The organism is Achromobacter sp. AONIH1 (genome assembly GCF_002902905.1).
In the GTDB taxonomy this organism is placed as follows: Bacteria; Pseudomonadota; Gammaproteobacteria; order Burkholderiales; family Burkholderiaceae_B; genus Achromobacter.
The window spans coordinates 3331373-3387065 of sequence record NZ_CP026124.1 but is presented as its reverse complement, the minus strand read 5'-3'; the positions used below and the strand labels follow the sequence as shown (position 1 = coordinate 3387065).

The 55693-nt window shown below is 68.2% G+C and carries 50 protein-coding genes, 4 tRNA genes and 2 pseudogenes (2 of these 56 cut by a window edge); 22 read left to right on the top strand and 34 right to left on the bottom strand.

Annotated features, from left to right (window positions below):
- A protein-coding gene (locus C2U31_RS15570; protein WP_103273587.1) for an ABC transporter permease crosses the window boundary here: on the bottom strand, window positions 1-422 show its 5' end (the start). 2110 nt of this gene lie to the left of the window's left edge; 422 of the gene's 2532 nt are visible here — the first part of the coding sequence; its start codon is at window positions 420-422; the stop codon falls past the left edge of the window.
- Window positions 423-525: 103 nt separating this feature from the next.
- Between C2U31_RS15570 and C2U31_RS15565 the strand changes: the two genes are divergently transcribed.
- From C2U31_RS15565 to C2U31_RS15555, 3 genes are all read left to right on the top strand, one after another.
- On the top strand, window positions 526-1500 hold the full coding sequence (locus C2U31_RS15565) for a TRAP transporter substrate-binding protein (protein WP_103273586.1): 975 nt from the start codon (window positions 526-528) through the stop codon (window positions 1498-1500).
- A gap of 125 nt (window positions 1501-1625) precedes the next feature.
- Window positions 1626-2126, top strand: coding sequence for a TRAP transporter small permease (locus tag C2U31_RS15560; RefSeq protein WP_103273585.1), 501 nt, complete (start codon window positions 1626-1628; stop codon window positions 2124-2126).
- Window positions 2127-2158: 32 nt separating this feature from the next.
- Window positions 2159-3436, top strand: a complete 1278-nt coding sequence (locus tag C2U31_RS15555; protein ID WP_103273584.1) for a TRAP transporter large permease — start codon at window positions 2159-2161, stop codon at window positions 3434-3436.
- A gap of 81 nt (window positions 3437-3517) precedes the next feature.
- Here the strand turns inward: C2U31_RS15555 and C2U31_RS31250 are convergent.
- Window positions 3518-4360: pseudogene (locus C2U31_RS31250) on the bottom strand (IS3 family transposase); the annotation flags it as partial.
- A 105-nt stretch (window positions 4361-4465) separates the two neighbouring features.
- Here C2U31_RS31250 and C2U31_RS31245 point away from each other — a divergent pair.
- Window positions 4466-4582: an MYXO-CTERM sorting domain-containing protein gene (locus tag C2U31_RS31245; protein ID WP_369869788.1), complete on the top strand. Its 117-nt coding sequence runs from the start codon at window positions 4466-4468 to the stop codon at window positions 4580-4582.
- 8 nt (window positions 4583-4590) lie between these two features.
- Here the strand turns inward: C2U31_RS31245 and C2U31_RS31240 are convergent.
- Window positions 4591-4881, bottom strand: a pseudogene (locus C2U31_RS31240) (transposase); the annotation flags it as partial.
- 130 nt (window positions 4882-5011) lie between these two features.
- Window positions 5012-5302: a DUF3579 domain-containing protein gene (locus C2U31_RS15545; protein ID WP_103273582.1), complete on the bottom strand. Its 291-nt coding sequence runs from the start codon at window positions 5300-5302 to the stop codon at window positions 5012-5014.
- Window positions 5303-5569: 267 nt separating this feature from the next.
- Here C2U31_RS15545 and C2U31_RS15540 point away from each other — a divergent pair, with 267 nt between their 5' ends.
- Both C2U31_RS15540 and argF read left to right on the top strand, forming a co-directional pair.
- Window positions 5570-6793: an aspartate aminotransferase family protein gene (locus C2U31_RS15540; protein ID WP_103273581.1), complete on the top strand. Its 1224-nt coding sequence runs from the start codon at window positions 5570-5572 to the stop codon at window positions 6791-6793.
- A gap of 14 nt (window positions 6794-6807) precedes the next feature.
- Window positions 6808-7749 carry an ornithine carbamoyltransferase gene (argF, locus tag C2U31_RS15535; protein WP_103276391.1) on the top strand — a complete coding sequence of 314 codons (942 nt, stop codon included), beginning with the start codon at window positions 6808-6810 and terminating at the stop codon, window positions 7747-7749.
- Between the two features lie 131 nt (window positions 7750-7880).
- On the opposite strand, the gene C2U31_RS15530 is transcribed toward argF, so the two are convergent.
- The 4 genes from C2U31_RS15530 to C2U31_RS15515 all read right to left on the bottom strand — a co-directional run bounded on the left by C2U31_RS15530 (window position 7881) and on the right by C2U31_RS15515 (window position 10890).
- On the bottom strand, window positions 7881-8444 hold the full coding sequence (locus tag C2U31_RS15530; protein WP_103273580.1) for a DUF4286 family protein: 564 nt from the start codon (window positions 8442-8444) through the stop codon (window positions 7881-7883).
- Window positions 8445-8455: 11 nt separating this feature from the next.
- Complete coding sequence (locus tag C2U31_RS15525; protein WP_103273579.1) at window positions 8456-8998, bottom strand: carboxymuconolactone decarboxylase family protein; 543 nt, start codon at window positions 8996-8998, stop codon at window positions 8456-8458.
- Between the two features lie 5 nt (window positions 8999-9003).
- Complete coding sequence (locus tag C2U31_RS15520; RefSeq protein ID WP_103273578.1) at window positions 9004-9957, bottom strand: tripartite tricarboxylate transporter substrate binding protein; 954 nt, start codon at window positions 9955-9957, stop codon at window positions 9004-9006.
- A 66-nt stretch (window positions 9958-10023) separates the two neighbouring features.
- Entirely contained in the window at window positions 10024-10890 is an 867-nt protein-coding gene (locus C2U31_RS15515) for an amidohydrolase (protein ID WP_233772393.1), read from the bottom strand.
- Between the two features lie 134 nt (window positions 10891-11024).
- On the opposite strand from C2U31_RS15515, the gene C2U31_RS15510 reads away from it, so the two are divergent.
- Complete coding sequence (locus C2U31_RS15510; protein WP_103273577.1) at window positions 11025-11951, top strand: LysR substrate-binding domain-containing protein; 927 nt, start codon at window positions 11025-11027, stop codon at window positions 11949-11951.
- Between the two features lie 57 nt (window positions 11952-12008).
- On the top strand, window positions 12009-13343 hold the full coding sequence (argG, locus tag C2U31_RS15505; protein WP_103273576.1) for an argininosuccinate synthase: 1335 nt from the start codon (window positions 12009-12011) through the stop codon (window positions 13341-13343).
- Between the two features lie 195 nt (window positions 13344-13538).
- On the opposite strand, the gene C2U31_RS15500 is transcribed toward argG, so the two are convergent.
- The 12 genes from C2U31_RS15500 to rnr form a co-directional block, all read right to left on the bottom strand.
- Window positions 13539-15467 (bottom strand): potassium transporter Kup, encoded by a 1929-nt coding sequence (locus C2U31_RS15500; protein WP_103273575.1) that lies wholly within the window; start codon window positions 15465-15467, stop codon window positions 13539-13541.
- Window positions 15464-16489, bottom strand: coding sequence for a HAMP domain-containing sensor histidine kinase (locus C2U31_RS15495; RefSeq protein ID WP_103276389.1), 1026 nt, complete (start codon window positions 16487-16489; stop codon window positions 15464-15466). The genes C2U31_RS15500 and C2U31_RS15495 overlap by 4 nt, the downstream gene beginning before the upstream one ends.
- Before the next feature lie 162 nt (window positions 16490-16651).
- On the bottom strand, window positions 16652-17323 hold the full coding sequence (locus tag C2U31_RS15490; protein ID WP_103273574.1) for a response regulator transcription factor: 672 nt from the start codon (window positions 17321-17323) through the stop codon (window positions 16652-16654).
- Window positions 17324-17400: 77 nt separating this feature from the next.
- Window positions 17401-17883: a biopolymer transporter ExbD gene (locus C2U31_RS15485; protein WP_103273573.1), complete on the bottom strand. Its 483-nt coding sequence runs from the start codon at window positions 17881-17883 to the stop codon at window positions 17401-17403.
- The gene (locus C2U31_RS15480) at window positions 17884-18822 is read right to left on the bottom strand and encodes a MotA/TolQ/ExbB proton channel family protein (RefSeq protein WP_103273572.1); all 939 of its coding nucleotides are present in this window, start codon (window positions 18820-18822) and stop codon (window positions 17884-17886) included.
- A 1-nt stretch (window position 18823) separates the two neighbouring features.
- Window positions 18824-19606 (bottom strand): energy transducer TonB, encoded by a 783-nt coding sequence (locus C2U31_RS15475; protein ID WP_103273571.1) that lies wholly within the window; start codon window positions 19604-19606, stop codon window positions 18824-18826.
- A gap of 431 nt (window positions 19607-20037) precedes the next feature.
- A tRNA-Val gene (locus C2U31_RS15470) sits at window positions 20038-20113 on the bottom strand.
- A gap of 157 nt (window positions 20114-20270) precedes the next feature.
- Complete coding sequence (locus C2U31_RS15465; RefSeq protein WP_003812968.1) at window positions 20271-20543, bottom strand: HU family DNA-binding protein; 273 nt, start codon at window positions 20541-20543, stop codon at window positions 20271-20273.
- A gap of 360 nt (window positions 20544-20903) precedes the next feature.
- Entirely contained in the window at window positions 20904-21584 is a 681-nt protein-coding gene (locus C2U31_RS15460; protein ID WP_103273570.1) for a Fe2+-dependent dioxygenase, read from the bottom strand.
- 81 nt (window positions 21585-21665) lie between these two features.
- The gene (locus C2U31_RS15455; RefSeq protein WP_103273569.1) at window positions 21666-22910 is read right to left on the bottom strand and encodes a cystathionine gamma-synthase family protein; all 1245 of its coding nucleotides are present in this window, start codon (window positions 22908-22910) and stop codon (window positions 21666-21668) included.
- A 124-nt stretch (window positions 22911-23034) separates the two neighbouring features.
- Window positions 23035-23772 carry a 23S rRNA (guanosine(2251)-2'-O)-methyltransferase RlmB gene (gene rlmB / locus C2U31_RS15450; protein ID WP_103273568.1) on the bottom strand — a complete coding sequence of 246 codons (738 nt, stop codon included), beginning with the start codon at window positions 23770-23772 and terminating at the stop codon, window positions 23035-23037.
- Window positions 23773-24116: 344 nt separating this feature from the next.
- The gene (gene rnr, locus C2U31_RS15445) at window positions 24117-26564 is read right to left on the bottom strand and encodes a ribonuclease R (protein WP_103273567.1); all 2448 of its coding nucleotides are present in this window, start codon (window positions 26562-26564) and stop codon (window positions 24117-24119) included.
- A gap of 234 nt (window positions 26565-26798) precedes the next feature.
- Between rnr and C2U31_RS15440 the strand changes: the two genes are divergently transcribed.
- Window positions 26799-26883: transfer RNA gene (locus C2U31_RS15440), tRNA-Leu, on the top strand.
- Window positions 26884-27107: 224 nt separating this feature from the next.
- Here the strand turns inward: C2U31_RS15440 and C2U31_RS15435 are convergent.
- Together C2U31_RS15435 and C2U31_RS15430 are read right to left on the bottom strand one after the other, a co-directional pair.
- The gene (locus C2U31_RS15435; protein WP_103273566.1) at window positions 27108-27719 is read right to left on the bottom strand and encodes a tRNA-uridine aminocarboxypropyltransferase; all 612 of its coding nucleotides are present in this window, start codon (window positions 27717-27719) and stop codon (window positions 27108-27110) included.
- Between the two features lie 43 nt (window positions 27720-27762).
- The gene (locus C2U31_RS15430; protein WP_158658386.1) at window positions 27763-28515 is read right to left on the bottom strand and encodes a hypothetical protein; all 753 of its coding nucleotides are present in this window, start codon (window positions 28513-28515) and stop codon (window positions 27763-27765) included.
- 256 nt (window positions 28516-28771) lie between these two features.
- Between C2U31_RS15430 and C2U31_RS15425 the strand changes: the two genes are divergently transcribed.
- Window positions 28772-28856: transfer RNA gene (locus C2U31_RS15425), tRNA-Leu, on the top strand.
- A gap of 167 nt (window positions 28857-29023) precedes the next feature.
- On the opposite strand, the gene C2U31_RS15420 is transcribed toward C2U31_RS15425, so the two are convergent.
- The 7 genes from C2U31_RS15420 to C2U31_RS15390 form a co-directional block, all read right to left on the bottom strand.
- On the bottom strand, window positions 29024-29467 hold the full coding sequence (locus C2U31_RS15420) for a dihydroneopterin aldolase (RefSeq protein ID WP_103273564.1): 444 nt from the start codon (window positions 29465-29467) through the stop codon (window positions 29024-29026).
- The gene (locus C2U31_RS15415; protein WP_103273563.1) at window positions 29464-30105 is read right to left on the bottom strand and encodes a sarcosine oxidase subunit gamma; all 642 of its coding nucleotides are present in this window, start codon (window positions 30103-30105) and stop codon (window positions 29464-29466) included. Before C2U31_RS15415 ends, C2U31_RS15420 begins: the two co-directional genes overlap by 4 nt.
- Window positions 30095-33106, bottom strand: a complete 3012-nt coding sequence (locus C2U31_RS15410; protein WP_103273562.1) for a sarcosine oxidase subunit alpha family protein — start codon at window positions 33104-33106, stop codon at window positions 30095-30097. The genes C2U31_RS15415 and C2U31_RS15410 overlap by 11 nt, the downstream gene beginning before the upstream one ends.
- Entirely contained in the window at window positions 33103-33411 is a 309-nt protein-coding gene (locus C2U31_RS15405; RefSeq protein ID WP_103273561.1) for a sarcosine oxidase subunit delta, read from the bottom strand. The genes C2U31_RS15410 and C2U31_RS15405 overlap by 4 nt, the downstream gene beginning before the upstream one ends.
- 19 nt (window positions 33412-33430) lie before the next feature.
- On the bottom strand, window positions 33431-34675 hold the full coding sequence (locus tag C2U31_RS15400) for a sarcosine oxidase subunit beta family protein (RefSeq protein WP_103273560.1): 1245 nt from the start codon (window positions 34673-34675) through the stop codon (window positions 33431-33433).
- Between the two features lie 13 nt (window positions 34676-34688).
- On the bottom strand, window positions 34689-36077 hold the full coding sequence (locus C2U31_RS15395) for an L-serine ammonia-lyase (protein ID WP_103273559.1): 1389 nt from the start codon (window positions 36075-36077) through the stop codon (window positions 34689-34691).
- Window positions 36078-36316: 239 nt separating this feature from the next.
- On the bottom strand, window positions 36317-37402 hold the full coding sequence (locus C2U31_RS15390; RefSeq protein WP_103273558.1) for a GlxA family transcriptional regulator: 1086 nt from the start codon (window positions 37400-37402) through the stop codon (window positions 36317-36319).
- Window positions 37403-37647: 245 nt separating this feature from the next.
- Here C2U31_RS15390 and glyA point away from each other — a divergent pair, with 245 nt between their 5' ends.
- Complete coding sequence (gene glyA / locus C2U31_RS15385; RefSeq protein ID WP_103273557.1) at window positions 37648-38919, top strand: serine hydroxymethyltransferase; 1272 nt, start codon at window positions 37648-37650, stop codon at window positions 38917-38919.
- A 24-nt stretch (window positions 38920-38943) separates the two neighbouring features.
- Window positions 38944-39825: a formyltetrahydrofolate deformylase gene (purU, locus tag C2U31_RS15380; RefSeq protein WP_103273556.1), complete on the top strand. Its 882-nt coding sequence runs from the start codon at window positions 38944-38946 to the stop codon at window positions 39823-39825.
- Between the two features lie 98 nt (window positions 39826-39923).
- On the opposite strand, the gene C2U31_RS15375 is transcribed toward purU, so the two are convergent.
- Genes C2U31_RS15375 through C2U31_RS15365 form a run of 3 tightly spaced genes read right to left on the bottom strand, consistent with a single transcriptional unit; the run spans window position 39924 to window position 42920 of the window.
- Window positions 39924-40448: a DUF5943 domain-containing protein gene (locus C2U31_RS15375; protein ID WP_103273555.1), complete on the bottom strand. Its 525-nt coding sequence runs from the start codon at window positions 40446-40448 to the stop codon at window positions 39924-39926.
- A 23-nt stretch (window positions 40449-40471) separates the two neighbouring features.
- Complete coding sequence (locus tag C2U31_RS15370; RefSeq protein WP_103273554.1) at window positions 40472-41443, bottom strand: dipeptidase; 972 nt, start codon at window positions 41441-41443, stop codon at window positions 40472-40474.
- Between the two features lie 58 nt (window positions 41444-41501).
- Window positions 41502-42920: an MFS transporter gene (locus tag C2U31_RS15365; protein WP_103273553.1), complete on the bottom strand. Its 1419-nt coding sequence runs from the start codon at window positions 42918-42920 to the stop codon at window positions 41502-41504.
- Between the two features lie 298 nt (window positions 42921-43218).
- Between C2U31_RS15365 and C2U31_RS15360 the strand changes: the two genes are divergently transcribed.
- The gene (locus C2U31_RS15360; RefSeq protein WP_103273552.1) at window positions 43219-44106 is read left to right on the top strand and encodes a LysR family transcriptional regulator; all 888 of its coding nucleotides are present in this window, start codon (window positions 43219-43221) and stop codon (window positions 44104-44106) included.
- A 68-nt stretch (window positions 44107-44174) separates the two neighbouring features.
- Here the strand turns inward: C2U31_RS15360 and C2U31_RS15355 are convergent, their stop codons facing one another.
- Window positions 44175-44615, bottom strand: coding sequence for a GNAT family N-acetyltransferase (locus C2U31_RS15355; RefSeq protein WP_103276388.1), 441 nt, complete (start codon window positions 44613-44615; stop codon window positions 44175-44177).
- A gap of 251 nt (window positions 44616-44866) precedes the next feature.
- On the opposite strand from C2U31_RS15355, the gene C2U31_RS15350 reads away from it, so the two are divergent.
- The 6 genes from C2U31_RS15350 to C2U31_RS15325 all read left to right on the top strand — a co-directional run bounded on the left by C2U31_RS15350 (window position 44867) and on the right by C2U31_RS15325 (window position 52401).
- Window positions 44867-45757, top strand: a complete 891-nt coding sequence (locus tag C2U31_RS15350; protein ID WP_103273551.1) for a DMT family transporter — start codon at window positions 44867-44869, stop codon at window positions 45755-45757.
- A gap of 69 nt (window positions 45758-45826) precedes the next feature.
- Window positions 45827-46771, top strand: coding sequence for an AEC family transporter (locus C2U31_RS15345; RefSeq protein ID WP_103273550.1), 945 nt, complete (start codon window positions 45827-45829; stop codon window positions 46769-46771).
- Window positions 46772-46793: 22 nt separating this feature from the next.
- Window positions 46794-48074, top strand: coding sequence for an arsenic transporter (locus tag C2U31_RS15340; protein ID WP_103273549.1), 1281 nt, complete (start codon window positions 46794-46796; stop codon window positions 48072-48074).
- Window positions 48075-48210: 136 nt separating this feature from the next.
- Entirely contained in the window at window positions 48211-49005 is a 795-nt protein-coding gene (locus C2U31_RS15335; protein WP_103273548.1) for a hypothetical protein, read from the top strand.
- Between the two features lie 313 nt (window positions 49006-49318).
- A complete protein-coding gene (locus C2U31_RS15330; RefSeq protein WP_103273547.1) occupies window positions 49319-50542 on the top strand; it encodes a YeeE/YedE family protein in 1224 nt (407 codons plus the stop codon).
- 200 nt (window positions 50543-50742) lie between these two features.
- A complete protein-coding gene (locus tag C2U31_RS15325; protein WP_103273546.1) occupies window positions 50743-52401 on the top strand; it encodes an FMN-binding glutamate synthase family protein in 1659 nt (552 codons plus the stop codon).
- A 93-nt stretch (window positions 52402-52494) separates the two neighbouring features.
- On the opposite strand, the gene C2U31_RS15320 is transcribed toward C2U31_RS15325, so the two are convergent.
- Window positions 52495-52830, bottom strand: a complete 336-nt coding sequence (locus tag C2U31_RS15320) for a YqjD family protein (protein ID WP_103273545.1) — start codon at window positions 52828-52830, stop codon at window positions 52495-52497.
- Between the two features lie 323 nt (window positions 52831-53153).
- Between C2U31_RS15320 and egtD the strand changes: the two genes are divergently transcribed.
- The 3 genes from egtD to C2U31_RS15305 all read left to right on the top strand — a co-directional run.
- Entirely contained in the window at window positions 53154-54122 is a 969-nt protein-coding gene (gene egtD, locus C2U31_RS15315) for an L-histidine N(alpha)-methyltransferase (RefSeq protein ID WP_103273544.1), read from the top strand.
- A gap of 45 nt (window positions 54123-54167) precedes the next feature.
- Window positions 54168-55469 carry an ergothioneine biosynthesis protein EgtB gene (egtB, locus tag C2U31_RS15310; RefSeq protein WP_103273543.1) on the top strand — a complete coding sequence of 434 codons (1302 nt, stop codon included), beginning with the start codon at window positions 54168-54170 and terminating at the stop codon, window positions 55467-55469.
- 198 nt (window positions 55470-55667) lie between these two features.
- A tRNA-Met gene (locus tag C2U31_RS15305) sits at window positions 55668-55693 on the top strand (it continues 51 nt past the right edge of the window).

The window sequence follows — 55693 nt, the reverse complement described above, 5'->3', positions numbered from 1 at the left end:
GGCGCGAACGGCCCCTCGGCCACGCGCAGCGCGCCGCGCAGCGGGTAGCCCGGCTCGACGGCCTTGAGCGCGGCCAGCTGGGCGCCGTCGCCCGCGCTGACCATGGACGGGAACTGCCAGGTGCGCGATACCTCGAGCCCGCGCTGGCGCGCCTGCTGCAGGAAGGCGTCCGGCACCGGCTCGTCGGCGTCCAGCACCAGGTCGGCCCCCAGCATCTGGCCGGCGTCGCGCTCCAGCGCCCGGCCGACCCGGTCGGCCAGGAAGCCGACGCTGGTCACGGCGGCCACCGCCACCACCAGCGCCAGCACCAGCAGGCGCAGCTCGCCGGCGCGCGCGTCGCGCATCATCATCCTGGCGCCCAGGCGCAGGGTGGACCAGAAACCGGCGCGGCGCGCCCGGGAGGCATCAGGGAAATCCATCATCGTGCAATCTTACCCAACGGCCGGAATGGGGGCCGAATCCCGCTATCATGCGCTACTGCGGCGCAACGCCGCGACAAGAACATATCGAATACTGGAGAAGACAATGCGCAAATCCTGGCTTGCAGCCACGATCCTGGCCGCCTGCGGGGCGGTCGCTTCCCTGCCCGCCGCGGCGCAGAACACCCTGAAGATGGCCTACGCCCTGTCGACCTCGTCGCACTACGGCGCCGGCGCGGACGCCATGGCCAAGTCCATCGAAGCCTCGACGGGCGGCAAGTACAAGGTGCAGCAGTTCGCCAACAGCGCGCTGGGCGGCGAGCGCGAGGTCATCGAGGGGCTGCAGATCGGCACCATCGACCTGGCGATCGTTTCGACAGGGGCCACCCTCAATTTTGTTCCCGAAACCGGGGTTTTCGATATCCCCTTCCTGCTGCGCGACCTGCCGCACGCCCGCACGGTGCTGGACAGCAAGATCGGCCAGGACATGCTGGCCAAGTTCCCCAGCCGCGGCATCATCGCCCTGGCCTGGGGCGAACAGGGCTTCCGCCACCTGACCAACAACGTGCGCCCGGTCAAGACGCCGGCCGACGCCAAGGGCCTGAAGATCCGCACCACGGAAAACCCCATCCACATCGCGGCCTTCCGCCAGATCGGCATCCTGCCGACCCCGATGGCCTGGCCCGAAGTGGCCACCGCCCTGCAGCAGGGCACCATCGACGGCCAGGAAAACCCGCTGTCGGTCATCACCTCGGCCAAGCTGTCGCAGATGCAGAAGCACCTGGCGCTGACCGGCCACGTCTACGGCCCGGCGCTGGTGCTGATGTCCGCCAACGTCTATGAAGGTCTGTCGGCCGCCGACAAAGCCAACTTCGACAAGGCCGGCAAGGAATCGGCCCAGGCCATGCGCGCCTACGTCGACAACATCGAGAAGACCGGCGTGGAGCAGCTGAAGAAGGAAGGCATGCAGGTCACCGAAGTGGACCGCGCCGCCTTCGCCGCCGCCGTCGAGCCGGCCTACCCCGAGTACTACAAGAAGTACGACAAGAAGCTGATCGACGCCATCCGCGACACCAAGTAAGCACGGCGCGCCGGCGCGGACAGGCGCGGGACGGGCCGGCGGGCAACGCCCGCCCGTCCCGCCCGCGCCGTCCGCCGGCCTGCCCTGCCTGGTTCGCGCCCATCGCTAGCGGGACTCCATTCATCATGCGTTTGCTCTGCGCCTTCGACCGCCTGCTCTTCAAGCTGGTTTCGGTCATCGCCCAACTCTTGCTGGTGGCCGCCGCGGCCGCCGCCTTCTACCAGGTCATCGCCCGTTTCGTGCTGCATGCGCCGGCCGACTGGAGCGAGGTCCTGACCCGCGCCCTGCTCATCTGGACCGTGCTGCTGGGCGTGGCCCTGGCCTTCCGCCACGGCGCCATGATCAGCGTCGAACTGCTGCGCAACCTGCTGGGCGGCGCGCGCCGCCGGGCGCTGGAGGCGTTGATCGGCCTGATCTGCGCCGGCTTCCTGGGCTTCGTGGCCTGGATCGGCGGCCAGATGACCTGGCGCGTGCGTTTCCAGAACGTGCCCAGCCTGGACATCTCGATCTCCTGGATCTACCTGGCCATCCCGGTCGGCGCCACGCTGGCCGCCATCGCCGTGCTGGCCCGCTGGTGCGCCGGCGAAGAAGCCGAGGCCCCCTTGCGCAACGACGCGCAGGGCTGACCCGTTCGCAACGAATCCAAGCAGATCACGCCATGTCCCAATTGATGATTGTCTCGATGCTGATTTTCTTCGGGCTGTCCGTGCCGGTCGCCGTGTCGATCGGACTGGCCAGCCTGGCGGGGGTCGGCGCCGCCAACCTGCCCTGGCTGGTGGTGGCCCAGCAGCTATACGCCGCGCTGGACAAGTACCCGCTGGTGGCGATTCCCTTCTTCATCCTGGCCGGCAACCTGATGGAAGCCGGCGGCATTTCCGAACGCATGGTCGAGTTCGCCAAGAGCCTGGTGGGCGGCATCCAGGGCGGCCTGGCCTGCACCTGCGTGCTGACCTGCATGATCTTCGCGGCCGTGGCCGGCTCCAGCGTGGCCACCACCTTCGCGGTCGGCGCCATCCTGATCCCGGCCATGATCCGGCACGGCTACCCGGCGCCCTTCGCCGCCTCGCTGCAGGCCAGCGCGGCCGAGCTGGGGGTGATCATCCCGCCGTCCATCCCGATGATCCTGTTCGCCGTATCCACCGACACCTCCACCGGCGAGCTGTTCATCGCCGGCGTGATGCCCGGCATCCTGATCGGCCTGGCGCTGATGCTCTACGTCTGGCTCTACGCCAGGCGCAATGGCCTGGGCACGCGCGACGGCGAAGGCCGCCTGCCGCTATGGCCGGCCTTCAAGCGCGCCTGGCTGGCGCTGATGATGCCGGTCATCATCCTGGGCGGCATCTACGGCGGCGTGTTCACGCCGACCGAGGCCTCCGTGGTCGCGGTGATGTACGCGGTGGTGGTGGGCAAATTCATCTACCGCAAGCTCAGCTTCGGCCAGCTGTCCGAAACCCTGCACAAATCCGTCATGTCGACCGCGGTGATCATGTTCGTGATCGCCAACGCCGGCGTCTTCAGCTTCCTGCTCAACCGCGCCGGCATCCCCGACGCGCTGGGCGTCTGGCTGGCGCAGGTGTTCGACACCAAATTCACGTTCCTGATGGGCGTGAACGCGGCGCTGTTCGTCATCGGCATGTTCATCGAGACGTCCGCGTCCATCGTGGTGCTGGCCCCGCTGCTGCTGCCGGTGGCGCTGAAATTCGGCGTGGAACCGGTGCACTTCGGCATCATCATGGTCGTCAACCTGGCGCTGGGCATGATCACCCCGCCCTTCGGCGTGAACCTGTTCGCCGCCTGCGCGGTGGCCAAGCTGCCGCTGGAACGGCTGATCAAGCCGCTGATCCCGTTCGTGGGCGTGGTGATCGTCTGCCTGATGGTCATCACCTACTGGCCGGGGCTGTCGCTGGGGCTGCGCGACGTGGTCTACGGCAAGTAGCGCGGAGCCGCCCAGGCGGGCGGCGCCAGCGTCAACGAAAAAAGCGCCCGATGAACTGACCCCCAGAAGTTGGACGGTCAGCTAAAGCCCGAAGGCCTGAGTTCGGTATTGCACCGGGCTCAGGCCTTTTAGCTTGAGCTTGATGCGGTCGTGGTTGTAGTACCTGATGTATCGCCGGATACCGGCTTCCAATTGGTCGATATTGTCGAAGCGATTCAAATGGAAGAACTCCGCCTTGAGGGTGCCGAAGAAACTTTCCATGGCCGCGTTGTCCAGGCAGTTTCCCTTGCGTGACATGCTCTGCGTTATCGATCGGGCCTCCAGCATCTGACGGTAGTTGAACTGCTGATACTGCCAGCCCTGATCGGAGTGCAAGACGGGTCTGTCGGTGGGGCTGAGCCGAGCGAGCGCTTTCTTGAGCATAGCCCCCACGAGCTTGAACATCGGTCGACGACTGGTTTCGTAGGCCAGGATCTCACCGTTGTACAGATCCATCACCGGTGACAGATAGAGTTTTTGGCCGCGAACGTTGAACTCGGTCACATCGGTTACCCATTTCTGGTTCGGCCTGTCGGCCACGAACTGGCGCGCCAACAGATTCGGTGCCATTAGGGCAGGGCCGCCTCGATACGAGCGATATTTCTTCGGGCGTACCAAGGATTTCAGCCCGAGCACCTGCATCAGCTTCTGCACCGTCTTGTGATTCACGCACTGGCCTGCCTGGCGCAAGGTCGCGGTGATGCGCCGGTAGCCATAGCGCCCCTTGTGATGCGCGTAGACAGCCCCGATTCTGCCTTTGAGTTCGGCATGCTTGTCAGCGGCCTGGGCCTGCCTGGCCTGGTAGTAATACGTGCTGCGCGCCAAGCCCGACGCCTTGAGCAAGGCCGCCAACGGGTACTGTGGCCTCAACCCAGTCACGGCTTGCGCTTTTTGCGCGCAGCCGCACGCTTTTCCTGGATCAAGGCATCGAGTTTTTTTAAGTACGCGACCTCGGCGCGCAGTTCAATCAACTCCTGATTCTGCCGGGCAATGATCTGCTTATCGTCCAGGTCGGCGGCTGGAGCTTGGGGCTGGGGTGGCTTGTTGCTCATGGTCTTGGGACGGCCTGTACGAAGGCGACGCAGCGCGTCGATACCTCCAGCATGATACTGGCGTGCCCACTTACCAATATGCGCCGCGCAGCGTATGTCGAATGCCGCCGCCGTCTGCGTCTGTGACCACTGCTCGCGCCACATCCGCTTGAGTACCTTCAGCTTGAACGCCTCGTCATAACTCGCGCTCTTGCGGCGCAACCCTGGCAGACCGTGCGCCCGGTAACTATTCACCCAGCTCCTGACCGTCCCATGGCCCACACCATGCTCAGCCGCCAACGCCTTCAAACCCAGCGGCCCTGACAGATACTGCTTGACGATCTTGAGCTTGAAACCCGCTTCGTATTTCGTCATGTAAAAACCCCCGAAGGTTGGAGTTCGTCCAACTTTCGGGGGTCAGTTCAATGGGCGCTTTTTCGCGGTTGTGCGCGACCCGGGGCGCGCGAGCCTGAAGCCGCCTCCCGGGAGCCCGCCCCAATCGGGGTCAGACCTCGCGCTCTTCGGTCTTGAGATGGTTGTCGTGGGCGAAGTCGACCACGAACTTATAGGCCAGCGGCTCCAGGTCGCGCAGGCGCTGGTCGACCACGATGCCGCGCACGCCGTCGATCACGACCGGCAGCACATAGGGCGAATAGGTGAGGTGATTGCCAGCACAGCCGGGCGGGCGGAACTGGGCCATGACGCCGGCCAGCCGCTCGGCCCAGTCGCTGGGGCGGAAACGGCTGCCGCTTTCGGTGACGCCGTGGATTACGAATTGTCTGACGCGAGTTGCCATGAGTTCTTCATCTACAGGACGCCCTTCACGAAAGCCGGATCTTCGGCGTGATCAAACATGCGTCCTGCGCCGCGAATTGTATATGATTGATCCTTTGCCCTCCCTAAAACGGCTGCACGCCCCGTAGAACGGAGCTGTCCAGCAGGTGGCCGGCCCGGCTCCGCCCGTCAGGCCGGCGAACCAGACAGGCAGGCTGCGGCGACACCGCGGCAGCGGCGCGAAGCCGGCCCTGTCCGCCCAAGGGAGTCCGCCCCAGGAGAATCCGCGATGCCCTCGCCTCTGGCCAATATCTACGCCCGTCTGCCGGTAGCGTTCACGCACGGCCAGGGCGTATGGCTATGGGACGCGCAGGGCCGCAAGTACCTGGACGCGCTGGCGGGCATCGGCGTGTCCTGCCTGGGCCACGCGCATCCGCAGCTGGTGCAGGCCATCGCCACGCAGGCCGCGCGCGTCATCCACACGTCCAACATCTACGAAATTCCGCAGCAGGCCGAGCTGGCCGCCCGCCTGACGGCGCTGGCCGGCATGCAGGAAGCGGCCTTCGCCAACAGCGGCTCCGAGGCCAACGAGGCCGCCATCAAGCTGGCCCGCTACTACGCCTGGCAGCGCGGCAACCAGCACGCCCACATCATCACCATGGACTCGTCCTGGCACGGGCGCACGCTGGCGACGCTGGCGGCCACCGGCAGCGACAAGGCGCGCAAGGGCTTCGAGCCCCTGCCCTCCGGCTTCATCCAGGTGCCGTACAACCAGATCGACGCGGTGCGCGCCGCCGGCGACGCCGAGCCGCGCGTGGCGGCGGTCCTGCTTGAGGCGCTGCAGGGCGAAGGCGGCATCCGGCCGTCGGACGCCGCCTACCTGCAGGCGCTGCGCCAGCTCTGTACCGAGCGCGGCTGGCTGCTGATGATCGACGAAGTGCAGTCCGGCATCGGCCGCAGCGGCAAGTGGTTCGCGCACCAATGGGCCGGCATCCGGCCCGACGTGATGACGCTGGCCAAGGGCCTGGCGGGCGGCGTGCCCATCGGCGCCATGCTGGCGGCCGGCCCCGCCGCCGGCGTGCTGACGCCCGGCAGCCACGGCACCACCTTCGGCGGCGGCCCGCTGGCCTGCGCGGCCGGGCTGGCGGTGCTGGACGCCATCGAATCCGACAACCTGCTCGACAATGCCCACGCGGTGGGCGCGCACCTGCGCGAATCGCTGGCCGCCGCGCTGGCCGGCACGCCCGGCGTGACCGAGATCCGCGGACGCGGCCTGATGTTGGGCATCGAGCTGGCCCGGCCCTGCGGCGCGCTGGCGCTGCGCGCGCTCGAGGCGGGCCTGCTCATCAACGTCACGCGCGACCGCGTCATCCGCATGCTGCCGCCCCTGATCCTCAACCGGACAGAAGCCGACCGGATCGTCGAGATCCTGGTCCCGCTGATCCGGGATTTCCTGGCCGACAAGACATCATCAACACCCCTGCCGGGCCACGAGCCCGGCCGGGCACTTTGACCTGCGACCTCACCATGACACCACCTACGACTCAAAACGGCCCGTTGCGGCACTTTCTTCAGTTCAAGGATTTCTCGTCCGCCGAGATCGCGTACGTGCTGGACCGCGCGCGCCTCATCAAGGACAAGTTCAAGCGCTACGAACCCCACATGCCGCTGCACGACCGCACGCTGGCGATGGTGTTCGAAAAGGCCAGCACGCGCACCCGCGTGTCGTTCGAGGCCGGCATGTACCAGATGGGCGGCTCGGTCATCAACCTGACGTCCAACGACTCCCAGCTGGGCCGCTCCGAGCCCATCGAGGACACCGCGCGCGTCATCTCGCGCATGGTCGACATCGTCATGATCCGCACGTTCGAGCAAACCCGCATCGAGCGCTTCGCCTCGCACTCGCGCGTGCCCGTGATCAACGGCCTGACCAACGAATTCCACCCCTGCCAGATCCTGGCCGACATCTTCACCTACATCGAGCATCGCGGCCCCATCGCCGGCAAGACGGTGGCCTGGGTGGGCGACGCCAACAACATGGCCTACACCTGGCTGCAGGCCGCCGAGCTGCTGGGCTTCACGCTGCACGTGTCCGGCCCGGCCGGCTACGAGCTGGAACCGGCGCGCATCGGCAATCCGTCCGACAAGGTGCTGCGTCAGTTCAAGGATCCCATGGAGGCCTGCAAGGGCGCGCACCTGGTGACCACCGACGTCTGGACCAGCATGGGCTATGAGGCCGAGAACGAAGAGCGCCGCGCCGCCTTCGCCGACTGGCGCGTCGACGCCGAGATGATGGCCGTGGCCGATCCGCAAGCCGTGTTCATGCACTGCCTGCCCGCCCACCGGGGCGAGGAAGTCACCGGCGACGTCATCGACGGCCCACAAAGCGTGGTCTGGGACGAGGCTGAGAACCGCATGCACGTGCAGAAGGCGCTGATGGAGTTCCTGCTGCTCGGCCAGCTCAAGTAAGCCTGCGAGCAGGATCCGCCGGAGCGCATGCCGCCCCGGCGACAAAGGGCCGGACAGCGCAGTCCGGCCCTTTTGCTTGTCGTCTTGTCGTCTTGCCCGCCAGCCTGGACGGCGTGGCGTGCGCCCGCCGCCTACAGGATCCTCATGAACATCGTGCGCCGCGTGTTGCGGAACGACGGCCGCACCCGGCTGCTCCAGTCCGTGGCCCGCACCGCCAGCCACGGCGGGCTGCCGAAGGTCTCGCGCGTGTGCAGGTCGTAGCAGGCCAGGTAGCGCGGCCCCTTGTGGCGGCACTCATAGCGCAGCGCGCGCACGGTGCCCGGCACGGCGGCCAGGCCGGGCAGATGTTCCTGGTCGTACCAGGCGTTCAGGTCGGCCTCGGCCTCGGGCAGCACATCGGTCTCGACGATGTAGTGCCAGGGCGCGTCCTGGCCGCTGGAGGCGCCCGGCAGGTCCAGCGTCCGGTGCAGCACGCGCACGCTGGCGCCGGGCAACTGCTCGGCCACGCGCGCGCCCACTTCGGGCAAGGTGCCTTCGCCGCCGTCGATGTACAGATAGGTCTCGTCCTCGTCTACGGCCGCATAGGCGCTCACGCGCACGTTGGGCAGGCCGTCGGCCAGCCTGCCGGCGATGCCGGCGGCGCGCGGCGCGCCGATGCGCTCGCCCAGGGACAACAGCAATACGGTATCCGTCACTTTCCCATTCCTCAGTGTCCGACGCGCAGGGCGACCAGGAAACGCGACACCATGTTGTAGGCCGCCACGGTCGCCGTCAATTCCACCAGCGCCTGGTCGTCATGCAGCGCGCGCAGCGGCGCGAACACCGCGTCCGGCACCTCGATGCCGCGCGTCATGGCGTCGGTCAGCGCCAGCGCCTCGGCCTCGCCCGGCGCCAGCCCCTCCGACCCTTCCGCCAGCTCCGCCGGCGCTGGGCCGGCGCGCAGGCGCTCGATCAGCGCGTCCGGCATGCCGGCCTGGCGCGCGTGCGGCACATGGGCCTCGAACTCGTAGGGCGCGCCGTTCAGCGTCGCCACCCGCAGGATGATCAGCTCGCGCAGGCGCGGCGCCAGCGCCGTCTTCTGGCGGATGGCGGTCAGCATGGCCTCCCAGCCCTCGGTCACGGCCGGGCTGTTCAGCAGCACCTGGTACAGCGGCGAGATGCGGCCGCGCGCGGCGGCGATGCGCGCTTCCAGGCCGGCCAGCGCCGGCCGCGCGCCCGGTTCCACCGGCGTCACTCTGCATGCGTCCATGGCGCTCACTCCGGCCGGATGTTCTTGCGCTGGATCAGCGCGGTCCACTTGTCGCGGTCGGACGCGATCAGCGCCGCCAGTTCCTGCGGCGAGCTGGGCGCGGCCTGGGCGCCGAACTTCTCCAGCCGCGCGCGCACGGCCTCGCTGCCCAGCGCCGCGCGCACCGCCTGGTTGAGCTTGTCCACGGTGGCCGCCGGGGTGGCGGCCGGCGCCACCAGCCCGTACCAGTTGTTGGACTCCACGCCGGCGATGCCCTGCTCGGCCAGCGTCTTGACGTCCGGCAACAGCGGATGGCGCGACGGCGCGGCGATGCCCAGCGCCTTGAGCTTGCCGCCCTGGATATGCCCGATCAGGCCCGGCACGTCGCCGAAGAAGCCCGCCACCTGGTTGCCCATCACATCATTGATCACCGGCGCCGCGCCCTTGTAGGGCACGTGCATGACCTTGGCGCGGCTGGCGTCGGCGAACATCTCCAGCGTCAGGTGCGGAATGCTGCCGATGCCGGACGAGCCCACCGCCACCGGCTGCGAGTCGGCCTGCGAGCGCTTGACGAAATCGGCCGCATCCACAGCCAGGTTGGCCGGGTTGACCACGAACACGGTGGCGTTGTTGACCACCCGCGAGACCGGCGCGAAGTCGCGCGCCGGATCATAGGGCAGGTCCTTGTACAGCGCCGGGCTGATGGACACGGCGCCGACGCTGGTCAGGAACAGCACCGAGCCGTCGCCAGGCGCCTTGGCCACGTAGGACGCGGCGATATTGCCGTTGGCGCCGGCCTTGTTCTCCACGATCACCTGCTGCTTGAGTTCCTTGCCCAGCTGCTCGGCCAGCACGCGGCCCACCAGGTCCACCGGACCGCCCGGCGGGAAGGCGATGATCAGCCGCACGGGCGCATCCGCGCGCGCCGCGCCGGTGGCGGCCAGCCCCAGCAGGGCGGCGCAGAATAGTTTCTTCAACATGTTTGTCTCCTTTGGAATCGAATAGGGTCGTCGCCACGCGGCCCGGCCGGGCGCGCGGCGCTGGGGTCAGGGAAATCCGTACAGCCGCGCCGGGTTGTGCACCAGCACCTGGCGGCGCGCCTCGTCGTCCGGACAGGCCAGGAAGAAGGCGTCGCATAATTCGCCGTCGTCCGGCATGTCGCCGCGCACGTTCGGGTGCGGCCAGTCGGTGCCCCACAAGGTGCGCTCGGGCATGGCCTCCACCAGCGCCCGCACGAAGGGGATGCCCTCGGCGAACGGCCGCCTGCCCGCGCCGATGCGGTCCAGGCCCGACACCTTCACCCAGGCGCCCGGCAGGTCCGCCAGGCCCAGCAGCGCGCGAAAGGCCGGCGCGTCCAGCCCGTCGGCCGCGCGCACCCGGCCCATGTGGTCGATCACGAAGGGCAGCGGCAGCGCGCGCAGGCGCGGCAGCAGCCCGGGCAGCTGGGCGCCGTCCAGATGCAGGCACAGATGCCAGCCCAGCGGCGCGATCAGGCCGACCACATGGTCGAAGACGGCCGGGTCCGGCGCACCGCCCAGATGGGGCACGAAGTTGAAGCGGGCCCCGCGCACGCCGGCGTCGTGCAGCGCGCGTACCGACGCGGGGGTCGCATCCGCCCCCAGCAGCGCCACGCCGCGATAGCGGCCTTCGCTGCGGGCCAGCGCGTCCAGCAGCGCGGCATGGTCGGCGCCGTGGCAATTGGCCTGCACCACCACGGCGCGGCGGATGCCCAGGTGCGCGTGCAGCGCGGCCAGCCGGGACTGCGGCGCGTCGGGCGGCGTGTAAGAACGGCCCTCGGCATACGGAAACACGTCGGCCGGCCCGAACACATGGCAATGGGTATCGCAGGCGCCCGGCGGCAAGGCGTAGCGGGGACGGGACGGGGATGCGAGCGGCGGACGACAATCGGACACGGGACGATCCTGCGGGGAAAGCGCCATGGTCATGGATTGCGGCCTGCCGAACAATGCTATATCTTTGATTTCAGATATAGAAAATATAAATACCTCAGACTCCCGTCCCCGCGCATCCCCGCCCCACCCGCCTCATGGACCTCAAGCAGATCGAATATTTCCTGCGCGTTGCCGAGCGCCGCAGCTTCTCACGCGCGGCCGAGATGCTGGACGTGGCCCAACCCACCCTGAGCCGGCAGGTGCGCCTGCTGGAACAGGAACTGGGCCAGCATCTGCTGTACCGCAACGGCCGGGGCGTGGAGCCCACCGAGGCGGGCCTGCGCTTCGTGGAGCATGCCCGCGCCCTGCTGGCCCTGGCCGAGCGCGCCCGGGAAGACCTGCGCAGCCTGCGCGAGACGCCCGCCGGCAAGGTGTCGGTGGGCCTGCCGCCGCGCATCGCCCGGGTGCTGACGCCGCCGCTGGTGCAAGCGTTCCGTCGCGAATTCCCCGGCGCCTCGATCGCCGTGGCCGAGGGCCTGAGCGCGCAGGTCCGGGAATGGCTGCTGGCCGGGCGCGTCGACCTGGCGCTGCTCTATGATCCGGCCCCCTCACCTCAGCTGGCCTGCGAGTCGCTGTTCCGCGAAGACCTGGTGCTGGCCGCCGCCCCCGGCGCTCGGCCCGCGCTGCCCGCACGCGTCGCGGTCAAGGACCTGGGCGCGTATCCGCTGGTGCTGCCCAGCCCGCCCAACGCCATCCGCACACTGGTCGACAGCGTCTGCCGCGCCCAGGGCGTGCGCCTGCAGGTGGCGGCCGAGGTCGACGCGGTGCAGACCATCGTCGAGCTGGCCGCGCAGGGCGATGCCTGCGCCATCCTGCCACGCTCAGCCGCCCGGGGACCGGCGGCCGAGCACGCGCTGGCGCTGGCCGATATCGTCGCCCCCCGCATCGTCAACAACCTGGTGCTGGCGACCGCCCGCCACCGTCCCTCGACGCGGCTGGCCTCGGCCACCGCCAAACTGATACGCGGGCTGGAACTGCGCGCCCTGTTCGCCCCCGGCAAAAGCGCTAAAATGCCCGCTTAGATTTCTTGTTTGGCGGCTCGCTGCTGTCAAAGTCCCGTTGGCGTCTCACCTCAAACAATGACCACTATCCTCCCGAACCTTCCCACCGGCCAGAAGGTCGGCATCGCCTTCTCCGGCGGCCTCGACACCAGCGCCGCGCTGCTCTGGATGCGCAACAACGGCGCCATCCCCTACGCGTACACCGCGAACCTGGGCCAGCCCGACGAGGCCGACTACGACGAGATCCCGCGCAAGGCCCTGGCCTACGGCGCCAAGAACGCCCGCCTGATCGACTGCCGCCCGCAGCTGGTCGCCGAAGGCATCGCCGCGCTGCAATCGGGCGCCTTCCACATCTCGACCGCCGGCATCACCTACTTCAACACCACGCCCATCGGCCGCGCCGTCACCGGCACCATGCTGGTGGCCGCCATGAAGGAAGACGACGTCAACATCTGGGGCGACGGCAGCACCTTCAAGGGCAACGACATCGAGCGCTTCTACCGCTACGGCCTGCTGACCAACCCGGACCTGAAGATCTACAAGCCCTGGCTGGACCAGCGCTTCATCGACGAGCTGGGCGGCCGTTCGGAAATGTCCGAATACATGCGCCAGGCCGGCTTCGACTACAAGATGTCCGCCGAAAAGGCCTACTCCACCGACTCCAATCTGCTCGGCGCCACGCACGAGGCCAAGGACCTGGAGCACCTGAACTCCGGCATCCGCATCGTCAAGCCCATCATGGGCGTGGCGTTCTGGCGCGATGACGTGGCCGTCAAGGCCGAGGAAGTCACGGTGCGCTTCGAGGAAGGCCAGCCGGTCGCGCTGAACGGCGTGGAATACGCGGACCCGGTCGAGCTGATGCTCGAAGCGAACCGCATCGGCGGCCGCCACGGCCTGGGCATGAGCGACCAGATCGAGAACCGCATCATCGAGGCCAAGAGCCGCGGCATCTACGAAGCCCCGGGCATGGCGCTGCTGTTCATCGCCTACGAGCGCCTGGTCACCGGCATCCACAACGAAGACACCATCGAGCAGTACCGCGAAAACGGCCGCAAGCTGGGCCGCCTGCTGTACCAGGGCCGCTGGTTCGACCCGCAAGCCATCATGCTGCGCGAAACCGCGCAGCGCTGGGTGGCCCGCGCCGTCACCGGCGAAGTCACGCTGGAACTGCGTCGCGGCAACGACTACTCGCTGCTGAACACCGAATCGGCCAACCTGACCTACGCTCCCGAGCGCCTGTCGATGGAAAAGGTCGAGAACGCCCCGTTCACGCCGGCCGACCGCATCGGCCAGCTGACCATGCGCAACCTCGACATCACCGATACGCGCGCCAAGCTGTTCACGTATGTGCAGACCGGCCTGCTGGCTTCGTCGGGCACGTCGATCCCTCAGCTGAAAGACGAAAAGAAATAAGCCCCCCCCCGAAGCGCTGCGCGCTTCCCCCCAGGGGGCGTCGCTGCGGACCGGCAAAGCCGGCTCCGCGCGACCCTGATAGGGAGTGCCTCGAATGTCGCGCCTTAGATTGGGTGCGTGAAATGAGGGGTGCGATAGCGGTTCAAGAAAAAGCCCCTCGGCATGCCGAGGGGCTTTTTGTTTGGGCTGGCGCGGTTACAGCTCGACCTGCATGCCCATTTCCACGACGCGGTTGGCCGGGATCTTGAAGAACTTGGTGCTGCGGGTGGCGTTGCGCGCCATGAAGGAGAACACCACGCGGCGCCAGCGCCACAGGGCTGGCTTCTTGGCCGCGACCACGGTCTGGCGCGACAGGAAGTACGAGGTACGCATCGGTTCCAGGTCGATTTCCGGGTAGGCCTCGGCCACCTGGCGCAGGGTGTCCGGCACATCCGGATCTTCCTTGAAGCCGTAGTGCACCGTGGCCTGCCAGCTGGAGGCGCTGAGCTTGTTGACCGTGAAGCGTTCGTCCTCGGACACGTAGGGCACGTCCGCGACCAGGATGGTCAGGAACAGCACATGGTCGTGCAGCACCTTGTTGTGCTTGAGGTTGTGCAGCAGCGCCGGCGGCACGTTGCCGGAGTTCATGGTCATGAAAATGGCGGTGCCGTGCACGCGCGACGGTGGGTATTCCTCCAGCTGCTCCATGAATTCCTTGAGCGGCTGGCGGTCGCGCTGCTGCATTTCGGACAGCAGGCGGCGGCCGCGACGCCAGGTCATCATCAGCGTGAACACCACGATCGCCACCACCAGCGGCAGCCAGCCACCTTCGTGGATCTTGAACACGTTGGCCGAGAACAGCAGCACGTCGAACAGCAGCAGAAGGCCCAACGCCACCAGCCACAGCATCCGCTTGGCGCCGGTGCTGCCGCGCGGCAGCACGGCGAAGGCCAGCACCGAGGTAGTCAGCATGGTGCCGGTCACGGCGAAGCCGTAGGCGGCGGCGAGGTTGTCGGAATTGCGGAACACCAGCACCAGCACCAGCACCGCGCACAGCAGCAGCGCGTTGACCTGCGGCAGGTAGATCTGGCCTTTCTCGACCGCCGAGGTGTGCAGGATCTGCATGCGCGGCCAGAAACCCAGCTGCACGGCCTGGCGCGTCACCGAGTAGGCTCCCGAGATCACCGCCTGCGACGCCACCACGGTGGCCACGGTGGCCAACGCCACCAGCGGCGCCAGGCCCCAGTCGGGCGCCATCAGGAAGAAGGGATTGCGGATCGCCTCGGGATCGCGCAGCAGCAGCGCGCCCTGGCCAAAATAGCACAGCGTCAGCGCCGGCATCACCATGCTGAACCAGGCGCGGCGGATGGCCGGGCGGCCGAAGTGGCCCATATCGGCGTACAGCGCCTCGGCGCCGGTCAGCGCCAGCACCACGGCGCCCAGCAGCACGAAGCTGATCCAGGGGAATTCGACGATGAAGCGCAAGCCCCACATGGGATTGAGCGCACTGAGCACTTCCGGCGTCTGCCAGACCTGCCAGCCGCCCAGCAGCGCCAGCGTGCCGAACCACAGCGCCATCACAGGACCGAACAGCTTGCCCATCAGGCCAGTGCCGTGCGACTGAATCACGAACAGGCCCACCAGCACCAGCAGCGCCAGCGGCACGACCCACTCGTCGAGCTGGTGCGAAACGATGCCGATGCCCTCCAGCGCCGACAGCACTGAAATCGCCGGCGTGATCATGCTGTCGCCATAGAACAGCGCGGCGCCGAAGATGCCCAGCACGATCAGCACCCAGCGCATGCGCCCTTCCCGGCCGCGCACGGCCAGCTCCAGCAGCGCGAGCGTGCCGCCTTCGCCCCGATTGTCGGCGCGCAGCACCAGCATCACGTATTTGAACGACACCACCACCATCAGCATCCAGAACAGGATGGACAGCACGCCCAGCAGATGCGCCGGCTCCAGGTCGGTGTGCACGCTAAGCCCGGTCAGGCAGGCCCGCAGGGTGTAGAGCGGGCTGGTGCCGATGTCGCCATACACCACGCCCAGCGCGCCCAGGACGAGCGCTGCCTTGGACGATGGCGCATGCACCACGCCAGCCGGGCTGGAAGACGAGTTAGGAACGCGGACCGTGTCCTGGCTCATGATGTGGGTTCTTGCCGAGTGAGTTGGGCTCCCTTGCGGGGGCCGGGGAACACGACGGATAGTCGCGTTCCGGGAAAATCGGGGCGGCTGGTGAGCCGCCACCAGGCGCCATGCGCATGCGCGATCTCGCGCACGATGGCCAGGCCCAGGCCCGAGCCGCCGGCCGTGGCCGTGGGCGAGCGATAGAAGGCCTCGAACACGCGGTCGCGCTCTTCGGGCGGAATGCCGGGCCCGTCATCCTCGACCGTCAGCGACGGCGGATTGGCGCCCACGATGAGCACGATGCGGCCGGTCTCGTTGCCGTAGCGCAGCGCGTTGTCGATCAGGTTGCCCAGCAGCTCGGCCAGCAGCAGCGGATCGGCATCGATCCAGATCGGCGTGTCCGGCGCCACCAGGTCCAGCTCATGGCGCGCCTCGCGAGCCCGGGGAAACCACTCGGCCCCGTTCGACCGCACCCATTCGCACAGGTCGACGCGCACGAAGCTGTCTTGAGGCCGGGCATTGGGATCGGCGCGCGCCAGCACCAACAATTGCTGGCCCAGGCGGATCATGCGGTCGCTGACCGCCTTGATGCGCTCGGCCCGCGCGCGCACATCGTCCGGCAGCGGCCGCGCCAGCATCAGCTCGGACTCCAGCCGCAGGCCGGACAGCGGCGTGCGCAACTGATGGGCCGCATGGCCGATGAAGCGCCGCTGCGCCGCCAGCGAGGCGTCCAGGCGCAGCAGCAGGTCGTTGGTGTGCGTGACCAGCGGCTCGATCTCGACCGGCACGCCGGCCACTTCCAGCGGCTGCATGTCGTCAATGGAACGCTGGCGGATCTCTTCGGACAGATGGTTCACCGAGCGCAGGCCCGAGCGCACGCCCTGCACCACCACCCAGGTGAACATCACGATCAGCACGATCTGCCCCAGCACCATCAGCCAGAGGAAATCCTCCAGCATCCACATCGACATCTCGATCTTGTGCGTGATCACCCAGGTGGCGATCAGGTCCAGCAGGACCAGCAGCAGGATGGGCGGCATCAGCCGGATGACCAGATGCCGGGCCAGGGAACGGGAGGGGAGCAGCGGACGCGAGGCCGGAGCGGCGGCGGCGGGAAGAATGCGTTCCTGCGTCATGGCCCGGAGCCCTCAGGGTAGGCGGGAGGATGGTCGCGGCCGGCGCGGGGCGACCGCAAACGGCCGTCAGGCCGCTTCGACATCCAGCATATAGCCGAAACCACGCACCGTCTGGATGCTGGCGCCGGTGCCTTCCAGGCGCTTGCGCAGGCGGTACACATAGACCTCGACGGCATTTTCGCTGAAATCGGCATCCCAGGCGGACAGCGAATTGACGATCTGCCGCTTGGTCACGACACGGCCCACGCGGGCCATCAGCATCTCCAGCACGGAAAGTTCGCGCACCGACAGCGCCAGGCGCTGGCCGTTGGCCCGCACTTCACGGCCGACGGTGTCGAAGCTCAGCGGACCGACCTCGATCAGCGGCTGCGCCTGTCCGGCGCGGCGACGACCGAAGGCGCGCACGCGCGCGGCCAGCTCGGGCAGTTCAAAGGGCTTGGTGACGTAGTCGTCGGCGCCGGCATCCAGCCCGGCCACGCGATCGTCGATGCCGTCGCGGGCGGTCAGGATCAGCACGGGAACCTGGTTGCCGTCCTGGCGCAGCTGGCGCAGCACATCCAGGCCGCTCATGCCAGGCAGGTTGAGGTCGAGCAGCAGCAGGTCGTATGGCTGGCCGGCCAGCGCGCCGAGCACGCGGTCGCCTTCGGTCAGCCAGTCGACCGCATACCCCTGGTCGGCCAGGAATTCCTGGAGCGCGTGGCCCAGGGTGGTGTCGTCTTCGATTACCAGAACTCGCATGCCGGGATTCTAGCGCGATCCCGACGAAAACGGGGCGCCAGCGGCGCCCCGTGATCGGGATTCGTTCAATATCCGGTTCAGCGGGCGGGGGCTGGCGCCGGCGCGCCGCCCTGCTCCGCCGCGCCGCCCTGGCCGTTGCCGCCGGACGGCGGCGTGGTGACAAAACCAATGCGTGTCATGCCGGAACGACGGGCCGAGGCCATGACCTTGGCCAGCGTCTCGTAGCGGGTGTTCTGGTCAGCGCGGATGCGGATCTCGGGCTGCGGCTTGTCGCCGGCCAGCGCCTTGAAGCGATTCGGCAGGTCGTCGATGTTGACCGGCTTCTCGTCCCAGAACAGCGCGCCGCTGGCGTCGATGGCCAGGTCCACGGTCTTGGGCTCTTCCTCGATCAGCTCGGCCGCCACCTGGGGCATGTTGATCTTGATCGAGTGCGCCAGCAGCGGCGCCGTGATGATGAAGATCACCAGCAGCACCAGCATGACGTCGATCAGGGGCACCATGTTGATCTCGGAGACGGTACTGGAGCCGCCCCCCTTGCCCTCGAAGCTGCCAAAGGCCATTTATTCGCTCCCGCGTTGGGCGCCGCCGCTCTGGCGACGCAGGGCGCGCACCTTGCCGTCGGACAACGCGACTTGCTGGCCGGTGGTCAGGAACGCGAACAGGTCATGCGCGAACGCGTCCAGGCGAGACAGGAACACGCGGTTGTTGCGCACGAAGGTGTTGTACGCCAGAACCGCCGGAATCGCCACCGCCAGGCCCAGGCCGGTCATGATCAGGGCCTCGCCCACCGGACCGGCGATGCGGTTGATGGTCACGCCGTCGGACAGGCCGATGCCCACCAGCGCGTGATACACGCCCCAGACCGTGCCGAACAGGCCCACGAAGGGCGCGGTCGAACCGACCGAGGCCAGCACCGTCAGGCCGTTTTCGAGCTTGGCGGTTTCCTCGTCGATGACCTTGCGCATGGTGCGGGTGACGAACTCGGAGCTGGAGCCGGATTCCTCCAGCTTGGTGGCGCCGAACTTGTTGTGATGCGCCTGCGCGTGCATGGCGTGGCTGGCCAGGTGCGAGAAGGGATCACGCGCGCCGTGCGTGACGATTTCGTTCTCGACCTGCTCAAGCGAGCTGGCGTTCCAGAACTTGTTCAGGAAGTCGCGCGAGCGCTTGCGCATGCTGACGTTGCTGGCGACCTTGACCAGGATCAGGTACCAGGTGACCAGCGACATCAGGATCAGGATGACGAACAGGCTCTTGCCGACAAAGTCGCTCTGCGCGACGAAATGCAGGAAGCCCATGTCCGGCGTGGCCACGGGCGGCGCCGAGGCGGCGGGCAGCGCGGCGGCCGCGCCGTGCAGCGCGTCGGCGGTCTGCTGGACGGCGCCGGCGGCCTGCTGCGCCACGCCGCCGGCCGCCGTGGCGGCTTGCTGGGCGGCAGCCGGCGCGGCCGGGCTGGTGGTCGCCTGCGCCACCAGCGTGGCGCCATGCATTGCGTTGGACATCTCAGTTCCTCATTACGAAATCGAAAGGAATTTTGGCTTTGGCGGCATAGGCCACGCCATTACGGGTATAGGGCTTGAAGCGGGCCTTGCGGATGGCGGCCAGCGCCGCCTCGTCCAGGCGCGGCGAACCGGAAGAAGAATCGACGCGCGCGCTCACGACCAGGCCCTGGTTGTTGATTTCCACCAGCACCACCACCCGGCCTTCCTCGCGCATGCGGCGCGACGCCATAGGATAGTTGGCGGAGGGCTTGGCGCCCAGGTACTCGACGCTGGACACCAGCTCCGGCTGGTCGGGCGGCGGCCCCTGCTGCGGGCTTTGCGTGGCCTGGCTGCCTTCGGGCGCGCCGGTGGGCTGCGCGGGCGGCGTGTCCGGCTTGGGTTCCTGCTTGGGCGCTTCCTGCTTGGGCTGCGGCTTGGGCTTGGGTTTGGGCTTCGGCTTGGGCGCGGGCATCGGCGGCTTTTCGACCACCGGCTCGGGTTCGGGTTCCGGTTCCGGCCTGGTTTCCGGTTCAGGCTCGGCCTGCGGCTCGGGCGGCGGCTCGACGACCGGCTGCGGCGCTTCCGGCGCGGGTTCCTCGGCCTTGGCGACCTGCGCCACCGGCGCCTCGATCACGCTCACCATGATGGTCTCGGGCTGCTCCAGCTTCGGCGCTTCGGGAGGCGCCATGAAAATGGCGCCGACGACGGCCGCATGCAAGGCAAGGACCACCAGGCCGGCGCCTGCGCGTAAACCGATGGAAGAGGACGGCGATGAGGCGTTCGAACCGTGTTGAAAGCTAGGCATGAATCAGCCGGGGGCACATGGACTTATCTGGCCAGCCAGACCCGAATGACGCGCACCGCAAGGCGACGCCGGCTGACCGGTACAAGCCAAGCATCATAGCTTAAATGCGAATGATTCGCACGTCCTATTTCGTCTGATACTTAATCACATGCTTGACGCCGCGCATGGCGGCGCCTGGCGGGCCGTGCGCGCGAACGCCGCATCGCCTGCCCCATCGCCTGCGCGCAACATGACGCAGGAACACGCGACATGAAATCGGGACTGCATAAAACGGCGCCGGACGATGCGACACATGGAACGCGGACACGGCAAAAGCGCGCGCGATGAAACGATCCGATGGAACGACCAACAGGAACAGCAAGGACAGCACGCCGCCCCAAACAAAAAACCCGCACCATCGATATGTGCGGGTTTTCAGTCTTGCGTGCTTCTGGTGGGTGCTACAGGGGTCGAACCTGTGACCTACGCCTTGTAAGGGCGCCGCTCTACCAACTGAGCTAAGCACCCGTCAGGTTGCCGGAATTTCCGACGCGCAGCCATTGCTGGACTACACATGAAAAGGCCGACGGGGTACTCAAAAGCAATACGCGGGCCGGAGTATACCGGACCGCGTATCTGTCGGCAAATCAGCTGGCGCCGTGGCCAGCCCGATCCGCCTCGTCAATTAGTTGACGGCGTCCTTCAGGGCCTTGCCGGGACGGAACTTCGGCACCTTGGCCTTCTTGATCTTGATGGTCTCGCCGGTGCGCGGGTTACGGCCGGTGCGCGCAGCGCGAGCCGACACGGCGAACGTGCCGAAGCCAACCAGCGTGACCGTGCCGCCCTTCTTCAGGGTGGTCTTGACGGCACCGATCAGGGCGTCGAGCGAACGGCCGGCGGCAGCCTTCGAGATGTCGGCCTTGCTGGCGATGTGATCGATGAGTTCGGTTTTGTTCATTCAGATGTACCCCTCACAAGGTATGTGAGTTTGCCGGAACCCGACTGCATGACGGTCACATTGGAACGGCACGCGTCTTAACGCGAACGCACCGGCAAACGACGAACAGACTAGTGGATAAACTTTTTCTTGCGCTGCAAAGCACAACTTTTAAACTGCTGCGCCGCTTGAAGTTGGACGGCAAAAAGCCGTCGAACCCCCAGCGACGCAGACGTGTATTAGGCCCTGGCCCCGGGCGACTGTCAAGCAAAAACCTCACCACAACCCGCGCCAATACTAGCTTTTAGCCGATTTCGCAATAAACAAAAACGCGCATTTCGGGGTTTGCGCGACAGCGTTCGCACGCCTCGCGCGCCGTGCTCAGACGTCGACCCAGCGACGCAGCAAGTTGTGATAGATGCCCGTCAGTTGCACGATGGACGGATGCCCCGCGGCGTCCTGGTTCAGGCGCTGTATGGCCACGTCCATGTCCAGCAGCAGCGCGCGCTGGCTGTCCTCGCGCACCAGGCTCTGCATCCAGAAGAAAGAGCTGACGCGCGCGCCGCGCGTGACGGGATTCACTTTGTGAAGACTGGTGCCGGGATATAGCACCATGTGTCCGGCCGGCAGCTTGACCGCGCGCGGGCCATAGGTGTCGTCGATCACCAGCTCGCCGCCATCGTAGGAATCGGGCTCGGAAAAGAACAGCGTGGCCGACAGATCGGTGCGCACGCGCTCGGACCCGCCGGACAGCGCGCGCACCGCGTTGTCGACGTGATAGCCGAAGGCCTCGCCGCCCTCGTAGCGGTTGAACAGCGGCGGAAAGATCTTGCGCGGCAACGCCGCCGACATGAACAGGTTGTTGGCGCTCAGCCGCTGCAGGATCAGGTTGCCCAGTTCCTGGGCCAGCGGATGCTGCTCGGGCAGCTGGCGGTTGCGCTTGACCTCGGCGGACTGGTAGCCCGCGGTCACCTTGCCGTCCACCCACTCGGCCGCGTCCAGGCGGCGGCGAATCTCGGCGGCCTCCTCGGGCGTGAAGACATCGGCGATCTGTATCAGCATGGTCTGACCTTGATTCCTGCAATGCTTGCGCGGACACGCGCCGCGAGGGCCGAACAGGCCGCCCCGCGCGAATGTCCTGAATTATCCTTGCAGGCAGCCGTTGAGCGCCTGATCGAAGTCAAACAGCAGGTCGCCCTCGTCCTCGATGCCCACCGAGACGCGGATCAGGCTGTCGGCGATGCCCATCTGCTGGCGCCGCTCGGCGCCCATTTCGTAATAGATGGTGTGGGCGGCGGGCAGCGCCAGGCTGCGCGTGTCGCCCAGGTGCGTGGCCATCAGCACGATGCGCAGGCGATTCAGGAAATCGAAGCAGTCCACGCCATCGGCCAGCTCCACGCCCAGCAGGCCGCCGAAGCGCGAGCCGAACAGCGCCGCGGCGCGCGCGTGCTGCGGATGGCTCTCCAGGCCGGGATAGTGCACCTTGGCCACGCCACGATGCGATTCCAGGAAACGCGCCAGCGCCAGCGCATTCGAGCAATGCTTGGCCATGCGCAGCGCCAGCGTCTCGGCGCCGACCGCGATGCGGTGCGCCGGCTCGGCCGCCAGCGTGCCGCCCATGTCGCGCAGGCCCTTCTTCTTGATCTGCGTCAGGCCCCAGCCGGTGGCCGCCCCCTTGCGGTAGGCCTCATAGATGTTGCCGTAGCCGCTCCAGTCGTACAGCCCGGTGTCCGTGACCGCGCCGCCCAGCGCGTTGCCATGGCCGCCGATGTACTTGGACAGCGAGTTCATGACCAGCGACGCCCCCACCGACGACGGCCGGAACATCCACGGCGAGGTCAGCGTGTTGTCCACCACATAGACCAGGCCGCGCTCGCGGCAGATCTCGCCGATCACCGCCAGGTCGGCCACCTGCGTGCCGGGGTTGGCGATGGTCTCGGTGAACACCATGCGGGTATTCGGCCGGATCGCCTCGCGCACCTGCGCCGAGTCGGTCGCGTCCACGAAGCTGATTTCCACGCCCAGTTCCAGCAGCGTGCCCAGCAGGCTGTTGGTGTTGCCGAACACATACTGGCTGGACACCAGGTGATCGCCCCGGCGCAGCAGCGTGGTGAAGATCGCGGACAGCGCCGCCATGCCCGTCGAGAAACTGACCGACCCTTTGCCGCCCTCCATTTGCGTGATCTTGGCTTCCAGCGCCGTGGTCGTGGGCGTGCCCTGGCGCGCGTAGGTGAAGCCGGCCTTGCCCTGGAACACGGCGGCCAGTTCACGCGCGTCTTCGTAGGCGAACTCGGACGACGGATGCATGGGCTTGTGCACCGCTCCGTGCTCGACGGATTGATGGCGGTCGGAGTGCAGGATGGTGGTGGTGAAGCCGTTCTGGCGCATGATTGACGATCAGTTCTGGTGGACGGAAACCCGGGGCCGCCGCGCATCGCGGCGAAATCCCGCCGGGGCTTGCAGGCCCCGGCGGCATGAATACTGCGAAAAACTGCGTGAAGACTGCGAAAAATCAGGCTTGCCGCTGGCGCACGGTCTCGTACAGGCAGACGGCGCTGGCCACGCTGACGTTCAGGCTTTCCACCGAACCCAGCATGGGAATATTGACGAGCTGGTCGCAGGTCTCGCGGGTCAGGCGGCGCATGCCCTCGCCTTCCGCCCCCATGACCCAGGCCATGGGTTGGCGCGCGTCGATCCGGTGCATGCTGTCGCTGGCCTGGTCGTCGGTGCCGACCAGCCACACGCCGCGGTCCTTCAGGCTGCGCATGGTGCGCGCCAGATTGGTGACCATCAGGTAGGGCACGGTGTCGGCGGCGCCGCAGGCCACACGCTGGACGGTGCTGTTCAGGCCCACCGCGCGGTCTCGCGGCGCGATCACCGCGTGCACGCCGGCCGCGTCGGCCGTGCGCAGGCAGGCGCCCAGGTTGTGCGGATCGGTCACGCCGTCCAGGATCAGCAGCAGCGGCGGCCCTTCGATCACATCGAGCACTTCATCGACGTCCACCGCCAGCTGGCGTTCTTCGGCCAGCGCCACCACGCCCTGGTGGCGGGTGCCGCGCGCCAGGCCGTCCAGGCGCTCCATGCCGACCGGATGCAGGCGGCAGCCGGCGCGCTCGGCCTGCTCGATGAACGTCTGCATGCGCTTGTCGCGGCGCGACGCTTCTACGTAGATTTCCTTGATCGAATCGGGCGCGTGGCGCAGCCGCGCGACCACCGCGTGAAACCCGGCCAGGACTTGGGTCGACGCCATAACTATGCAATACCTTTAGAAAAACGAATACCCGCCCCACACCGGGACGGGCCGCCGGACAGCGCCGGCCATAGCCGCAATGTTACCCCTTAAGGGGCGGCGGCCAACGACTGTCTCGCAATAATGGGACACGCGCCCAGGATCGCCGTGAACGCCCTCGCCACACGAAACGCCTCGTTCCCGCCAAAAACCACCCGGCGCCAAGGCAAGAAGAAAAGCCAAGAAGACAAGCGCCACGCCCTCCCCCTGCGCGCCGCCCCAATCGGGGCCGCACGGAGCCGGCTTTGCCGGTCCGTCGCGGCGCCCCCTTGAGGGGGGAGGCGCGTAGCGCCTCGGGGGTGGGCCTACCTCTTTGGCTTTTTCGCCGCCGCGTGCTTGGCGGGCCGGCCGGCCTTCTTGGCCTCGGCGCGGCGCACCTTGGCGGTCTGGCCCTTCAGGGCCGCCGGCTTGGGCGCCGCCGCCTTCTTGACGCGGCGCGAGCCGTCGTCCGGACCGCGCGCCGCCGCCTTGCGCAAGGCGTCGAAGCTGGTGCCCTGGACCAGGCGGAACTCGATGCGGCGCGCTTCCAGGTCCACGCGCGACACCTGCACCTGCACCTTGTCGGTCAGGCGGTAGCGCATGCCGGTGCGTTCGCCGCGCAGCTCGTGCAGCGCATCGTTGAACTGGAAGTACTCGCCGCCCAGTTCCGACACATGCACCAGCCCTTCGACGTGCAGCGTATCCAGCGTGACGAAGATGCCGAAGCTGGCCACGCCCGTGACCGTGCCGCTGAAGTCCTCGCCCACGCGCTCCTTGACGAACCAGCACTTGAGCCAGGCCTCGACGTCGCGCGAGGCTTCGTCGGCGCGCCGCTCGCAGGCCGACAGCATCAGGCCCAGTTTTTCCCAGATGGCGTGCTCGTGCTCGCGCTGGGTGCGGCCGATGACCACCGCGTGGTCGTCCAGGCTGGGCACATAGCGCTGGCCGGCCAGCAGCGCCTTGATGACGCGATGCGTCAGCAGGTCGGGATAGCGGCGGATCGGCGACGTGAAGTGGCTGTAGCCGGGATAGGCCAGGCCGAAGTGGCCGAGATTGTCCGGGCTGTAGATGGCCTGCTGCATGGAGCGCAGGCACATGGTCTGCAGCAGCTGGTAATCGGGACGGCCGCGCACGCTATCCAGGAAGTCGCCGTAGTCCTTGGCCGTGGGCGTTTCGCCCCCGCCCAGCGTCGACAGGCCCATGGTGCGCAGGAACTCGCGCAGCGACTGCAGACGTTCCGGCGTCGGGCCTTCGTGGATGCGGTACAGGCCGGGATGCTTGCTGCGCGTCATGAAGTCGGCCGCGCAGGTGTTGGCGGCCAGCATGCACTCTTCGATCAGCTTGTGCGCGTCGTTGCGCACCGACGGCGCGATCTGCTCAATGCGGCCCAGCTCGTTGCAGACGATCTTGGTCTCGACCGTGTCGAAATCGATGGCGCCGCGTTTCTTGCGGCCCTGCGCCAGCAGCTGGTAAAGCTCGTACAGGTGCTGCACCTGCGGCATGACCGAGCGCATGGCATGCGCGGCCGGCCCGCCGGGCTGTTGCAGCGCGGCCCAGATGTTGGTGTAGGTGGTGCGGGCATGCGAGTACATGACCGCGTTGTAGAACTGGTAGGCGGTGACCGTGCCGGCCTTGGCGCCGCTGGCCGGGATGACCATGTCGCAGACCAGCACCAGGCGGTCCACCTCGGGGTTCAGCGAGCACAGGCCGTTGGACAGCGATTCCGGCAGCATCGGGATGACCCGGCGCGGGAAATAGACGCTGGTGCCGCGCTCGAGCGCGTCATCGTCCAGCGCGTCGCCGGGCCGCACGTAGTGGCTGACGTCGGCGATCGCCACCAGCAGGCGCCAGCCCGGGCGCTTGCGCTGGCCCGTGCCCAGTTCAACCGGCTCACAGTAGACGGCGTCGTCGAAGTCGCGGGCGTCCTCGCCGTCGATGGTGATCAGCGGCACGTCGCGCAGGTCGACGCGGTCTTTCAGGTCGCTCTTGCGAACCACGTCGGGCAGGCGCGCGGCCTGCTTGCGGGCGGCTTCGGAGAATTCCACCGGCACGTCGAACTTGCGCACCGCGATCTCGATCTCCATGCCGGGATCGTCGATCTCGCCCAGCACCTCGGACACGCGGCCCAGCGGCTGCGTGTGGCGGGTGGGCTGCGCCATGATCTCGACCGACACCACCTGCCCGTGCTGGGCGCCGTTGGTGTCGCTGGGCGGGATCAGGATGTCGTGCTTGATGCGCTGGTCTTCCGGCACCACGATGGACAGGCCATGCTCATGCAGGAAACGGCCGACCAGCTTGTTGGTGCGGCGCTCGATGACCTCGACGATGGTGCCTTCGGGCTTGCCGCGATACTCGCCGCCCGGCTTGACCAGCACGCGGTCGCCATGCAGCACCTTGAGCATCTCGCGCGGCGACAGGAACAGGTCCGGGCCGCCGTCGTCGCGCAGCAGGAAGCCGAAACCGTCGCGGTGGCCCAGCACCTTGCCCGCCACGAAGTCCAGCTTGGTGGCCAGCAGCAGCACGCCCTTGCGGTTGGGCATCAGTTGGCCGTCGCGTTCCATGGCGGCGAGGCGGCGCTCGAAGCCGACCATGGTCGCCTCGCGCTCGACGCCCATGCGCTCGGCCAGCTCGGCCGGCGACAAGGGCGCCCCCGCGCCGCGCAACGCCTTCAATATGGCTTCGCGAGACGGAACATCAGGATCGAAGTCGGGAGGCGCTTCGGGCAAGGAGGTTGATCTATTGTTATTCGAGTCGTTATTCGATCGTTTTGCCAAAGCTAAAATTTCCGTATATAATGCGCAGCTTCTGTGGTTCGCCCAAGGCTGAACACTGAAAGCGAAAGAGAAGGGCCGGTGAAGTTTGCAAGCTGTGTTTCAAAAACCAGATTGTAAGACCAACCGAAAAAATAGTGTGATCGCGGCGCTACCAAAGTTTGAATCAGCAAGACTGTAGTCTTGATTGAATTGAACGGCAGCGTATCACAAAGTCCTGACATCTCTTTATTCAGTGCCCAGGTGGCGGAATTGGTAGACGCGCATGGTTCAGGTCCATGTGCCGCAAGGTGTGGAGGTTCGAGTCCTCTCCTGGGCACCACGGAATTCTACTCAGCACGAATTCATTTCGTTCTGAAAATAAAAGGCTCAAAGCCCCGGAAATCGCAAGATTCCGGGGCTTTTGCTTTGCGCCCTGGTATTTGGACGATGCCGGGCGGGCGCCCTGGTCGCGATATACACCCTGCCCACGCTGTACGCCCTTCCCTACGGCCACGGGCACAGGCACAGGCACAGGTAAAAAAATGCACCATTGCCGCCACCACGCTAGCGCCGTGGCTTGCGCATCAGGTGATGCCGCGCATACAGATGCTCTCCCATGCCCTCGATCTGCAGATCGATCATGCGTTCAAAGGGATCGAGCAGCGCGTCGAAACGCGCCGGCGCCTCGATCGCGTTGAGCGCATGCACGATGGCCTCGATGGATGACAGGGCGCCGTCGATGTCGGCATGGCGCACCCGGTAGCGCGACGTCAGGCCCTCCTGCAGCATGACGCGCGGCAGCGCGGCCAGCTCGGGATTCAGGCGCACCAGCTTGCGCGCGTGCGTCCAGGTGCCGTCGGGCACGATCAGCTGGATGGGCCGCGCCGGCTCGCCGCCGTCCATACCCTGCCCCAGCACCCGCGCCCCGGGACCGGGAAACAGCAGGTGCGGCGCGTAGCCGGGCGCCATCCAGTCCTGCGGCGTGTAGCGCTCCCCCACCAGCAGGCGCGCGCCGGCCAGCCCCAGCACGGCCAGCCGGGCCGTGTTCAGCGGATGGCGCGCTTCGCTCGGGTGTTGCAGCACCACGACGCGAGTGCGCGGCGCGAGCGCCGGGATCGACGCGCACAGGCAATGGGATTCGGGGCGCTTGCAGCGCAGACAGACGGAACGGAACATGGCCGACACTATATAGATAGCCGTCCGGATAGCCGCCCGCCCGTCACGGACGCGCCTCGACACGCGCCGCCAGCCCGGGCCGCTCGGACGCGGCCAGATATCGCAGCAGGCAGGAACGGATCAATTCCCCATCCTCGACGGAAACATCCTCGGCCAGGATCTTGTCGATCACTTCCGCCCCCGCCGCCTCGTCCTGCAGCGCCAGGAAAACGAATGACCAGAACCACAGGCACGTCGCCATCGGCAGGTCCTCGCGCAGCCGCATGCCGAGCAGGACTTTCCGGACGCGGGCAAGCCGCGCCCCATCCTGCGCAAGCTCCACGAACTTTGCGCGTTTCTTCAGCATTCCCGGCATGTGCCAGAACGAGTCCGCATAGCGCCAGAACGCCAGATGTCCGATATAGGACGCCAGCGCGGCCGGCGGTTCGTCCGGCAACGCGCCCCGATCATCCAGGCCAAAAAGAAACAAGCCCCGGGCGCGTGGCAGCGTACACACCGGGTAGCCCTCGGACTGCAGCGGCAGCACGCGCGCATGGGCCGCGCGGAGCAGTTCGAACTCGCCTTCCGTCTTGATCGACGGGCACACATTCCCCCTGAGCAGGTGGAAATACAGCTCGACCCGGTCTTCCTCGGACAAGAGCCTGGGCGCGCGAACGATCAGCGGCGTGATCAGGTGATGGTTGTCGGGGTAGAAGGCGCCTCGCTCGCCGCGCCCAAGCGCCGAGGATTCGTCCTCGATGAATTGCTGGAGAAGACGCTCGGGAGAGCTTGCCATGGCGTTGATGTAGAGTTCCACGAGTTGACGCCGGCTGGCAAGGAACCAGGCCAGATGGCCGCGCGGCGCGGATGGGCCTGCCCACCGGCCGCCAAGGTACCACATGCCCATCCCCGCATGACGCCCCCCCCCCCCCTCAACGGGCCCCGACAAGAAATAGTTAAAAAAAACGCCAGATGACTTGCACACTTCAAAAAAAGTATGCATAATCTCGTTCCTCTGCTGCTGAACAAGAAACGCAACGCGAAAGCGAAAACGTAGCAAGTGAAGCAACAGCGCCCAGGTGGCGGAATTGGTAGACGCGCATGGTTCAGGTCCATGTGCCGCAAGGTGTGGAGGTTCGAGTCCTCTCCTGGGCACCAATTACTACATCACGAATTACCTGCGTGATGCGCCAAAAAACCCCGCATGTGAAAACATGTGGGGTTTTTTCTTTGCCGCGGCCGAAACCGCATCCGATTCAGGCCCCCCTGACATCAGCCCCTGGCTTTCTGCCCTGGGCAACGACCGCCGGCCTCGCATCCCGCTTTTATCCCTTCCCCGCGCACCAGCGCAGATAATCGTCCCGCGTCCACGCCAGCGCCACGCCGACGCGCCGCGCATCGGGCCGGATGCCCGGCTTGTGCACGGCCAGCGTCAGCGCGCCCAGCGCGGGCCAGGTCTGGAACGACAGCGCCGCCAGGTCCGCCACCAGGGTTTCGAGCAGCCGGGTATGCGGCCTGCCGGCAAGAAACGCCGCCACGCGCGCGCAGAAACCGTCGTAGTCGATCCAGACGCCGTCCTCGTCGGGCTCGCCCAGGCAGCCGAGCCGCGCGTCGATCACGATGGGCTGGGGCGCCAGATGCTCATGCGGATAGAGGCCGATCCGGGCCGCCACGGTGTAGCCGTCGACGAACACGGTCCAGCCGCGCGCCCAGGCCCGCGCATCCGCGTCGTCCAGCACGTCACGCGGCGCGTCTCGCAACGAGTTCATGCGAGCAAGGGCGCCGCGGCGTCGAGCAGGATGCGACAGAAATAGTCGGCGAAGCTGCGGCGCACGACCAGATCCGTGCGCTCGTCGCCCGTGGGTGCGAGCACGATCGCCGTCTTGAAAAAATGGCTCTGCGCGCATTGCCCGGTCTTGAACACGCGCGGGTGCAGGTCCAACGGGCAGCCACGGGCCAGCGCCTCGCGCGCCTGCGCGCCGCTGATTTCCAGCACCGTGTAGCCGCTGCCCACGTCCACCGCCGCCGCGTCGGCGCCGGCCAGGGCCGAGGACAGGCGCGCATGCAGCCCGCCGGCCGGCGCCGGCTCGACCGAACGCAGCAGCCATTCGTCCGGCCCCAGCCATAGCGCGTCGTAACGTTCGCCGCGCGCCACGGTATTGGGTTCGGCTGGCAGGCGCAGGCCCGCCACGGCGGCGACGGCCTCGACGAAGGCAGCGTCGGAGGGCTCGCCCCTGACGTTCACCAGATCGAGAAACGCGCGTTCGCGCAACGCGAATCGGGTTGACGCCCCTTCTTGCGCCCGCAGCAGATCCGCCACGCCGACGAGCGGCGACTCCAGCATCAGGCCCCCCGCGCCGCCGCGCGCCGTGCCGGCGGCCGCCACCATATCCGTTTCACTCCGCATGCTGTCGCTCCCCTTGGGCATCGTAGAAAACCGGGCTGGCGATGACGGCGATCGCGCCGCGACCATCGGCCAGCGACACTTCGACGCGTTCGCCCATCCGGTCCAGGCCGCCCCGCACCAGCGCCAGCGCGATCGAACGGCGCAGGATGGGACTGTAGTAGCTGGACGTCACATGTCCGATCATGGGCGTGGGCTCGCCCGGCGTCACGCGCAGATCGCGCTCGACGATCTGCGCCCCTTCGGGCAGCACGCGCTGCGCGTCCTCGGTCAGGAGGCCCACGAACTGCTTGCGCCCCGGCTTGGCCGTATCCGAGCGCGCCAGCGAGCGCTTGCCCAGGCAATCCTTGGTCTTGGCCACCAGCCCGCCCATGCCCAGGTCCTGCGGCGTGACCGAGCCGTCGGTGTCCTGCCCGACGATGATGTAGCCCTTCTCCGCGCGCAGCACGTGCATGGTCTCGGTGCCGTAGGGCGTGATGCCGAATTCCTCGCCCGCCGCCATCAGGGCCTCCCAGACCGCGCGGCCGGCATTCGCGGGCACGTTCACCTCGTAGGCGCGCTCGCCGGAAAAGCTGATCCGCATCACGCGCGCCGGAACGCCGGCGGCCAGGCCGTCCCGATAGCTCATGAAGGGAAACGCCTCGTTCGAGAAATCGATGTCGCCGCAGACCTTGCGCAGCACCGCGCGGCTTTTCGGACCGGCGACCGCGAAGGTGGCCCAATGATCGGTCACCGAGGCCAGCCGGACTTTCAGCTGCGGCCATTCGGTCTGCAGCCAGCGCTCCATCCAGGACAGCACGCGCGCCGCGCCGCCCGTGGTGGTGGTCATCATGAAGTGATGCTCGCCCAGCCTTGTCGTGACGCCATCGTCGAACACCATGCCGTTCTCGTCCAGCATCAGCCCGTAGCGGCATTTGCCGATCTCGAGCTTGCCCCAGGGATTGGTGTACATCCAGTTCAGCAAGGCCACCGCGTCCGGTCCCTGGATATCGATCTTGCCCAGCGTGGAGGCATCCAGGATGCCGACGCCGTTGCGCACCGCCAGGCACTCGCGGCGCACGGCGGCGTGCAGGTCCTCGCCCCGCCGCGGGTAGTACCAGGGCCGCTTCCAGTTGCCCACGTCCTCGAACAGCGCGCCGCGCCCGGCGTGCCACTCATGCAGGCAGGTCTTGCGCACCGGATCGAGGAACTCGCCCAGCTCGCGTCCGGCGAAGGCGCCGAACGAGACCGGCGTGTAGTTCGGCCGGTAGGTGGTGGTGCCAGTCTCGGGGATGGACTTGCCCAGGGCCTGCGCCAGGATGGCCATGCCGTTGATGTTGCCGAGCTTGCCCTGATCCGTGCCGAAGCCCATCGCCGTATAGCGCTTGACATGCTCGACGGATTCGAAGCCTTCGCGCGCGGCCAGCAGGATGTCGGACGCCGCCACGTCGTTCTGGAAGTCGACGAACTGCTTGGGGCCGCGCGCGGCCGCGTCCGGACCGCCCGCCAGCCACAGCGGCATCAGCGCGTCCTCGGCGGTGGACGCCGCCCGGGGAACGGGCAGCGCCGTCGAGACGGAGAAGCCGGCGGCGCTGGCGGCTTCGGCGCCAGCGCGGGTTGCCTGCGCCAGCGCGAGACACAGGTCGAACTCGCCGGCCGCCGCCCCCACGCTGGCCTCGGCCTGCACGCTTTTGCCGGGCACGAAGCAGGCCTTGCGCTCCAGCCACTGCGGCTTGCCGCCGGATTGCGCGTGCAGGTGCAGCACCGGACTCAGGCCGCCCGACATCGCCAGCAGATCGCATGGCAAGGTCGCGACGCGCCCGCCGGACTGGCCCTTGGCATACGCGTGCACATCGACGGACGCGACCCGCCGCTTGCCGTGCGCGGCCATCACGACGGCGCCGGCCATCACGGTCACGCCCAGGCGCCGGGCGGCGTCCGGCAGGATGCCGTCGACCGGGGCGCGGGCATCCACCACGACGACCCGGGCGCCGCAATCGGCCAGATCGATGGCCGCCTGATAGGCGCGGTCATTGTTGGTGAACAGCACCGCATCGCGCCCGGGCAGCACGCCATAACGATGGATATAGGCCGACACGGCCGAGGCCAGCATCACGCCAGGCAGGTCGTTGTTGCCGAACACCAGCGGACGCTCGTGCGCGCCGGTCGCCAGGATCACCCGTCCGGCCCGGATCTTCCACAGCAGCTCGCGCGAACCCGCGCGCATCCGCACCGGCAGATGATCGGTCAGCCGCTGGGCGACGGTCACCAGGTTGTGGTCATGGTAGCCGAAGGCCGTGCCGCGCGTCAGGATCCGGACATCGGATCGCTGGCGCAGGCCCGCCTCGACGCGCCCGGCCCAGCGCAATGCCGGCTCGCCGTCGATCTCGGCCGGGCAGGACAACAGGCTGCCGCCCAGCTCGCGCTGTTCGTCCACCAGGATCACGCGCGCGCCGGTCGCGGCTGCCGCGTCGGCGGCCGCCAATCCCGCCGGTCCGCCGCCCACCACCAGCACATCGCAATGGGCGTAGCGCTTGTCGTAGCGCTCGGCATCGCGGGCATCCGGCGCGCTGCCCAGGCCGGCGGCCGCGCGGATCCTGGCCTCGTAACGGGGCCACAGGCGGCGCGGCCACATGAAGGTCTTGTAATAGAAGCCGGCGGGCAGGAAGCGCGCCAGCCGCTGGTTGATGGCCAGGCGGTCGCGCTCCAGCGACGGTTCCGCATTCACGCTGGACGCCGCCAGGCCCTGGTACAGCTCGATCTCGGTGGCGCGCGCATTCGGCACGCTGTATGGCCCGGCTTCGAGCTGCACAACGGCGTTGGGTTCCTCCACCCCCGCCGCGACGATGCCGCGCGGGCGGTGGTACTTGAAGCTGCGGGCGACGAAACGCAGGCCATTGGCCAACAGCGCCGAGGCCAGCGTGTCGCCCGGGTACCCCTGGTACGCCACGCCGTTGAACGTGAAATGCAGGGGCTGGGAACGGTCGATGCGCCCCCCTGCCTCCAGTCGGTCGACCTGTTTCATTGCGCGCCTCCCTGCCCGGCGGCATCGGCCCCGGCGGCGGACGCGCCCGGCACGAAGGTCTCATAACCCAGGATCTGGTAGCTGACGGTATCGCGCAGCACCTTGAACCAGCGGCGGCAACCCTGCGCGTGCACCCACTGCTCGCGATGCGGGCCACGGGGATTCCTGCGCATGAACAGGTAGTCGCCCCATTCACGGTCGGTGAGTTGTTCGGGATGCAGCGGGCGCGCGATGTCGGCCTCGCCGCCGCAGGAGAATTCGGACTCCGCGCGCGGGCCGCAGTAAGGACATTCGATCAGCAGCATGCAGCTCTCCAGGCAGGGTTCAGTGCGCGACGGCGGCGGCGCCGTGCTCGTCGATCAGGTGGCCGGTATAGAAGCGGTCCAGCGAGAACGGCGCGTTCAGCGGATGGGGCGCGTCGCGCGCGATGGTGTGGGCGTACACCCAGCCCGATCCCGGCGTGGCCTTGAAGCCGCCCGTGCCCCAGCCACAGTTGAAGTACAGCCCCTGGACCGGGGTCTTGCTGATGATGGGGCAGGCGTCGGGCGACACGTCGACGATGCCGCCCCACTGGCGGTTCATGCGCACGCGCGAGAAGGCGGGGAACATTTCCACGATCGCGCCCAGCGTGCCCTCGATGATCTGGAAGCTGCCGCGCTGCCCGAAGCCGGTGTACTGGTCGATGCCCGCGCCGATGACCAGATCGCCCTTGTCCGACTGACTGATGTAGGCATGGACGGCGTTGGACATGATCACGGAGTTGAGCACCGGCTTGAGCGGCTCGGATACCAGCGCCTGCAACGGATGGCTTTCCAGTGGCAGGCGCACGCCGGCCATGTCGGCGAGCGTGGTGGTGTTGCCGGCGGCCACCACGGCGACCTTGGCGGCCTTGATGTAGCCCTGCGTGGTCTCGACGCCGACCACCGCCCCGCCCTCGCGGCGGATGCCGGTCACCTGGCAGTTCTGGATGATGTGGACGCCGGCGCGGTCGGCGCCGCGCGCGTAGCCCCAGGCCACCGCGTCATGCCGGGCCACGCCCGCGCGCCGCTGGATCGACGCGCCCAGCACCGGGTAGCGGCTGTCCAGGTTGATGGCGGGTTCGATTTCCTGGACCTGGGCGGGCGTGAGGAACTCGGCGTCGATGCCGTTGAGCCGGTTGGCGTTCACGCGCCGCTGGGTGTCGCGCACGTCCTGCAGGGTGTGCGCCAGGTTCATCACGCCGCGCTGGCTGAACATCACGTTGTAGTTCAGGTCCTGCGACAGCCCTTCCCACAGCTTCATCGCCTTTTCATAGAGCGCGGCCGATTCGTCCCACAGGTAATTGGAACGCACGATGGTGGTGTTGCGGGCCGTGTTGCCGCCCCCGATCCAGCCCTTTTCCAGCACGGCCACGTTGGTGATGCCGTGCTCCTTGGCCAGGTAATAGGCGGTGGCCAGGCCATGGCCGCCGCCGCCGACGATGACCACGTCGTAGGCGGCGCGCGGCGCCGGACTCTTCCACTGGCGCTGCCAGTTCTGGTGATAGGACAGCCCGTTGCGCAACAGGCTGAAAATGGAATAACGGCTCATGTCCCGGACTCCCTCAGCATTCGACGACGTTCACGGCCAGGCCGCCGCGCGACGTCTCCTTGTATTTGGTCTTCATGTCGGCTCCCGTCTCGCGCATGGTCTTGATGACGGCGTCCAGCGGCACGTAGTGCTGGCCGTCGCCCTTGAGCGCCATGCGCGAGGCGTTGATGGCCTTGATCGCGCCCATGGCGTTGCGCTCGATGCAGGGAATCTGCACGCGTCCGCCGACCGGGTCGCAGGTCATGCCCAGGTTGTGCTCCATGCCGATCTCGGCCGCGTTCTCGACCTGCTCGGGCGTGCCGCCCATCACCGCCGCCAGCGCCGCCGCGGCCATGGAGCAGGCCACCCCGACCTCGCCCTGGCAGCCGACCTCGGCGCCCGAGATCGACGCGGTTTCCTTGTAGATGGCGCCGATGGCGGCGGCGGTCAGCAGGAAATCGACGATGCCGTCGTCATTCGCGCCCGGCACGAAGCGCGCGTAGTAATGCAGCACCGCCGGGATCACGCCGGCCGCGCCGTTGGTCGGCGCGGTGACCACGCGGCCGCCGGCGGCGTTCTCTTCGTTGACGGCCATGGCGTACAGGTTGACCCAATCCAGCATGGCGAGCGGATCGCGCAGCGATTCCTCGGACCGGGCGCGCAGCTGGCGGCGCAGCTCGGGCGCGCGGCGCTTGACGCGCAAGGGGCCGGGCAGCTCGCCCTCCATGCGGCAGCCGCGCTCGACGCAGGCGCTCATCGCCGACCTGATGTCCAGCAGGCCGGCGCGCACCGCAGACGGCGTGCGCCGCGCGCACTCATTGCGCAGCACCACCTGGGCGATGGACAGCCCGCTTGCGCGGCAGGCGCCCAGCAGGTCGGCGCCGGTGCGAAACGGATGCGGCAGGCCGGCGGGCGCAACGGCGTCGTCCCCCTTTCCACCCTGGCCATCGACCACGAAGCCGCCGCCGATCGAGTAATAGATGCCCTCCGCCAGCGGTCCGCCCTGCCCGTCGACGGCCAGGAACCGCATGCCATTGGAATGCGCGCCGGCCTGGACCGCGCCCAGCAGGCGGCGGAAATAGAACAGATGCGCCTTTTCCTCGAAATCGATGACGTGGGTCCCGGCGAGCGCCAGGCACAGCCCCTGGCGGATCCGCGCCAGGCGCGGCTCGACCTCGTCCGGGTCGATGCGGTCGGGCAGGCAGCCTTCCAGGCCCAGCATCACGGCCTTGTCGGTCCCGTGCCCCTTGCCGGTCGCGCCCAGCGAGCCGTACAGCTCGACCCGCACGCCGCGCACGGCGGCCAGCGCGCCCGTCCGCGCCAGGCGCGCGGCGAAACGGCTGGCGGCGATCATCGGACCCACCGTGTGCGAGCTGGAGGGTCCGATGCCGATCTTGAACAGGTCGAAGGCGCTGACGTTCATCTGGCGGTTCCTGCGTCCACGGGGTGCGGACGGCGTTGGACGCCAGTACATCAAAGGGCGCAAGCGGCAGATAGAACAAATGCGGCATCGCGCAGGGATCGGCCCGCCAGCGCTCGCCGCATCGGCAAGGGCTCGGGGCCGCCGCGAGTGGCCCGTGGCGGCCGACTGCCGGCCGGCATCGGAGCCCAGCCCTTGCCGGCGTGCCCTTGCCGGCGTGCCCTTGCCGGCGCTGACCTGCCCTAGTAAAACTGCGAGCGGTTGGGAAACAGCTCCGCGTAATCGGCCCCATCAGCCGGAGCCGCGCCCGCCGCCGGCCCGGCCGCTTCCTGCCGGCCGCCCGCGCGATAGACGCCCGGCGGCACGCCGTAGGCCTGGCGGAATTCGCGCCCCATATGGGACGCATCCGAGAACCCGCAGGCCGACGCGATGGCGGCGACGGTCTTGCCGGATTGCCGCAGCATCCAGGCGGCCACGCCCAGGCGCATCGCGCGCGCGTAGGCCTGGGGCGACTTGCCGGTGTCTTCCTTGAACAGGCGCTCAAGCTGCCGCACCGACATGTCGAGTTTCTTCGCCAACGCTTCCACCGTCAGCGCCTGACTCAGGTGCTGCTCCATGAGCAGGATGGCGCGCCTGACCTTGGGATGGCTGGACGGCGCGGCCCCGGGCAGATGCGGCTGCGGCTGCGGCGCGTTGTAGCGCCCGGGTTCGTCGACCTGCAGGATGCGCAGCGCCTTCTGCACGGCGGCCGGCGGGACGTGGCGCGCCAGGATCGCCGCCCCCACGTCAATCGAAGCGCGACCGCCCGAGCAGGTGATGCGGCGGCGGTCCTCGACGTAGAGCCGGTCGGCCACCAGCAGATTGGCGTCGGCCTGCGGGAATTGCTCCAGGAAGTCCCAGTAGTGAAACCAGCTGACGCAGACCCGGTGCCCGTCCAGCACGCCGGCGCGCATCAGCGCGAAGGCGCCGGTGCACACCCCCACCAGCGTCGTGCGCGAGCCGCCCGCCGCGCGGATGAAATCCAGCGTCGCCTTGCTGATTTCGGGCGTCGCGCGCAACAGTCCGCCCACCACGACCAGATAGTCGTAGGCATCGGGACGGCCGAACAGGCTCCAGGGCGCAATCTGCACGCCGCAGCTCGCCCGCACCGGTTGCGGATTCTCTCCCAGTATTTCCCAGGAGCAGCGGCGCGGGCGGCTGTTGTCGCCCTCGTCGCTCGCCAGGCGCAGCACGTCCACCAGCCCCGAAAAGGCCGTCAAGGTGAAGTCCGGCAGCAGGATGATGCCAAAGCGGACGGGCGCGCCGTCCTGCGCGTCGGGAGCGTTCATGGCGTGGCGGGAATCCCTTGTACGGTGCGGCAGGGTGCGTGGCGGCTCGACGGCGCCGCCGAGCCATTATTCCAGAGATGCGGCGCCAGGGGCAGTTCGCGGCTGGCGCGAATATGCCGTCGCCGAGGCGGTTCCGTTCTAGTCGCGCGCCGGGCCGCGATGCTGTACTGCGTCCAGTCCGCCGCATCGCGCGACGACAGCGCGCGCGGCCACTTTCCCCTCACTTCCCTGCAAGGAACGGTCCCATGTTCTCGACCCGCATGAACATAGAAGATTTCGATCCGGCGCTGTGGGCGGCGATGCGCGCCGAAACCCGCCGCCAGGAAGACCACATCGAACTGATCGCCTCCGAGAACTACGCCAGCCCGCGCGTGCTGCAGGCGCAGGGATCGGCATTGACGAACAAGTATGCGGAAGGCTATCCCGGCAAGCGCTACTACGGCGGCTGCGAGCATGTGGACGAGGTGGAGCGGCTGGCCATCGAGCGCGCCTGCGCGTTGTTCGGCGCCGACTGGGCCAACGTGCAGCCGCATTCCGGCTCGCAGGCCAACGCGGCGGTCTACCAGGCCCTGCTGACGCCCGGCGACACGGTGGCGGGCATGAGCCTGGCGCATGGCGGCCACCTGACGCACGGGGCCAAGGTGAATTTCTCGGGCAAGCTCTACCAGGCCGTGCAGTACGGCGTCGACGCCGAGGGCCTGATCGACTATGACGCGCTGTTCCGGCTGGCGCAGGAGCATCGCCCGCGCATGCTGGTGGCCGGTTTTTCCGCCTATTCGCGCCACCTGGATTTCCCCCGGCTGCGCGCGATCGCCGACAGCGTCGGCGCCTGGCTGTTCGTCGACATCGCGCACGTGGCCGGCCTGGTCGCGGCCGGGCTGTATCCCAATCCGGTGCCTTACGCGGACATCGTCACCACCACCACGCACAAGACGCTCCGGGGTCCGCGCGGCGGTCTCATCATGGGCCGCGCCAATCCGGATATCGAAAAGAAGATCGCCTCGACGGTGTTCCCCGGCATCCAGGGCGGCCCGCTGATGCACGTGATCGCGGCCAAGGCGGTGGCGTTCAAGGAGGCGCAGCAGGCGGATTTCGCCGGCTACCAGCGTCAGGTGCTGGCGAACGCGCGCGCCATGGCCGCCACCTTCCAGGACCGGGGCTACAAGATCGTGTCCGGCGGCACCGACAACCACCTGCTGCTGGTGGACCTGACGGGCAAGTCCCTGACCGGCAAGGACGCCGACGCGGCCCTGGGCCAGGCCGGCATCACCGTGAACAAGAACGCCGTCCCGAACGACCCCCAGCCGCCCTTCGTCACCAGCGGCATCCGTATCGGCACGCCAGCCGTGACCTCGCGCGGCTTCGGCGAGGCCGAAGTCCGCGACGTGGCGGACTGGATCTGCGACGTGCTCGACGATCATCAGAATCCCGCCATCATCGCCACGGTCGCGGATGAAGTGCAGGCGCTGTGCCGCCGCTACCCCGTGTACGGCGCGCCCACCCAGGACGCCGCCTGAGTCGCCAGCCAGAGGACCTCCGCCATGCACGCCCAGGACGCCCATACACCTACGCCCCACCCGTTCTGCCTGACCCTGACCTGCCCCAGCGAACCAGGACAGGTCGCCGCCGTGGTCGGGTTCCTGGACCGGCGCGGCGGCTATGTCGATGAACTGGCGGTCTTCGACGACAAGAGCAAGCAGCGCTTCTTCCTGCGCTGCATCTTTCACGGCGTGGCGGCGCAGCCGCTGGAACTGGATGCCTTGAAGCGCGATTTCGCCGACATCGCGGCGCGCTTCGACATGTCCTGGCAGGTGTACGACCTGACGCGGCGGCCCAAGGTGATCATCATGGTGTCCAGGCTGGACCACTGCCTGGCGGACCTGCTGTTCCGCTGGCGCATGGACGAGCTGCGCATGGACATCGCCGCCATCGTGTCCAACCACCCCGACCTGCTCCCCCTGGCGCGGGAACACGCGATCGCCTTCCACCACCTGCCCGTCACGCCGCAGACCAAGCCCGAACAGGAGGCCCGGCTGCTGCGGCTGGTAGAGGACAGCGGCGCGGACCTGGTGGTGCTGGCGCGCTACATGCAGGTGCTGTCGCCCGACGCCACGGCGCGGCTGGCGGGCCGGGCCATCAACATCCACCATTCGTTCCTGCCCGGCTTCAAGGGCGCGCGCCCCTATCACCAGGCCTTCGAACGCGGCGTCAAACTGATCGGGGCCACCGCGCACTTCGTGACCGGGGATCTGGACGAAGGCCCCATCATCGAACAGATGGTGGACCGCGTGGACCACAGCTACGACCCCGCGCAGTTGCTCGCCGCAGGACGCGACATGGAATGCGTGGCGCTGGCGCGGGCCGTGCGGCTGTATCTCGAACGCCGCGTCTTCATCAACGACAACCGGACGGTGGTGCTGTAGCCGCCGGCAGGCCGGGCAGTCGCCGCCGGCCCCGGGGTTGGCGCGACTACCCGGGATGACGCCCGCGCGCATGGATCGGTCCCGCGCGGCCGCCTCGCTCACATGGGCCGGACGTCGAACACGCAGGCGTGTTCCGGTCCATGCTCGCCGGCGCACACAGCCTCATGGCAACGGGCGCGCAGCGTGGAGCCCGCATCGAGCGACACCCAATCCATGGCGCCGGCGAACCAGCCCGCGAACATATGGCAGCGCTTGCCCTCCCCTTCGTGAGCCTGGAGCACGAAGGCGGAATGGCGCAGCTCGATGTCGGCCGTGGCCCGCTCCGGGTCGATGCCGGCGATGGAGAACTGCCCCCAGCCGCGCTGCGAGATCCGGGTCAGATAGTGGGCGAAGACATCGACCCCGCGTATGCCGTGCTGCCGGGCTTCGCGGTCGCACCAGTAGTACGCCGACTTGTGGCCTGCCGCATAGAGGATGGCGGCATAGGCCTCGCGCCCCAGCGCCTGCTCCACCGCCTCGTGGTTGTTGACCAGGAAGTGGCGCGGCACGTAGAGCATGGGCAAGGCGTCGGTGGTCCAGACGCCGGTCTTCTCGTCAACGTCGATGGGAACTTGCGGATGCATATGTGTCTCCGGAATGAACGGGATCAGGTCGCCCAGACTTCGCCGAACACGCGCAGCCAGTTCGCCCCGATGACCTTCTCGATGCGCGACTCGGGCCAGCCCACGCGCGCCATGGCGTCGGTCAGGTTGGGAAATTCGCCGATGGTGCGAATGCCCTCCGGGTTCAGGATGGGACCGAAGTCCGTGAGCCTGCGGTAGCGCCCCTTGTCGTGCGTGATCCAGTCGAAGAAGCCCTTGTCGTAGCCCTGGGTGAAGTCCGTGCCCACGCCCACGCAGTCTTCGCCGACCCGGTCGATGGTGTAGCCGATGGCTTCCACATAGTCGTCGACCGTCGCCTCGACCCCGCGCCGCAGGAAGGGCGGGAACATGGTGACGCCGACGAAGCCGCCGTGGTCGGCGATGAAGCGCAGCTCGTCGTCGGACTTGTTGCGCGGATGCTCCTTCAGGCCCAGCGGCGCGCAGTGCGAATAGCAGACCGGCCGGGTGGAGGCCAGGATTGCCTCGCGCGAGGTCCGGCCGCCGACATGGGACAGGTCCACCATGATGCCGACGCGGTTCATTTCCCGGATCAGCTCCTGCCCGTAGCCCGACAGGCCGCCGTCGCGCTCGTAGCAGCCGGTGCCGACCAGGTTCTGGGTGTTGTAGCAAAGCTGGATCACGCGCACGCCCATGTCGGCGAAGGCCTCGACATGGCCCAGGTGATCCTCGCAGGCATGGGCGTTCTGGAAGCTCAGGATGATGCCGACCTTGCCCTCGCGCTTGGCCCGCGGGATATCCTCGGCCGTGCGCACCAGGATGGCCAGATCCTGGCAGTCGCGAATCAGCGCCTTCATGTCGGCGATGTTGGCGACCGTGTCCTGGAACCCTTCCCAGACCGAGACCGTGCAGCTGGCCGCGCTGAGCCCGCCGCGCCGCATGTCCTCGAAGATCGAGCGGTCCCACTTGGCGATGATCAGGCCGTCGATGACGATGCTGCGTTGATGCAGCGCGTTCATATGCGGTGCGTCTTTGAGTGCTGCGTTCATATGCGGTGTGTTCATGCATGCTCCTTGCTCAGCGTGTGCGCGGCACGCTCACCGCCCGCGCGGACGGCTCGGGCTGGCGCGCCGACAGTTCTTCCAGCGAGATGCCGCGCGTTTCCACGCCCAGCACATAGACCAGCAGCGCGGCGACGAAGAAACAGCCCGCCCCGACCGTGAACACGCCGCCCTGCCCCCAGTTCGGCAGCACCACGCCCACCAGGTACGGGCCCAGCAGCGATCCCACCCGCCCCACGGCCGACGCGAACCCCGATCCGGTCGCGCGCGCGCCGGTCGAATACAGTTCGGGCGTGTAGGCGTACAGCACCGCCCACATGCCGAACAGGAAGAACTGCATGATCAGGCCGGAGACGATCAGCGGCGTCTCACTGCCCGCCAGGATCGCGGTCTGGCCGTAGGCGTACACGGCCAGCGCGCCGCCCAGCAGCGCGGCGATGCAGGTGGGCTTACGCCCCCATTTCTCGACCAGCCAGGCGGCGCAGAGAAAGCCGGGAATGCCGCCCAGCGAGATCAGCACCGTGTACATCACGGACTTGGTCACGGCGAAGCCGGCCTGCTGCAGCAGCGCCCCCAGCCAGGTGGTCAACCCGTAAAAGCCCAGCAGCGCGAAGAACCACAGGCCCCACACCATGATGGTGCGGCTGCGGTACTGCGCCGAGAACAGCAGGCCCAGCGCGCCGCGCTTTTCCGGCGCGGCGGCATGGATCTCGACCGGCTCCGGCAGCGTCCGCACGCCCAGGCTCTTGCTGACCCTGGCCTCGATGTCGCTCAGGACGCGCTCGGCCTCGTCGTGGCGGCCGGCGTGCTCCAGCCAGCGCGGCGATTCCGGCACGTAGCGCCGCACCACCAGCAGGAAGGCTGCCGGAATCGCCAGCACCACGAAGACGGTGCGCCAGTCCGCCACCGACAGCAGGTAGTAGGCGATCAGGCCGGCGGTGATGAAACCCAGCGGCCAGAAGCCGTCCATCAGGGCGATGTAGCGGCCGCGCTGGCGGGTGGGCGTGAACTCGGACAGGATGGTCTGGGCGATGGGAAATTCCATGCCCATGCCCAGGCCCAGCAGCACGCGGTAGAAGATCAGTTCCTGGGCGCTGGCGGCGGTGGAGCACAGGTAGCTGGCCACGCCCCAGATGATCATGCTCACCTGGAACACCGGCTTGCGGCCGAACCTGTCGGCCAGCAGCCCGGACAGCGCCGCGCCGGCCGCCATGCCCAGGAAGCTGGCGCTGGCCAGCAGTCCCGCCTGGGCGGTGCTCAGGCCGAACTCCTGCTTGATGGAACCCAGCACGAAGGTCATCATGCCCAGGTCGATGGAATCGAAGAAGAAGGCGCCCGCGATGATGATGAAGATGACGCGGTGGTAGCCGCTGATCGGCAGGCGTTCGAGACGTGCGGCGGCGCTGTAGGCCGCGATGCTGCGCTGCTGGCTCATGTTTTCCCCTGAATATGCGATATGCCCGCGGGGATCGCGACGCGTCGCCGGATGAACGGCGCGGCCGCCAGGGAGGGCATTCCTGCGCGCTGCCGCCCTCCTTGCCCGCGAGGCCGCGCATGTCGGGATGCGCGGTGAAAGCAAGGCTAAACGCCGTCATGCGCGCCGTAAAATCGCATATTCTGATGGGGGGTATAACGCCGTCTTGTGCCCGCCCGGCGCGCGGATCCGCTAGCCTGGAGCCTGCACAACCCCGCGCGGCGTCCGCCCGCAGATCGCTCTCAGGAAGACTCGGCCCATGGACATCAAGCACTTGCGCACCTTCGTCACCGTGGCCCGGCTGGGCAGCATCACGAAGACCGCCGAGGCCCTGCACCTGACGCAGCCCGCCGTCAGCGGGCAGATCAAGAGCCTTGAGGAAGCGCTGGACGTGAAGCTGCTGCTGCGCACGCCGACGGCCCTGACGCTGACGGGCGCCGGACAGGATCTCAAGCTGCGCGCGGAAAAGGTGATCGACGCCTTCGGCGAATTCGTCAACGCAGCCAAGTCGCGGCGCGGCGCCGTGGCCGGGCAGCTGCGCATCGGGCTGGCTATGTACGACCCGGCCGTGATGCGCGTCGGCGCGCTGATGCAACGGCTCGCGCGCGACTACCCCGGTCTGCGGGTCGACCTGCAGGTCGGGCGGATCAGCTGGTTCTACGACGCGCTGCGCATCGCGGAAATCGACGCGGCCATCTCGGTCTGTCGAAACAGCCTGCCCGGCATCGCCGAAGTGCCCCTGAAAAACATGGTGTTCGAGCTGGTGATGCCGGCCGCCTGGGATGTGCCGGCCAATCCCGACCCGGACGCGCTGCTTGCGCTGCCCTGGATCCGGATGAGTCCGCGCAGCGCCCATTTCGACATGATGCGCGAGATCCAGCAGCAGATCGGCGCGCCGCGCCTGGAAGTGATGGAAGCCGACCACGAAGCCGTCATCCACGCGCTGGTGGCGGCGGGCGTGGGCATCGGCCTGCTGCGCCAGGAACTGGCCGAGATGGGCGAGGCGCGCGGTGAACTAAAGCGCTTGCGGACCTGTGCCGCCACGGCGCGCCTGTCCTTCATCCATGCCGTCGAACGGCAGTCCGACCCGGCCATGGTCGCGGTGGTGAGCGCGCTGCGGGCCACCTGGGGCCTGCCCGACGCCTGACCCGGCCGACCCGCGCCCCGCGCACCCGGCCCGCACCGGGCCCGCTCCCGGGCCCGGCCGCCGAGCCTTTAGGCCAGCGTGCGCGTCATCACCACATGGGCGATGCCGGCTTCCATGAATTCCTCGCCTTCCACCTGGAACCCGTGCGCTTCGTAGAAACCGGCGGCGTGCGTCTGCGCGTGCAGCACCAGCATGCGGTGCCCGTCGCCGTGCCCCTGGCCGATCAGCGCGTCCAGGATCTGCCCGCCCACGCCCAGGCCGCGCGCGCGCTTGCGCACGGCCATGCGGCCGATGTGGCCGTCGGGCAACAGGCGTCCGGTGCCCACCGCCGTGCCGTCCGTATCGTAGGCCACCGCATGCACCGACACCGCGTCGTCGTCGTCGAGCTCGACCTCGACCGGCACGCGCTGCTCGACCACGAAGACCTCGTGGCGCACGCTGGTCGCATCCTCGCGCAGGCGGTCCCAGGTTCCCAAAGTGATGCGTATGCTTGATGTCGCGGCTTTCATGCGTGTTTCCTTGCTGCCCGGGCTGATCATGGTTTCCATGCCAAGGACGGCCGCCATCGGGAAAATGCCCCAGCGCGCGAGACCGCCTTGCCAGTCATATTCTCTCAAATGAACCGGGAGAAAACAGCGACCTGACGCAATGGATCGACAGGAAACAACAGATCGGCGGAAAACGGCGAATAGATGCAATTGCAACTATTCAGCCAAATGGGCGTACCATCGTGGCTTGCTTTCGCCACGAACCGGACACCATGCCCACCCCTGCTCCGCTTTGGTTGAAATCCGCGCCCCTCGTGTTCCTGCTGCTGTGGTCCAGCGGCTTCGTCGTGCTGAAGATCGGCCTGGCCCATGCCGACCCGCTGACCTTCCTGGCGCTGCGCTATGCCTGCGTCGTCGCGCTGCTGGCGCCGCTGCTGCCAGCGCTGCGCCCGCCCATGCCGGCCAGCCCGCGCGCATGGACGCATCTGGCCATGGTGGGGCTGCTGCTGCAGGCCGGCTACTTCGGCTTCACCTACCTGGCGCTGGCGCACGGCATCTCGGCCGGCGGCGTGGCCCTGATCACCTCGCTGCAACCCATCTTGGTCGGCCTGCTGGCTCCGGCCATCGCCCGCGAGCGCGTCGATGCGCGGCGCTGGGCCGGGCTGACGCTGGGCGTGCTCGGCGCCGGCCTGGTGATCGTGGCCAAGGCCTCGGTGGACCTGCAATCGGCGGCGGGACTGGCCTACGCGGTGGCGGCGCTGCTGTGCATCACCGGCGGCACGCTGTATGAAAAGCGCCACGGGACGGACACGCATCCCGTCGTCTCGAATCTGGTGCAGTATTCGGTGGGTCTCCTGGTGACGGCGCCGCTGGCGGTCTGGCTCGAGCCCATGCGGGTGGAATGGACCGGGGCGCTGTTCGGCTCGCTGGCCTATCTGGTGGTGGGCAACTCGCTGGTGGCCATCTCGCTGCTGCTGGCCATGCTGCGTCACGGCGAGGCCTCGCGCGTGTCCGCGCTGTTCTTCCTGGTGCCGCCCTGCTCCGCCGTGATCGCCTATGCCGCGCTGGACGAGGCCATCCCGGCGCTGGCCTGGCCGGGCATGGCGCTGGCGGCGCTGGGTATCCTGCTGGTGACGCGGGCGCGGCCGGCGGCCGCCAGGTAGCACGGGCACGGCCTCCGGCGGCCAAGTAGAATGGGCGTCTTCGCGCCGCCCCGCCCACGTCTTCCCCCAATGAACGCCGTCATCACCGCCGCCCTGCCGGTTTTCGCGCTGATCCTGACCGGCTGGCTGGCGGCCCGCTGGAACCTCCTGGGCAGCGGCGCCACCGACGCGCTCAACCGCTACGTGGTCTATCTGTCGCTGCCGGCGCTGCTGTTCCGCGCCATGACCCAGGTCGATCTGGCCGCCATGACGCACTGGGGCTACGTCGGCGCCTTCGCCGGCGGCATCGCCATCACCTTCGTCGCCGGTTTCGCCGGCCGCCGCCGCGCGGCGCGCGCCCTGACCGACCGCAGCATCGAAGGCCTGGCCGCCGCCTACGCCAACGCGGGGTACATGGGCATTCCGCTGTGCGTGGCCCTGTTCGGCGCCGAAAGCCTGGCGCCGGCGGCCTTCGCCACGCTGCTGACGGCCAGCGTCCTGTTCGGCTGCGCCATCGCCCTGATCGAGCTGGACCGCCAGCAGGCGCCCGGCCTGGGCGCCACCCTGCTCAAGGTCGGCCAGGCGCTGATGCGCAACCCGCTGCTGGCCGCGCCCGTGGCCGGCCTGGCCTGGGCCGCCACCGGCATCGCGCTGCCCGAAGGGCTGGACCGTTACGTGACGCTGCTGGGCGCCTCGGCCAGCCCCTGTGCGCTGGTGGCCATCGGCCTGTTCCTGGCGCAGACCGAGACGGCCAGCCCCGGCCCCGGCGTGCTGCGGCTGGTGCTGGGCAAGCTGTTGCTGCAGCCGGCCGCCACGGCGGCCCTGGCCTTCCTGGTGTTCGACATGCCGCCGCTGTGGGCCTGGACCGCCGTGCTGATGAGCGCGCTGCCCATCGGCACCGGCCCCTTCATGCTGGCGCGCATGTACGGGCGCGACGCCCGCCTGACCTCGCGCGCCATCCTCGTTTCGACCCTGGCCTCGGTGCTCACCATCAGCCTGCTGGTGGCCTGGATCAGCGCCCATCCCATCAACTGACGTCTCAACTGAAAGCCCTGCCATGCTGCTTGCCGCCGCGATCTTCATCCTGACCATCACCCTCGTCATCTGGCAGCCGCGCGGCCTGTCCATCGGTTGGAGCGCGCTGATCGGCGCCGCCCTGGCGCTGGCCACCGGCGTGGTGCAGCCCGGCGACATCCCCGATGTCTGGCGCATCGTCTGGAACGCCACCGCGACCTTCATCGCCATCATCATCACCAGCCTGATCCTGGACGAGGCGGGCTTCTTCGAATGGTCGGCGCTGCACGTGGCGCGCTGGGGCGGCGGTCGCGGCCGGCTGCTGTTCGTGCTGATCGTGCTGCTGGGCGCCGTGGTCTCGGCGCTGTTCGCCAACGATGGCGCGGCGCTGATCCTCACGCCCATCGTCATGGAGATGCTGCTGGCGCTGGGCTTCGGCCCCGGCGCCTCGCTGGCCTTCGTCATGGCCGCCGGCTTCATCGCCGACACCGGCAGCATCGCGCTGATCGTCTCCAACCTGGTCAACATCGTATCGGCGGACTTCTTCGGCATCGGCTTCGGCGAGTACGCCTCGGTGATGGTGCCGGTGAACCTGATGGCGGTGGCGTCCACGCTGGCGGTGCTGCTGCTGTTCTTCCGCAAGAGCATCCCGCCGCGCTACGACGTGAGCCAGCTGCCCGCCCCCGCCTCGGCCGTGCGCGACCCGGTCACGTTCCGCGCCGGCTGGGTCGTGCTGGCGCTGCTGCTGGCGGGCTTCTTCATCCTGGAACCGTTGGGCATCCCGGTCAGCGCCATCGCGGCCGCCGGCGCGCTGGGCCTGCTGCTGATCGCCGGCCGCCAGCACATCGTCGGCACGCGACGCGTCATGCGCGGCGCGCCCTGGCATATCGTGGTGTTCTCGCTGGGCATGTACCTGGTGGTATACGGCCTGCGCAACGCCGGCCTGACCGCCTACCTGACCCAGGTGCTGGAACGCTGCGCGGAATACGGCGTGTGGGGCGCGGCGATGGGCACCGGGCTGGCGACGGCCTTCCTGTCATCGGTCATGAACAACCTGCCCACCGTGCTGGTGGGCGCGCTGTCCATCGGCGACACCAGCGCCGTGGGTCCGGTGAAGGACGCCATGATCTACGCCAACGTGATCGGCAGCGACCTGGGGCCCAAGATCACCCCGATCGGCAGCCTGGCCACCCTGCTGTGGCTGCACGTGCTGGCGCGCAAGGGCCTGCGCATCACCTGGGGCTATTACTTCCGCGTCGGCCTGGTGCTGACGCTGCCGGTGCTGCTGCTGACGCTGGCGGCGCTGGCCTGGCGCCTGCAATAGGCGGCCAGCCATCCCGGCGTGGCCGGCGGCGGGCCAGCTCGCGCCGGCGCGCATGACGCGCCGCGATGCTAGCATCGCGCATCCGCCCCCGCCGTCGCCCGCCATCGCCCGCGACAGGACCGCTACAGGAGCCGCCATGCAGGAAACCCTCGTCGACTACCGCGAAACCTACAGCTTCCAGCCCGTGGACAGCTTCAGCGCGAGCCGGCTGTCGGACGCGCCGACGCTGGAGCAGGTGCTGCAGGTCGCCGAGCGCCTGCGCGCCGCCGAGCCGCAATACCGCTACCTGTGCACGCTCGACGATGTGAACCAGAGCTGCTACACCCGCGGCCACGCGTTGGAAGACGAGCGCCTGACCTTCGATTACGACTACGACGACCTGGACCTGGACGATCCCGAGTCCGTGCGCGCCTACGAGTCGCGCCGGCTGGCGCACGTGGTGGCCCAGCTTCAGGATCCGCAGCTGCAACAGGCCTGGGAATCGCTGCCCGGCACGCTCTACGTCAACGCCGACGACATCGCCGCGCTGGCCGCGATGAACCGGGATCCCCAGCGCGTGCTCGACCAGGTCGTCTACGTGCAGCGCGTGCCCGTGCCGGAAGACAATCTGCTGATCGCCGGCATGGTCAACGGCTATTTTTCCGCCGACTGGGACGTGTTCCAGAACCACGCCATCATCCGTCGCCTGGAAGAACGGCACGGCTACCGCTTTTTCGGCATCGGCGCGGCATGGCTGGGCTTCATCCGCCCGCAAGCGCCCGGCGCCGACGAGGCGCGGCGGCTGGTGGCGGACCTGACCGAGCTGTACGACGTCCAGGACGACGAACAGGGCGAGGCCGCGCCGGCCTGGCACGAACTGGCCCAGGCCGTGCAGGCCAGCAAGGTGCTGCTGCTGGGCTATGCCGAGGATTTCGCGGCGATCCTGGAATAGCGACGCAGATGGGAAAGAGGCGGGACGACCGGCGTCGGCCTGGATCCCCTTGGCGCGCAGCCCGGACCACGCAACGCCGTCGCCAAGCCCATGCGCTCTAATCACTTGTTTATTACTTTTGGTTATTTATCAAACACATATTTGTGGTTTGAGATATTTACGCCAACGCGTAGACTGACGCCCTTTCCACGGGTGCGCTAACGCGCCCGTTTTTCGTGGCCTTTGGCGACAGACCGACGCCGCCTCCGGGTTCACGACGGCCGCCCCAGGCGCGGCCACGTGCCGCTTTCCGCTTTTTCTCCGGGACTCATCCATGAGCGCCAACGCTTCCACCCTGCCCCTGCCCTCGGCCTTGCCGCCCATCCGCGCCAACCGCGCCCCCTTGTGGATCGCGCTGCTGCTGGTGGCCGCCGGCGCCGTCTATCTGAACCAGAGCGTCAGCTGGCGCCAGGGCGCGCTATGGATCGTCGGCGCGTTGCTGGGCGTGGCGCTGTATCACGCATCCTTCGGCTTCACCCAGGCCTGGCGCGTGTTCGTGTCCGACCGCCGTGGCGCCGGCCTGCGCGCGCAGATGTTCATGCTGGGCCTGGGCGTGCTGCTGTTCTTCCCCGTGCTGTCGCAAGGCTCGCTGTTCGGCCAGCCGGTGGCCGGCTTCGTCTCGCCGCCGGGCGTGTCGGTGCTGCTGGGCGCCTTCCTGTTCGGCATCGGCATGCAGCTGGGCGGCGGCTGCGCCTCGGGCACGCTGTTCGCGGTCGGCGGCGGCAATACCCGCATGGTGGTCACGCTGCTGTTCTTCATCGTCGGCTCGGTCATCGCCACGGCCAACTTCGGCTGGTGGTCGGCGCTGCCGGCGCTGGCGCCGACCTCGCTGGTCAAGAGCTGGGGCCTGGCGCCCGCGCTGATCGCCAACCTGGCCGTCTTCGCGCTGATCGCCTGGGCCGCCACCGCGCTGGAGAAGCGCCGCCACGGTCATGTGATCTCCTTCGCCTCGCGCACCGCGCGGCCGGGTTCGCTGCTGCAAGGCCCCTGGCCGTTGATCTGGGGCGGCGTGGCGCTGGTCGCGCTGAACTTCGCCACCCTGGCGCTGGCCGGCCGCCCCTGGGGCGTGACCTCGGCCTTCGCGCTGTGGGGCGCCAAGACGCTGGACGCGCTGGGCGGCGACGTGGCCGCCTGGACCTACTGGAGCAAGCAGGCCTCGCTGGCCGCGCCGCTGCGCCAGGACGTGACCACGGTCATGGACCTGGGCCTGATGCTGGGCGCGCTGGCCGCGGCCAGCGCCGCCGGCAAGTTCGCGCCGGTCTGGAAAGTGCCGGCGCGCTCGCTGGCCGGCGCCGTCATCGGCGGCCTGCTGCTGGGCTACGGCTCGCGCCTGGCCTTCGGCTGCAACATCGGCGCCTACTTCAGCGGCATCCTGTCGGGCAGCCTGCATGCCTGGCTCTGGCTGCCGGCCGCCTTCCTGGGCAGCGCGCTGGGCGTGCGCCTGCGTCCGCTGTTCGGCCTGGCCGTGGAAAAGACGCCGCCTGCGTCGAGCTGCTGACGCGCCATCCCCTCAAGCCCCCTGTAACAGGGGGCTTTGTCATTGCGACGCCGATTCAAGAACGGCTGCCCGGCGGTCTGCGCGACGCGCGACCTCCCCCCGAGCAAACCCCAATCGCGGGATACTCTTTCCACGCGGCGGGACAACGTCGCCGCCGCGCTGGTGTATGGTTAGCTCCACCCCGAATCCCGGAGATGGACATGCGCTGGATCGCCGGCCGTTACACGGCCTTTTTGTTGACTTTGCTGGGCACTGCCGCGACGGCCGTCCTTTCCTATACCGCCTCGCCCTGGTGGCTGTGCGCCGCCGTGCCGCTGGCGCTGCTGGCCGCGCTGGGCGTCTACGACCTGATCCAGACGCGCCACGCCATCCGCCGCAACTACCCGGTGCTGGGCAACCTGCGATTCCTGTTCGAGTTCATCCGTCCGGAGATCCGCCAGTATTTCCTGGAAGACGACACGCAGGCCGCGCCTTTCTCGCGCGCGCAGCGTTCCATCGTCTACCAGCGCGCCAAGCGCGAGATCGACAAGCGCCCCTTTGGCACGCAGGAAGATGTCTACGGCGACCGCTATGAGTGGATCAACCATTCCATGTCGCCCTCGCACATCGAGGACACCGATTTCCGCGTCACCGTCGGCGGGCCGGATTGCAAGCAGCCATATTCGATGTCGGCCTTCAACGTGTCCGCCATGAGCTTTGGCGCGCTGTCGGCCAATGCCATCCTGGCGCTGAACGAAGGCGCGCGGCAGGGCGATTTCGCCCACGACACGGGCGAAGGCGGCATCAGCCGCTATCACCGGCAGCCGGGCGGCGGCCTGGTGTGGAACATCGGCTCGGGCTATTTCGGCTGCCGCGACGAGCACGGCGCGTTCTCGGAGGAAGCATTCATCAAGAACGCCTGTACGCCGCAGGTGAAGATGATCGAGATCAAGCTGTCGCAAGGCGCCAAGCCGGGCCACGGCGGCATCCTGCCGGCCGGCAAGGTCACGCCCGAGATCGCCGAGGCGCGCGGGGTGGCGCCATGGCAGGACTGCAACTCGCCCGCCACCCATTCGGCCTTCGACACGCCCATCGGCCTGATGAAGTTCGTGGCGCGGTTGCGCGAGCTGTCCGGCGGCAAGCCGGTGGGCTTCAAGTTCTGCGTGGGCCATCCCTGGGAATGGTTCGCCATCGTCAAGGCCATGCTCGAAACCGGCATCACGCCGGACTTCATCGTGGTGGACGGCGCCGAGGGCGGCACGGGCGCGGCCCCGGTCGAGTTCGTCGACCACGTCGGCACGCCGCTGCGCGAAGCGCTGCGCCTGGTCCACAACACGCTGATCGGCGTGAACCTGCGCGACCGCATCAAGCTGGGCGCGTCGGGCAAGATCATCACCGCCTTCGACATGGCGCGCGTGATGGCGATGGGCGCGGACTGGTGCAACTCGGCGCGCGGCTTCATGTTCGCCATCGGCTGTATCCAGGCCCAGGCCTGCCACACCGGCAAATGCCCCACCGGCGTCACCACGCAGGACCCGCTGCGCCAGCGCGCGCTGGTGGTGCCCGACAAGGCGCAGCGCGTGGCCAACTTCCATCGCAACACGCTGCACGCGCTGGCCGAGCTGCTGGCGGCCGCGGGCCTGACGCATCCCGGCCAGCTGCGCCCGCATCACATCGCGCGGCGCATTTCCTCCAGCGAGATCCGGCTGCTGTCGGCGCTGTTCCCGGAACTGACGCCCGGCGAATTGCTACGTGGCGAGTTCCGCCACCAGGTCTTCCAGACCGGCTGGGCCATGGCGCAGGCGAACTCGTTCCAGCCCACGCACGACCTCACGACCGCGCTGGCCCGCAAGCTCGAGCCGCAAGCGGCGCCCGCCTGAACCCGCCGGCGGCCGGCCGTCACGGCCGGCGCCGCGCCCCCACCGGGGCTTTCGGCGGCGGGCGCCCTGCGGCGGGCGTCCCGCCGCGATCGTTCAGCGCCGGCCGCCCGAGGCCAGGCAGCATCCCAGCAGCACCCCCACCAGCGCGGCCACGCCCGCCGATTTCCAGGCATGCTCGTGCACGACCTCGTCCGCGTAGACCGAAGCGCGGCGGGCGCGCTGGCGAGCCGCCGTTTCCCACTCGCCCGCCGATTCGCGGGCCTCGGCCAGCTGGCGCTTGAGCCGCTCGCGCGCCGCCTCGATCTCCGAGCCGGTATACGAGGCCGTCGATCGCAACAGGTCTTCCGTGCCGGCCAGCAGCTCCTGGAAGCTGTCGCTGACGCGGGCGCGATGCAAGGCAATCTCGGCGCGTTGGGACTTTCTGTTCATGGTCGCTCCTTGTTCTGGTTCGTCGGATGCGCGGACCGGCGTCCAGCGGCTGCGCGCCTGACGCCCGGGCTCTGCCGGGGCCTGCGGCCCTGGTCCACGCTTGCATTGTGACAAGTGAGCGCCGATCCCGCCCGAGCGTTGGCAACCAGCCGTAAACCGATATTTCACAGGCCCGTGTCGGAACACCCGCAGGGCAGGCATGGAACCCATTTGGTAAAAGTCCATTGCATTCAGGGGCTTGGCGCTTGACACCCGGCCCCGTGGGGCCGCGACAATGGGCGTTCCGCGCTGCGCTTCAGCGGCCTCTACCAGGAGCCGGACGCATGCTTACCCCTTCCGCACGATTGGCGGCCGCGCCGCCGCTATCGCCACCGCCAGGCTGGAGCGCCGAGCGGCTGGAGTTGCATCACGGGCTGCTGGACCGCCCGGCGCACATCGACCCGAAGTTCCTCTACGATGCGCTTGGCTCGTCGCTGTTCGCCGCCATCACGCAGCTGCCCGAGTACTACCCGACGCGTTGCGAAGCCGAGATCCATGCCGCGCATGGCGCCGCCATCGCGCGCCACGCGGGCGCCGTGGAAACGCTGCTGGACCTGGGCGCGGGCGATTGCGCCAAGGCCGAGCGCCTGTTCCCCGTCCTGCGGCCGCGCCGCTACGTACCCATCGACATCTCCACGGACTACCTGGAAGCCGCCGCGCGCCGTCTGCGCCCGGCCTATCCCGAGCTGCGGGTGACGCCGCTGGGACAGGATTTCTCGCAGGGCCTGTCGCTGCCCACCGACATCCCGTCCGCCCGGCGCCTGTTCTTCTATCCCGGCTCCAGCATCGGCAATCTCAACCCCGACGACGCGCTGGCCATGCTGCGGCATGTGCGCGGACTCTGTCCGGACGGCGGCCTGCTGATCGGCGTGGATCGCGTCAAGCCGCGCGAGGTGCTGGAGCCGGCCTACGACGATGCGCTGCGGCTGACGGCGGCCTTCAACCTGAACCTGTTGCGGCACGTCAACGCGCTGCTGGCCAGCGATTTCCAGGTCGAGGACTGGCGCCATGTCGCCCTGTACAACGCCGAGCGCTCGCGCATCGAAATGCACCTGGAAGCGCGCCGCGCCTTGCGCGTGCGCTGGCCGGGCGGCGAACGCGCCTTCCAGGCCGGCGAACGCATCCACACGGAAAACTCATACAAATTCACGCCCGACGCCTTCCAGGGGCTGCTGGAACGCGCCGGCTACCGCGACGTGCGCCATTGGTCGGATACGCGGGGCTGGTTTTCGGTCTTCCTCGCCCACGCCTGAGGCCGGCTGGCCTCGGCCCAATCAACGCCCCCCAGGAGGATGCGCATGGACTCTGCCTGCCTGCTGACCCGCCCCGGAGCGAGCGGCCCGGCCGGCCTGCCCGGCCGCTACGACGCCGTGCGCGCCGCCACGACAGCCCTGGCCGCGCCGCTCAGCCCCGAAGACTGCCAGGCGCAATCCATGCCGGACTGCAGCCCCGTCAAATGGCATCTGGCGCACACCACCTGGTTTTTCGAGACCTTCCTGCTGAGCCGTCATGCGCCGGGCTATCGCGCCTTCCATCCCAGCTACCGCATGCTGTTCAACTCCTACTACAACGCCATCGGCGCGCGCCATCCACGCCCGCAGCGCGGCCTGCTCACGCGTCCGGACCTGGCCGAGGTGCTGCGCTACCGCGAGCATGTGGACGAGGCCATGCACGCGCTGATCGCCCGCCAGGCAGGCGACGCGGCATTCGACGCCCTGCTGGCGCTGGGGCTCAACCACGAGCAGCAGCACCAGGAATTGATCCTCACCGACGTCAAGCACCTGCTCTATGCCAACCCCCTCAGGCCGGCCTACGCGGCCAACGGCGCCCCTGCCCTGCCGCCGGCCACGCCGGCTGGCTGGACCGAGTACGCGGGCGGCGTGACCCGCATCGGCCATGACGGCGGCGGCTTCGCCTTCGACAATGAGGCCCCGGCCCATGACACGCTGCTGGGCCGCTTTCACCTGGCCAACCGGCTGGTGACGCAGCACGAATACCTGGCCTTCATCCGCGACGGCGGCTATTCACGGCCGGAGCTGTGGCTATCGCAGGGATGGGACCGCGTCTGCGCGGAGGGCTGGCGCGCGCCGCTCTATTGGGAGGGGGAGCGCGACGACTGGCAAGTCTTCACATTGCACGGCATGCAGGAACTGGAGCTGCAGGCGCCTGTCACGCACGTGAGCTACTTCGAGGCCGACGCCTACGCCCGCTGGGCCCGGGTCCGGTTGCCGCGCGAGTCCGAATGGGAATCCGCCGCGCGCCGCCAGCCTGACGGCAGCCCCGGCGTGCACGCCAACATGCTGGAAAGCGGCCACCTGGATACGCGACCCGCGCCCGCCCGGCCAGGCTGGTCGGGCCCCGCCCAGCTCTACGGCGACGCCTGGGAGTGGACCAGCAGCGCCTACGAGGCCTATCCCGGCTTCCGCCCGGACAGCGGCGCGGTGGGAGAATACAACGGCAAATTCATGTGCAATCAATACGTGCTGCGCGGCGGCTCCTGCGTCACGCCGCGCGGCCACATCCGGGCCAGCTACCGCAATTTCTTCCCGCCCGAGGCGCGCTGGCAGTTTTCCGGAATACGGCTGGCGCGGGACGCCTGAGGCCGGCCTTGGTTCGAAACACACAACCCCCAACGGACCTGAGGCCGTAGGCCTGGGGATGGGATCAGGTCGGCATGCGTGCCGATTTCTTTCCCGGGTATTGCACGGACAAATTTTTTCATGCTAGAATTTCGTTCTTCGTTGCTGACACAGCAGCCAGCGTGAAAACGCTAGGCCACGCGGACAAGCAAACGAGATGGCGCATTAGCTCAGCCGGTTAGAGC

What these genes read in the sequence shown, in the direction of transcription:
- C2U31_RS15565 (WP_103273586.1), top strand. Translation starts at nt 526, where the DNA reads ATGCGCAAATCCTGGCTTGCAGCCACGATCCTGGCCGCCTGCGGGGCG.
- C2U31_RS15560 (WP_103273585.1), top strand. Translation starts at nt 1,626, where the DNA reads ATGCGTTTGCTCTGCGCCTTCGACCGCCTGCTCTTCAAGCTGGTTTCG.
- C2U31_RS15555 (WP_103273584.1), top strand. Translation starts at nt 2,159, where the DNA reads ATGTCCCAATTGATGATTGTCTCGATGCTGATTTTCTTCGGGCTGTCC.
- C2U31_RS31245 (WP_369869788.1), top strand. Translation starts at nt 4,466, where the DNA reads ATGATCTGCTTATCGTCCAGGTCGGCGGCTGGAGCTTGGGGCTGGGGT.
- C2U31_RS15545 (WP_103273582.1), bottom strand. Translation starts at nt 5,302, where the DNA reads ATGGCAACTCGCGTCAGACAATTCGTAATCCACGGCGTCACCGAAAGC.
- C2U31_RS15540 (WP_103273581.1), top strand. Translation starts at nt 5,570, where the DNA reads ATGCCCTCGCCTCTGGCCAATATCTACGCCCGTCTGCCGGTAGCGTTC.
- argF (WP_103276391.1), top strand. Translation starts at nt 6,808, where the DNA reads ATGACACCACCTACGACTCAAAACGGCCCGTTGCGGCACTTTCTTCAG.
- C2U31_RS15525 (WP_103273579.1), bottom strand. Translation starts at nt 8,998, where the DNA reads ATGGACGCATGCAGAGTGACGCCGGTGGAACCGGGCGCGCGGCCGGCG.
- C2U31_RS15520 (WP_103273578.1), bottom strand. Translation starts at nt 9,957, where the DNA reads ATGTTGAAGAAACTATTCTGCGCCGCCCTGCTGGGGCTGGCCGCCACC.
- C2U31_RS15510 (WP_103273577.1), top strand. Translation starts at nt 11,025, where the DNA reads ATGGACCTCAAGCAGATCGAATATTTCCTGCGCGTTGCCGAGCGCCGC.
- argG (WP_103273576.1), top strand. Translation starts at nt 12,009, where the DNA reads ATGACCACTATCCTCCCGAACCTTCCCACCGGCCAGAAGGTCGGCATC.
- C2U31_RS15500 (WP_103273575.1), bottom strand. Translation starts at nt 15,467, where the DNA reads ATGAGCCAGGACACGGTCCGCGTTCCTAACTCGTCTTCCAGCCCGGCT.
- C2U31_RS15495 (WP_103276389.1), bottom strand. Translation starts at nt 16,489, where the DNA reads ATGCCGCCCATCCTGCTGCTGGTCCTGCTGGACCTGATCGCCACCTGG.
- C2U31_RS15490 (WP_103273574.1), bottom strand. Translation starts at nt 17,323, where the DNA reads ATGCGAGTTCTGGTAATCGAAGACGACACCACCCTGGGCCACGCGCTC.
- C2U31_RS15485 (WP_103273573.1), bottom strand. Translation starts at nt 17,883, where the DNA reads ATGGCCTTTGGCAGCTTCGAGGGCAAGGGGGGCGGCTCCAGTACCGTC.
- C2U31_RS15480 (WP_103273572.1), bottom strand. Translation starts at nt 18,822, where the DNA reads ATGTCCAACGCAATGCATGGCGCCACGCTGGTGGCGCAGGCGACCACC.
- C2U31_RS15475 (WP_103273571.1), bottom strand. Translation starts at nt 19,606, where the DNA reads ATGCCTAGCTTTCAACACGGTTCGAACGCCTCATCGCCGTCCTCTTCC.
- C2U31_RS15465 (WP_003812968.1), bottom strand. Translation starts at nt 20,543, where the DNA reads ATGAACAAAACCGAACTCATCGATCACATCGCCAGCAAGGCCGACATC.
- C2U31_RS15460 (WP_103273570.1), bottom strand. Translation starts at nt 21,584, where the DNA reads ATGCTGATACAGATCGCCGATGTCTTCACGCCCGAGGAGGCCGCCGAG.
- C2U31_RS15455 (WP_103273569.1), bottom strand. Translation starts at nt 22,910, where the DNA reads ATGCGCCAGAACGGCTTCACCACCACCATCCTGCACTCCGACCGCCAT.
- rlmB (WP_103273568.1), bottom strand. Translation starts at nt 23,772, where the DNA reads ATGGCGTCGACCCAAGTCCTGGCCGGGTTTCACGCGGTGGTCGCGCGG.
- C2U31_RS15435 (WP_103273566.1), bottom strand. Translation starts at nt 27,719, where the DNA reads ATGTTCCGTTCCGTCTGTCTGCGCTGCAAGCGCCCCGAATCCCATTGC.
- C2U31_RS15420 (WP_103273564.1), bottom strand. Translation starts at nt 29,467, where the DNA reads ATGAACTCGTTGCGAGACGCGCCGCGTGACGTGCTGGACGACGCGGAT.
- C2U31_RS15415 (WP_103273563.1), bottom strand. Translation starts at nt 30,105, where the DNA reads ATGCGGAGTGAAACGGATATGGTGGCGGCCGCCGGCACGGCGCGCGGC.
- C2U31_RS15410 (WP_103273562.1), bottom strand. Translation starts at nt 33,106, where the DNA reads ATGAAACAGGTCGACCGACTGGAGGCAGGGGGGCGCATCGACCGTTCC.
- C2U31_RS15405 (WP_103273561.1), bottom strand. Translation starts at nt 33,411, where the DNA reads ATGCTGCTGATCGAATGTCCTTACTGCGGCCCGCGCGCGGAGTCCGAA.
- C2U31_RS15400 (WP_103273560.1), bottom strand. Translation starts at nt 34,675, where the DNA reads ATGAGCCGTTATTCCATTTTCAGCCTGTTGCGCAACGGGCTGTCCTAT.
- C2U31_RS15395 (WP_103273559.1), bottom strand. Translation starts at nt 36,077, where the DNA reads ATGAACGTCAGCGCCTTCGACCTGTTCAAGATCGGCATCGGACCCTCC.
- C2U31_RS15390 (WP_103273558.1), bottom strand. Translation starts at nt 37,402, where the DNA reads ATGAACGCTCCCGACGCGCAGGACGGCGCGCCCGTCCGCTTTGGCATC.
- glyA (WP_103273557.1), top strand. Translation starts at nt 37,648, where the DNA reads ATGTTCTCGACCCGCATGAACATAGAAGATTTCGATCCGGCGCTGTGG.
- purU (WP_103273556.1), top strand. Translation starts at nt 38,944, where the DNA reads ATGCACGCCCAGGACGCCCATACACCTACGCCCCACCCGTTCTGCCTG.
- C2U31_RS15375 (WP_103273555.1), bottom strand. Translation starts at nt 40,448, where the DNA reads ATGCATCCGCAAGTTCCCATCGACGTTGACGAGAAGACCGGCGTCTGG.
- C2U31_RS15370 (WP_103273554.1), bottom strand. Translation starts at nt 41,443, where the DNA reads ATGAACGCGCTGCATCAACGCAGCATCGTCATCGACGGCCTGATCATC.
- C2U31_RS15365 (WP_103273553.1), bottom strand. Translation starts at nt 42,920, where the DNA reads ATGAGCCAGCAGCGCAGCATCGCGGCCTACAGCGCCGCCGCACGTCTC.
- C2U31_RS15360 (WP_103273552.1), top strand. Translation starts at nt 43,219, where the DNA reads ATGGACATCAAGCACTTGCGCACCTTCGTCACCGTGGCCCGGCTGGGC.
- C2U31_RS15355 (WP_103276388.1), bottom strand. Translation starts at nt 44,615, where the DNA reads ATGAAAGCCGCGACATCAAGCATACGCATCACTTTGGGAACCTGGGAC.
- C2U31_RS15350 (WP_103273551.1), top strand. Translation starts at nt 44,867, where the DNA reads ATGCCCACCCCTGCTCCGCTTTGGTTGAAATCCGCGCCCCTCGTGTTC.
- C2U31_RS15345 (WP_103273550.1), top strand. Translation starts at nt 45,827, where the DNA reads ATGAACGCCGTCATCACCGCCGCCCTGCCGGTTTTCGCGCTGATCCTG.
- C2U31_RS15340 (WP_103273549.1), top strand. Translation starts at nt 46,794, where the DNA reads ATGCTGCTTGCCGCCGCGATCTTCATCCTGACCATCACCCTCGTCATC.
- C2U31_RS15335 (WP_103273548.1), top strand. Translation starts at nt 48,211, where the DNA reads ATGCAGGAAACCCTCGTCGACTACCGCGAAACCTACAGCTTCCAGCCC.
- C2U31_RS15330 (WP_103273547.1), top strand. Translation starts at nt 49,319, where the DNA reads ATGAGCGCCAACGCTTCCACCCTGCCCCTGCCCTCGGCCTTGCCGCCC.
- C2U31_RS15325 (WP_103273546.1), top strand. Translation starts at nt 50,743, where the DNA reads ATGCGCTGGATCGCCGGCCGTTACACGGCCTTTTTGTTGACTTTGCTG.
- C2U31_RS15320 (WP_103273545.1), bottom strand. Translation starts at nt 52,830, where the DNA reads ATGAACAGAAAGTCCCAACGCGCCGAGATTGCCTTGCATCGCGCCCGC.
- egtD (WP_103273544.1), top strand. Translation starts at nt 53,154, where the DNA reads ATGCTTACCCCTTCCGCACGATTGGCGGCCGCGCCGCCGCTATCGCCA.
- egtB (WP_103273543.1), top strand. Translation starts at nt 54,168, where the DNA reads ATGGACTCTGCCTGCCTGCTGACCCGCCCCGGAGCGAGCGGCCCGGCC.